The sequence below is a fragment of the Salmonella sp. NW177 genome (assembly GCF_051811585.1).
GTDB classification, from domain to species: domain Bacteria; phylum Pseudomonadota; class Gammaproteobacteria; order Enterobacterales; family Enterobacteriaceae; genus Salmonella; species Salmonella enterica.
On the sequence record NZ_JAMMZV010000002.1, the window covers coordinates 156,692 to 213,777 of the forward strand.

At 52.6% G+C, this 57,086-nt stretch carries 58 protein-coding genes and 1 pseudogene (2 of these 59 running past the window's edge); 31 read left to right on the forward strand and 28 right to left on the reverse strand.

What is annotated here, in order from left to right; genetic code table 11:
* Together NA986_RS07420 and NA986_RS07425 are read right to left on the reverse strand one after the other, a co-directional pair.
* On the reverse strand, positions 1-302 hold the start of the coding sequence (locus tag NA986_RS07420) for a thiol:disulfide interchange protein DsbA/DsbL (RefSeq protein ID WP_000096230.1). Its footprint begins 370 nt before the window's first position; the window shows 302 of its 672 coding nt (coding positions 1-302); its start codon is at positions 300-302; its stop codon lies beyond the left edge, outside the window.
* Between the two features lie 19 nt (positions 303-321).
* Positions 322-2,118: an aryl-sulfate sulfotransferase gene (locus NA986_RS07425; protein ID WP_000460265.1), complete on the reverse strand. Its 1,797-nt coding sequence runs from the start codon at positions 2,116-2,118 to the stop codon at positions 322-324.
* A gap of 399 nt (positions 2,119-2,517) precedes the next feature.
* Here NA986_RS07425 and NA986_RS07430 point away from each other — a divergent pair, with 399 nt between their 5' ends.
* Entirely contained in the window at positions 2,518-2,694 is a 177-nt protein-coding gene (locus NA986_RS07430; protein WP_000469259.1) for a hypothetical protein, read from the forward strand.
* Between the two features lie 66 nt (positions 2,695-2,760).
* Here the strand turns inward: NA986_RS07430 and zupT are convergent, their stop codons facing one another.
* A complete protein-coding gene (gene zupT, locus NA986_RS07435; protein ID WP_000115874.1) occupies positions 2,761-3,534 on the reverse strand; it encodes a zinc transporter ZupT in 774 nt (257 codons plus the stop codon).
* A gap of 140 nt (positions 3,535-3,674) precedes the next feature.
* Here zupT and ygiD point away from each other — a divergent pair, with 140 nt between their 5' ends.
* Positions 3,675-4,463 (forward strand): 4,5-DOPA dioxygenase extradiol, encoded by a 789-nt coding sequence (ygiD, locus tag NA986_RS07440; protein ID WP_001518640.1) that lies wholly within the window; start codon positions 3,675-3,677, stop codon positions 4,461-4,463.
* A gap of 61 nt (positions 4,464-4,524) precedes the next feature.
* On the opposite strand, the gene NA986_RS07445 is transcribed toward ygiD, so the two are convergent.
* The 3 genes from NA986_RS07445 to tolC all read right to left on the reverse strand — a co-directional run bounded on the left by NA986_RS07445 (position 4,525) and on the right by tolC (position 8,053).
* Positions 4,525-5,688 carry a glutathionylspermidine synthase family protein gene (locus NA986_RS07445; RefSeq protein ID WP_000442833.1) on the reverse strand — a complete coding sequence of 388 codons (1,164 nt, stop codon included), beginning with the start codon at positions 5,686-5,688 and terminating at the stop codon, positions 4,525-4,527.
* A 5-nt stretch (positions 5,689-5,693) separates the two neighbouring features.
* On the reverse strand, positions 5,694-6,365 hold the full coding sequence (locus NA986_RS07450) for a DUF1190 family protein (RefSeq protein WP_000831528.1): 672 nt from the start codon (positions 6,363-6,365) through the stop codon (positions 5,694-5,696).
* A gap of 212 nt (positions 6,366-6,577) precedes the next feature.
* Positions 6,578-8,053, reverse strand: a complete 1,476-nt coding sequence (gene tolC, locus NA986_RS07455; protein WP_072100461.1) for an outer membrane channel protein TolC — start codon at positions 8,051-8,053, stop codon at positions 6,578-6,580.
* A 200-nt stretch (positions 8,054-8,253) separates the two neighbouring features.
* On the opposite strand from tolC, the gene nudF reads away from it, so the two are divergent.
* The 5 genes from nudF to parE are packed head-to-tail and all read left to right on the forward strand — an operon-like array spanning position 8,254 to position 12,658.
* A complete protein-coding gene (nudF, locus tag NA986_RS07460) occupies positions 8,254-8,886 on the forward strand; it encodes an ADP-ribose diphosphatase (RefSeq protein ID WP_023215696.1) in 633 nt (210 codons plus the stop codon).
* A complete protein-coding gene (locus NA986_RS07465) occupies positions 8,883-9,305 on the forward strand; it encodes a DUF1249 family protein (RefSeq protein WP_000833404.1) in 423 nt (140 codons plus the stop codon). The genes nudF and NA986_RS07465 overlap by 4 nt, the downstream gene beginning before the upstream one ends.
* A 24-nt stretch (positions 9,306-9,329) precedes the next feature.
* Entirely contained in the window at positions 9,330-10,157 is an 828-nt protein-coding gene (cpdA, locus tag NA986_RS07470; protein WP_023215695.1) for a 3',5'-cyclic-AMP phosphodiesterase, read from the forward strand.
* A complete protein-coding gene (gene yqiA / locus NA986_RS07475) occupies positions 10,157-10,738 on the forward strand; it encodes an esterase YqiA (protein ID WP_023206361.1) in 582 nt (193 codons plus the stop codon). The genes cpdA and yqiA overlap by 1 nt, the downstream gene beginning before the upstream one ends.
* Before the next feature lie 27 nt (positions 10,739-10,765).
* Positions 10,766-12,658, forward strand: a complete 1,893-nt coding sequence (gene parE, locus NA986_RS07480; protein WP_000195318.1) for a DNA topoisomerase IV subunit B — start codon at positions 10,766-10,768, stop codon at positions 12,656-12,658.
* Between the two features lie 124 nt (positions 12,659-12,782).
* On the opposite strand, the gene NA986_RS07485 is transcribed toward parE, so the two are convergent.
* The 4 genes from NA986_RS07485 to qseB all read right to left on the reverse strand — a co-directional run bounded on the left by NA986_RS07485 (position 12,783) and on the right by qseB (position 15,822).
* On the reverse strand, positions 12,783-13,097 hold the full coding sequence (locus NA986_RS07485) for a putative quinol monooxygenase (protein ID WP_000958587.1): 315 nt from the start codon (positions 13,095-13,097) through the stop codon (positions 12,783-12,785).
* A 31-nt stretch (positions 13,098-13,128) separates the two neighbouring features.
* A complete protein-coding gene (locus NA986_RS07490) occupies positions 13,129-13,710 on the reverse strand; it encodes an NAD(P)H-dependent oxidoreductase (protein ID WP_000065416.1) in 582 nt (193 codons plus the stop codon).
* Between the two features lie 106 nt (positions 13,711-13,816).
* A complete protein-coding gene (gene qseC / locus NA986_RS07495) occupies positions 13,817-15,166 on the reverse strand; it encodes a quorum sensing histidine kinase QseC (protein WP_000779328.1) in 1,350 nt (449 codons plus the stop codon).
* Complete coding sequence (gene qseB / locus NA986_RS07500; RefSeq protein WP_001221574.1) at positions 15,163-15,822, reverse strand: quorum sensing response regulator transcription factor QseB; 660 nt, start codon at positions 15,820-15,822, stop codon at positions 15,163-15,165. Before qseB ends, qseC begins: the two co-directional genes overlap by 4 nt.
* Positions 15,823-15,973: 151 nt before the next feature.
* On the opposite strand from qseB, the gene NA986_RS07505 reads away from it, so the two are divergent.
* The 5 genes from NA986_RS07505 to ftsP all read left to right on the forward strand — a co-directional run bounded on the left by NA986_RS07505 (position 15,974) and on the right by ftsP (position 22,153).
* Complete coding sequence (locus NA986_RS07505; protein ID WP_000731552.1) at positions 15,974-16,366, forward strand: YgiW/YdeI family stress tolerance OB fold protein; 393 nt, start codon at positions 15,974-15,976, stop codon at positions 16,364-16,366.
* 71 nt (positions 16,367-16,437) lie between these two features.
* Positions 16,438-17,304 (forward strand): AraC family transcriptional regulator, encoded by an 867-nt coding sequence (locus NA986_RS07510; protein WP_023215694.1) that lies wholly within the window; start codon positions 16,438-16,440, stop codon positions 17,302-17,304.
* 110 nt (positions 17,305-17,414) lie between these two features.
* Positions 17,415-19,673 carry a DNA topoisomerase IV subunit A gene (parC, locus tag NA986_RS07515; protein ID WP_001281861.1) on the forward strand — a complete coding sequence of 753 codons (2,259 nt, stop codon included), beginning with the start codon at positions 17,415-17,417 and terminating at the stop codon, positions 19,671-19,673.
* 256 nt (positions 19,674-19,929) lie between these two features.
* Complete coding sequence (gene plsC, locus NA986_RS07520) at positions 19,930-20,667, forward strand: 1-acylglycerol-3-phosphate O-acyltransferase (RefSeq protein ID WP_000965730.1); 738 nt, start codon at positions 19,930-19,932, stop codon at positions 20,665-20,667.
* A 73-nt stretch (positions 20,668-20,740) separates the two neighbouring features.
* Positions 20,741-22,153 (forward strand): cell division protein FtsP, encoded by a 1,413-nt coding sequence (ftsP, locus tag NA986_RS07525; RefSeq protein WP_000010658.1) that lies wholly within the window; start codon positions 20,741-20,743, stop codon positions 22,151-22,153.
* A 44-nt stretch (positions 22,154-22,197) separates the two neighbouring features.
* Here the strand turns inward: ftsP and NA986_RS07530 are convergent, their stop codons facing one another.
* The 3 genes from NA986_RS07530 to NA986_RS07540 are packed head-to-tail and all read right to left on the reverse strand — an operon-like array spanning position 22,198 to position 25,023.
* The gene (locus tag NA986_RS07530; protein WP_000345259.1) at positions 22,198-23,505 is read right to left on the reverse strand and encodes a TRAP transporter large permease; all 1,308 of its coding nucleotides are present in this window, start codon (positions 23,503-23,505) and stop codon (positions 22,198-22,200) included.
* A 10-nt stretch (positions 23,506-23,515) separates the two neighbouring features.
* Positions 23,516-23,998, reverse strand: coding sequence for a TRAP transporter small permease (locus tag NA986_RS07535; protein WP_001221828.1), 483 nt, complete (start codon positions 23,996-23,998; stop codon positions 23,516-23,518).
* Between the two features lie 41 nt (positions 23,999-24,039).
* A complete protein-coding gene (locus tag NA986_RS07540; RefSeq protein ID WP_000799370.1) occupies positions 24,040-25,023 on the reverse strand; it encodes a TRAP transporter substrate-binding protein in 984 nt (327 codons plus the stop codon).
* A 487-nt stretch (positions 25,024-25,510) separates the two neighbouring features.
* Here NA986_RS07540 and NA986_RS07545 point away from each other — a divergent pair, with 487 nt between their 5' ends.
* Entirely contained in the window at positions 25,511-27,682 is a 2,172-nt protein-coding gene (locus NA986_RS07545; RefSeq protein ID WP_020899261.1) for a YgiQ family radical SAM protein, read from the forward strand.
* A gap of 202 nt (positions 27,683-27,884) precedes the next feature.
* On the forward strand, positions 27,885-28,079 hold the full coding sequence (locus NA986_RS07550; RefSeq protein ID WP_000525386.1) for a hypothetical protein: 195 nt from the start codon (positions 27,885-27,887) through the stop codon (positions 28,077-28,079).
* Between the two features lie 207 nt (positions 28,080-28,286).
* On the opposite strand, the gene NA986_RS07555 is transcribed toward NA986_RS07550, so the two are convergent.
* From NA986_RS07555 to yqhD, 9 genes and pseudogenes are all read right to left on the reverse strand, one after another.
* Positions 28,287-28,496 carry a hypothetical protein gene (locus NA986_RS07555; protein WP_020899259.1) on the reverse strand — a complete coding sequence of 70 codons (210 nt, stop codon included), beginning with the start codon at positions 28,494-28,496 and terminating at the stop codon, positions 28,287-28,289.
* A 169-nt stretch (positions 28,497-28,665) separates the two neighbouring features.
* Positions 28,666-29,811 carry a hypothetical protein gene (locus tag NA986_RS07560; protein ID WP_023215693.1) on the reverse strand — a complete coding sequence of 382 codons (1,146 nt, stop codon included), beginning with the start codon at positions 29,809-29,811 and terminating at the stop codon, positions 28,666-28,668.
* Positions 29,808-31,514, reverse strand: a complete 1,707-nt coding sequence (locus NA986_RS07565; protein WP_023215692.1) for an amidohydrolase — start codon at positions 31,512-31,514, stop codon at positions 29,808-29,810. The genes NA986_RS07560 and NA986_RS07565 overlap by 4 nt, the downstream gene beginning before the upstream one ends.
* A 125-nt stretch (positions 31,515-31,639) precedes the next feature.
* The gene (gene yqhH, locus NA986_RS07570) at positions 31,640-31,882 is read right to left on the reverse strand and encodes a lipoprotein YqhH (RefSeq protein WP_229578409.1); all 243 of its coding nucleotides are present in this window, start codon (positions 31,880-31,882) and stop codon (positions 31,640-31,642) included.
* A gap of 29 nt (positions 31,883-31,911) precedes the next feature.
* Positions 31,912-32,964, reverse strand: a complete 1,053-nt coding sequence (locus tag NA986_RS07575) for a DUF3828 domain-containing protein (protein ID WP_070793829.1) — start codon at positions 32,962-32,964, stop codon at positions 31,912-31,914.
* Between the two features lie 54 nt (positions 32,965-33,018).
* The gene (locus NA986_RS07580; protein WP_000649289.1) at positions 33,019-33,927 is read right to left on the reverse strand and encodes a hypothetical protein; all 909 of its coding nucleotides are present in this window, start codon (positions 33,925-33,927) and stop codon (positions 33,019-33,021) included.
* A 140-nt stretch (positions 33,928-34,067) separates the two neighbouring features.
* Positions 34,068-35,553 (reverse strand): annotated as a pseudogene (locus tag NA986_RS07585) (DASS family sodium-coupled anion symporter).
* 165 nt (positions 35,554-35,718) lie between these two features.
* Positions 35,719-36,546 carry a 2,5-didehydrogluconate reductase DkgA gene (dkgA, locus tag NA986_RS07590; RefSeq protein ID WP_000013100.1) on the reverse strand — a complete coding sequence of 276 codons (828 nt, stop codon included), beginning with the start codon at positions 36,544-36,546 and terminating at the stop codon, positions 35,719-35,721.
* 105 nt (positions 36,547-36,651) lie between these two features.
* Entirely contained in the window at positions 36,652-37,815 is a 1,164-nt protein-coding gene (yqhD, locus tag NA986_RS07595) for an alcohol dehydrogenase (RefSeq protein WP_070793830.1), read from the reverse strand.
* Between the two features lie 192 nt (positions 37,816-38,007).
* Between yqhD and NA986_RS07600 the strand changes: the two genes are divergently transcribed.
* Entirely contained in the window at positions 38,008-38,907 is a 900-nt protein-coding gene (locus tag NA986_RS07600) for an AraC family transcriptional regulator (RefSeq protein WP_024147214.1), read from the forward strand.
* Positions 38,908-38,970: 63 nt separating this feature from the next.
* Here NA986_RS07600 and yghB read toward each other — a convergent pair whose 3' ends face one another.
* Positions 38,971-39,630, reverse strand: a complete 660-nt coding sequence (gene yghB, locus NA986_RS07605) for a DedA family general envelope maintenance protein YghB (protein ID WP_000268444.1) — start codon at positions 39,628-39,630, stop codon at positions 38,971-38,973.
* A gap of 139 nt (positions 39,631-39,769) precedes the next feature.
* Positions 39,770-40,957, reverse strand: a complete 1,188-nt coding sequence (gene metC, locus NA986_RS07610; protein WP_000130270.1) for a cystathionine beta-lyase — start codon at positions 40,955-40,957, stop codon at positions 39,770-39,772.
* Positions 40,958-41,208: 251 nt separating this feature from the next.
* On the opposite strand from metC, the gene exbB reads away from it, so the two are divergent.
* Positions 41,209-41,943 carry a tol-pal system-associated acyl-CoA thioesterase gene (exbB, locus tag NA986_RS07615; RefSeq protein ID WP_000527859.1) on the forward strand — a complete coding sequence of 245 codons (735 nt, stop codon included), beginning with the start codon at positions 41,209-41,211 and terminating at the stop codon, positions 41,941-41,943.
* A 6-nt stretch (positions 41,944-41,949) separates the two neighbouring features.
* Positions 41,950-42,375: a TonB system transport protein ExbD gene (gene exbD / locus NA986_RS07620; RefSeq protein WP_001251476.1), complete on the forward strand. Its 426-nt coding sequence runs from the start codon at positions 41,950-41,952 to the stop codon at positions 42,373-42,375.
* 112 nt (positions 42,376-42,487) lie between these two features.
* Here the strand turns inward: exbD and NA986_RS07625 are convergent, their stop codons facing one another.
* The 3 genes from NA986_RS07625 to NA986_RS07635 form a co-directional block, all read right to left on the reverse strand.
* Positions 42,488-43,372 carry an SDR family oxidoreductase gene (locus NA986_RS07625; protein WP_000019032.1) on the reverse strand — a complete coding sequence of 295 codons (885 nt, stop codon included), beginning with the start codon at positions 43,370-43,372 and terminating at the stop codon, positions 42,488-42,490.
* 123 nt (positions 43,373-43,495) lie between these two features.
* Positions 43,496-43,900 (reverse strand): hypothetical protein, encoded by a 405-nt coding sequence (locus NA986_RS07630; protein WP_000665656.1) that lies wholly within the window; start codon positions 43,898-43,900, stop codon positions 43,496-43,498.
* Entirely contained in the window at positions 43,887-44,297 is a 411-nt protein-coding gene (locus tag NA986_RS07635) for a hypothetical protein (RefSeq protein ID WP_023181550.1), read from the reverse strand. Before NA986_RS07635 ends, NA986_RS07630 begins: the two co-directional genes overlap by 14 nt.
* Positions 44,298-44,400: 103 nt before the next feature.
* Between NA986_RS07635 and NA986_RS07640 the strand changes: the two genes are divergently transcribed.
* The 14 genes from NA986_RS07640 (at position 44,401) to NA986_RS07705 (ending at position 56,379) form a co-directional block, all read left to right on the forward strand.
* On the forward strand, positions 44,401-44,904 hold the full coding sequence (locus NA986_RS07640) for an ESA_00282 family adhesion-associated protein (protein WP_001534190.1): 504 nt from the start codon (positions 44,401-44,403) through the stop codon (positions 44,902-44,904).
* A 70-nt stretch (positions 44,905-44,974) separates the two neighbouring features.
* The gene (locus tag NA986_RS07645; RefSeq protein WP_000439335.1) at positions 44,975-45,469 is read left to right on the forward strand and encodes a TIGR00645 family protein; all 495 of its coding nucleotides are present in this window, start codon (positions 44,975-44,977) and stop codon (positions 45,467-45,469) included.
* A 306-nt stretch (positions 45,470-45,775) separates the two neighbouring features.
* Entirely contained in the window at positions 45,776-47,419 is a 1,644-nt protein-coding gene (locus tag NA986_RS07650; protein WP_023216746.1) for a methyl-accepting chemotaxis protein, read from the forward strand.
* Positions 47,420-47,503: 84 nt separating this feature from the next.
* Positions 47,504-47,791: a DUF2623 family protein gene (locus tag NA986_RS07655; protein ID WP_001059119.1), complete on the forward strand. Its 288-nt coding sequence runs from the start codon at positions 47,504-47,506 to the stop codon at positions 47,789-47,791.
* Between the two features lie 189 nt (positions 47,792-47,980).
* Positions 47,981-49,099: a hydrogenase 2 small subunit gene (hybO, locus tag NA986_RS07660; protein ID WP_000145429.1), complete on the forward strand. Its 1,119-nt coding sequence runs from the start codon at positions 47,981-47,983 to the stop codon at positions 49,097-49,099.
* A gap of 2 nt (positions 49,100-49,101) precedes the next feature.
* Entirely contained in the window at positions 49,102-50,088 is a 987-nt protein-coding gene (gene hybA / locus NA986_RS07665) for a hydrogenase 2 operon protein HybA (protein ID WP_001081721.1), read from the forward strand.
* Complete coding sequence (gene hybB / locus NA986_RS07670) at positions 50,078-51,256, forward strand: Ni/Fe-hydrogenase cytochrome b subunit (protein ID WP_000017678.1); 1,179 nt, start codon at positions 50,078-50,080, stop codon at positions 51,254-51,256. Before hybA ends, hybB begins: the two co-directional genes overlap by 11 nt.
* Positions 51,253-52,956 carry a hydrogenase 2 large subunit gene (gene hybC, locus NA986_RS07675; protein WP_023216748.1) on the forward strand — a complete coding sequence of 568 codons (1,704 nt, stop codon included), beginning with the start codon at positions 51,253-51,255 and terminating at the stop codon, positions 52,954-52,956. The genes hybB and hybC overlap by 4 nt, the downstream gene beginning before the upstream one ends.
* Positions 52,956-53,450: a HyaD/HybD family hydrogenase maturation endopeptidase gene (locus tag NA986_RS07680; protein WP_023216749.1), complete on the forward strand. Its 495-nt coding sequence runs from the start codon at positions 52,956-52,958 to the stop codon at positions 53,448-53,450. Before hybC ends, NA986_RS07680 begins: the two co-directional genes overlap by 1 nt.
* Positions 53,443-53,931 carry a hydrogenase-2 assembly chaperone gene (gene hybE / locus NA986_RS07685; protein WP_000004951.1) on the forward strand — a complete coding sequence of 163 codons (489 nt, stop codon included), beginning with the start codon at positions 53,443-53,445 and terminating at the stop codon, positions 53,929-53,931. The genes NA986_RS07680 and hybE overlap by 8 nt, the downstream gene beginning before the upstream one ends.
* Positions 53,924-54,265, forward strand: a complete 342-nt coding sequence (hypA, locus tag NA986_RS07690) for a hydrogenase maturation nickel metallochaperone HypA (RefSeq protein ID WP_000544945.1) — start codon at positions 53,924-53,926, stop codon at positions 54,263-54,265. Before hybE ends, hypA begins: the two co-directional genes overlap by 8 nt.
* A gap of 27 nt (positions 54,266-54,292) precedes the next feature.
* Positions 54,293-54,541: a hydrogenase maturation factor HybG gene (hybG, locus tag NA986_RS07695; protein ID WP_000334887.1), complete on the forward strand. Its 249-nt coding sequence runs from the start codon at positions 54,293-54,295 to the stop codon at positions 54,539-54,541.
* 75 nt (positions 54,542-54,616) lie between these two features.
* On the forward strand, positions 54,617-55,669 hold the full coding sequence (locus NA986_RS07700; RefSeq protein ID WP_023216750.1) for an ABC transporter substrate-binding protein: 1,053 nt from the start codon (positions 54,617-54,619) through the stop codon (positions 55,667-55,669).
* Positions 55,669-56,379 (forward strand): molybdate ABC transporter substrate-binding protein, encoded by a 711-nt coding sequence (locus tag NA986_RS07705; RefSeq protein WP_023216751.1) that lies wholly within the window; start codon positions 55,669-55,671, stop codon positions 56,377-56,379. Before NA986_RS07700 ends, NA986_RS07705 begins: the two co-directional genes overlap by 1 nt.
* Before the next feature lie 67 nt (positions 56,380-56,446).
* On the opposite strand, the gene yghU is transcribed toward NA986_RS07705, so the two are convergent.
* Positions 56,447-57,086, reverse strand: partial view of a glutathione-dependent disulfide-bond oxidoreductase gene (yghU, locus tag NA986_RS07710; protein ID WP_000774851.1) — the 3' portion only. 227 nt of this gene lie beyond the right edge of the window; 640 of the gene's 867 nt are visible here — the last part of the coding sequence; its start codon lies off the right edge, out of view; its stop codon occupies positions 56,447-56,449.

Consider the following 57,086-nt stretch of genomic DNA (forward strand, 5'->3'; position numbering starts at 1 on the left):
ACTGCAAATACTTCGCTGGCCTGTTTGCCATATTCGCCTTTTGTTTCCAGGTGGAACGGAGTGAACGTAACGAGATCGGCTACTTTATCAGAAACCGGACCTGTTACGGCTTTGTCATATTTGTAGCAGAAAGGGCAGGCGTAGCTAAATACCTTAATCAGCGTTTTATCCGCATTAGGAATCGGTTTCTCCAGAACCATATAATCTGTGCCCTCGGTAAAAGCCGATGCCGCAAAAGGAGTGACCAATGCCGCGGTTAATACTACGCTTTTAAATAAAGAGGTAATCCATTTAGATGACATATTAATTCCTTCCCGTGATTTATTTAAACATTTGCGTTGGATGAACCAGTAACGCACGATAGTGAGTCTGGTTGGGTTTATCCGACAGCACATCAATTTCAACTTTCACTTCTTTCGTTTTATAGTCAATCTCATTCAGTTTGCCGACTGTGGGTTTACCAACGTCGAACAGGTTAATAGAACCGCCAAAGCCGAACATGGTGTCGCGGTCTTTTTGATATTCAACAACCGAGGTAATAGGACTATAGAAATCATATCCACGTTCTTTACCGTATTCCCAAACTTGTTGTACGGTGCCTTTCTTCTCATCGATCTTATATTCGACAAAACGGGAATATTTCATGGTCGGTAGAGCCGGTTGCTCCAGGCCGCGACCATCGCCGTTATCAAAGACCGTTAACGTGCCTTTGCTGGAAAGCCATGCCGTATGTTGGGTATAGGTGAAATCGAAATCGGTGTCCTTACACTTGCCGTTTTCGTCACAGGTCAACGGCTTACCATGATCGTCTACCGGTTTCAGCAATTTACTGGCTAGCTGCTTATTCCAGCCTTTAGACGGTGCCAGTATCCATTTCACCTGCTTATCGCGACCAATTTTTACAATACCCTGATGGCGGGAAGAAAGGATGATGGAGTCGTCTTTCGCGTCATAAGCGATAGAGTTGACGTGCGCCCAGTTACGACCGGCACCAACGCCAAGCGCATCGCCATACGGCGTATCCGGTTCGAGTTTCGCCTGCTGTCCGGCATGGGCCAGATCGACGTTCACGCATACTGCGCCCGCATCCAGCGCGCCGAGCAGCGCATCACGCATAGGGTCGAGGATTTTGGTTAAATCCCAAACGTCTACTACGCGGCCAGACTTATCGACCTCAATGATTTGGTCACGAATAGTATGAACATGTATGCCGTCTTCTTTGCGGTAATCGCGTTTGCCGACGCGCAGCAGTACGGTGCCGTTCACGGTTTCGATGGATTCATGAGACGCATCCAGGAACCCGCGCGGCAGTTTGTGATCGGCAAGAATTTGCCCCATCATGTCAAACTCGTACCAGTGTTGGCCCTGCACCGCGGTAAAGGTGCCGCGAGGCGTTTCACGAATACCCATCAGATAGCCGCGTTTGTTGATATTCATATCGTGGCCGTCGTAGAAGGTATCTTGATCCAGCCACCAGCGATATTCACCCTGGGTGTCGACCACAAACGTATAAGGGGCGATATCGAAAGGCAAAGCCCCGCCCGCCGGACCGGCATCAAGAATGCCCGCATTTTTATCTTTTTCGCCGTGCCAGTGAAATTCAGCGCCCTGCGGCGTAAAGGTATGGGTATTTACCAGATAAAGACGATCTTCAAATCCTGGCGCGACTTTAATAACTTTCGTTTGCTGGAGATCTGAAATAGAACGGTTATCCATATAATGGTTGACGATGGCGGACGTCTGCACCACATAGTCATCCTTCATGGCTTTGCCGTTTTCTTTATATTCTACCGTGACGTTGTTGGCAAATTTCTGATAAAGGCCAAAAATAGGAATACCGTCATAGGTTTCTAAAGATTCTTTCCCAACGGTATAAGTAACGGGAACGCCTTTTTCCCCTTTGCCATGTACAGTAACTTTAACGTCTGAAATAACATGGCTATCTAATTCCACCAGTGCGGTGAGAGGGGCATTACCGTAAGGATCGACAACGACTGCGCCTAATTTCCCTGCGGGCTGCGCCGGTTGAAAACCTGCGGCAAACGTACTGGCTGCGGTGAGTCCGCATGTCAGTGCGACGGCACCGGCAAGTATTGTTTTCCGGTATTGGTCAAACATGGATATATCTCCTTATATACAACTTCTAAATATAATACTTCTGAATATACTATGTTTTTATGAATGATAAATGAGGTAAATGATTGGTCTTTAAATATAAGTTATAATGCTATTACTTATTTTAAAGTATATTCTGTATCAATATTTTTTAATTGCCTGAGTGAGTCGATAGTAGGAGTGTGATATTTTAAGAACAATATAAATTAGTACGAAGTGTGATCTTATCGACATTGTTTTCTGCTTAATACCTCTTTCATTATTGTGTTTCACCACTGATTTATATGATCAAAATCATTTATTTGTTCCACAAATATGCCAGTATATGAATACGTCAAAATAAGGGTATGTAAAATTTTAACGTTAAATGTTTAGTGATGTTAAATTTTAAGGGTAAAAAGGATGTTTATTGCCTGGTATTGGATAATATTAATCGTTCTGGTGGTAGTAGGGTATATTTGCCATATGAAGCGTTATTGCAGAGCGTTTCGGCAAGACAGAGATGCATTACTTGAAGCGCGAACGAAACGTTTTCGCCAGACGAGCGAAGGCGACAGCGTGATGAATGAGCAGAAATAGCGCATATCCTTGACGGGCAGCCGGATGTTGCCTGGCTAAAGGCCTGCATCCGGCGCGACGTTTCTCTTAACCGATACCTATCGTCTGCAAAATGACGAGACTGAGCCCCATGATGGACATACCGCAAAGCACGCCATAGCTGGGGTTATTGTTAGGATCGATCTCTTTTGCCAGCGGCATCAGTTCATCGACGGAGAGCGCCACCATAATGCCGGCGACTGCCGCCATGATAGCCGCCATAACGATCGGTGAAACCAGGCTGCCCAAAATCAGCCACGCCAGCACGCCGCCAAGAATTTCCGCCATGCCGGAGATACCGGCCCAAAAAATCGCGGTACGTTTTGAGCCCGTCGCGGCATAAACCGGGCCGGCAACCGCCAGACCTTCAGGAATATTGTGCAACGCCACCGCCAGTGCGATGCCGAAACCCAGTTCAAGATTGCTGCTGGCAGTGACAAAGGTGGCGATCCCTTCCGGAAAGTTGTGCAGGCTAATGCCGAGCGTCAATAAAATCGCAGTGCGTTTTATCGAGCCGGGAAGCGGCTGCTGCCTTTTTTGCACCAGATCCTGCGGATGAGCGTGAGGAAGCAGGCGGTCCAGCCCGAAGTAGCCCAACAGGCCGATAATAAACATTCCGTAGCCCAGTACAGGCGACATCCCCTCGGTATCAAGCGCGGCGGGCAGCATCTCCATCAGCGAGATGAGCAGCATGATCCCTGCGGCGAAGCCCAGCGAAAAAGCCAGCACGCGGTTAGACGGTTTTTGGCCGAGAACGCCAAGAAACGCGCCAATAAAGGTGGCGGCGCCCGCCAGTAAGGTCAGAATAAGTGGTACTGACATCCATTACTCCTTATCAATTTGCCGTCCGAACCTGACCTTCAAAATAACTGATGATCTTCATCATAGTTATCTGAGTTCTTCCTCTGTGAAGAAAGCGTATGGTGATGTTAACAAAATGTCTTTCCTGTAAGGATAACATCATGTCTTTAACGTGTATGCCAGCATTGTTTTTGGGGCATGGCAGCCCGATGAACGTGCTGGACGATAATGATTATACCCGCGCCTGGCGGCGATTGGGGGAAGCCCTGCCGCGACCACAGGCGATAGTGGTGGTGTCGGCGCACTGGTATACCCGCGGGACGGGCGTCACAGCGATGGAAAGGCCGCAAACTCTCCATGATTTTGGCGGTTTTCCGCAGGCGCTGTATGACACGCATTATCCGGCCCCTGGATCGCCTGCGCTGGCGCAGCGTCTGGTTGAACTGTTGGCTCCCGTTCCCGTCGCGCTCGATAAAGAGGCGTGGGGATTTGATCACGGCTCCTGGGGCGTATTGATCAAGATGTACCCGAATGCGGATATCCCAATGGTGCAGCTTAGTGTTGATAGTACCAAACCGGCGGCATGGCATTTTGAGATGGGTCGTAAACTGGCGACGCTGCGTGACGAAGGCGTGATGCTGGTGGCTAGCGGGAATGTGGTTCATAACCTGCGGACTGTGCGTTGGCACGGTGACAATATACCGTATCCCTGGGCGGCGTCATTTAATGACTTTGTGAAAGCCAACCTGACGTGGCAGGGGCCGGTAGAACAGCACCCGCTGGTGAATTATCTGCAACATGAAGGGGGTGCCTTATCGAACCCGACGCCGGAGCACTTTTTACCTTTGCTGTATGTACTTGGCGCCTGGGACGGCAAGGAACCTATCACCATCCCGGTCGACGGTATTGAGATGGGCAGTATAAGTATGTTGTCGGTGCAGGTGGGGTAGGCCGGATAAGGCGCTGAATGATTGCCCGATGGCGCTACGCGCATCGGGCTTACAGGAGAATCTATCCTTCGACAAAAATATGCGGATAGAAGCGGGAGAGATCCTGGGTGATCAGCGCCCGATCTTCACGGATACCAATTCCGGCGGGCTGATCGTTAATCAGCCAGCTACCAATCAGGGTGTAACTGTCGCCGAATTTTGGCAGCGGATAGAACTGTTGCACGATCATACCCTCTTCGCCATACGGGCCTTCCACGGATTCGATCGTTTTACCGTTCTCAATAATCGATACGTTCGCCCCTTCGCGGGAGAAGATCGGTTTCACGACATATTTATCCATTGGCGGATGTTCGTCTTCGGCGAAATACGCAGGCAACAGATTCGGATGGTCCGGGAACATCTCCCACAACAGCGGCAACAACGCTTTATTGGAGATAATGCTTTTCCAGGCCGGTTCCAGCCAGCGCACGCCGGCATCTTCCAGCTTGGTGGAAAACATCTCGCGCAGCATAAATTCCCACGGATAGAGCTTGAACAGGTTCGCAATGACCTGATCCTGCAGATCCGTAAATTGGCCTTTTTCCCCCAGACCAATATCGTCGATATAGAGAAATTCGGTGGCGATTTCCGCTTCGGCCGCGCAGTCCTGTAAATACTGAATGGTGCCGCGATCCTCAACCGTATCGCGACAGCAGGTGAGATGCAGCAACTGAAAACCGTACTGCTCGCGAAGTTCAGCAAAGCGTTCAATCAGCTTTTCCTGCAGGCTATTAAACTGATCGCTGCCTTCCGGCAGATTGCCCGCGTTGATCTGATCTTCCAGCCAAATCCACTGAAAAAACGCTGCTTCATACAGCGATGTTGGCGTGTCGGCATTATTTTCGAGCAGCTTAGGTTCGCCGATGCCGTCCCAGGCCAGATCGAGGCGGGAATAGAGCGACGGTTGTTGCGTTTGCCAGGACTGGCGAACAAAACCCCAGGTATGTTTTGGAATACGAAACTTCGTCATCAGCTCATCGCTGGCGATGACGCGTTCTACTACCTTGAGGCACATCTGGTGCAGCTCGGCGGTAACGTCTTCCAGTTTTTCCACCTGGGCGAGCGTTAACTTGTAATAAGCGTCTTCACACCAGTACGGTTCACCATACATAGTGTGAAAATTAAACCCGTATTCAGTCGCTTTATCGCGCCAGTCCGGGCGCTCGGTAATACTGACTCTTTCCATGCGTATCAGCCGCCCATCGAACGTGTTGAAGTACCGGCAGCGCTACGCTGCATGGTGCTCTGTTTGGCGACGGATTCGCCAAAACCGCCGCGGGTAACGGTTGTTGTGGTGGCCGGTTTCGGCGCCATCGCGGTTTTCGGTACGGTCATTGTCCGGCCCGGTTGCGCCGCGCCGTAGTTTTTACCTGCCGCATCGGTATATTTGCCGTATGCAGGGCTGGCCGGGTTTTTCGAGCTAAACAGCGGCTGTTGCGCAAAGCCTGCGCCGCCGCCCATCAGACGCCCCATCATGTAACCTGCCATAAGCGGCATCCAGAAACTGCCGCTGGATTGTTGAGCCTGCGCCTGATTTTCCGGCGCCATGCCAGCCTGTGCGGGTGCTTGCTGGCACTGACCTTCGCCAAACTCGGCGACGCAATCTTCGCGTGTAGCGTACTTAGGCGCAGTACGTTCGGCCTCTTTCAGAGCATTGTTATACGCAGTTGTACACTCCGCGCTTTTGCCCGGATTCGCCGCTGAACAGTCATCAGCGTTTTGATACAGCGATACGGTTTCATCGCTTTTTTCACAGCCAGCCAGCATAAAAACAGCCGTAACCGCCAGGGCGACCGGCGTTAAATGCCGCGCGCTCCAGCTTTTGCGAAATGATGCGTGATGGATGGATTTTGTCCGTTTCATATTTGTCTTCCAGGACCCAGTGGTAAATACAACATGCCTTCAGAATAGAGGATGACTGGTCGAAATTGAAGCGAGAAAAGGCGAGAATGCGGCGGAATAGCAGGATCTTTACGTTGCCTTACGTTCAGGCGCGGCTTCATGACAGGTAGCGCCGCGCTTACCAGACCTACAAGGGCACAGGTCTGATAAGCGCAGCGCCAGCGAATAACTTATCAATGCCGGAATGGATTGCCGTTATTGCTGTTGGCGCGAGCGGCGGTCGGCTGTACTGCCGGCGCGGCGCTATGGGCATTATAACCGTCTGCGGCAGCATCCTGCTCTGGCGTTTCCGGCGCTACGCTTTCCGGCGACGTCGGGATAGGTTTACCCAACGTACTGTTAAGCGCGAGCAGATCCTGCTCGTTCAGCGTACCGAGCGCATATTTGATATTTAACTGATTAATCAAATAGGTATAACGCGCGTTGGCCAGTTGCTGCTTGGCATCATACAGAGTGGTGGTGGCATCCAGTACGTCAACAATGGTACGTGTACCGACCGAGTAACCGGCTTCCATTGCATCCAAAGAACTTTGCGCGGAAACGACTGCCTGTTTATACGCGTTGATGCTGCTGATGGAGGCGTTAATATTGTTAAAGGAAGAACGTACGGTTTGCACCACGCTACGGTGCGCGCTTTCCAGCTGTTCGCTTGCGCCGACGAAGTTATACTGCGCCTGTTTTACCTGCGAGTTAACCATCCCACCTTGATACAGCGGCAGGGAGAAGTTCAGGCCGATTTTATTCTGCCCCATATTGCTATCGTCGTACTGGGTGGAGTTGGTTTTAGAACCGCTATAAGAGGTATCAGAAATGCCGGTTGAGGCCGTTAAATTCAGCGTCGGCAGATGGCCATCCTGCGCCTGACGGATTTGCTCGCGCGCCAGATCCTGACTTAAACGCGCCTGCAACAGCGACAGGTTACGGTTTTCCGCTTCCTTCAGCAGCGCATTAACAGCTTTGGGTTTGTCGGTTTTAAAATGCTCGACGTTAAGCGACGCCAGCTCCGGGTAATAATTACCGGTTACCTGGCGCAGCTCTTCTACCGCGTTATCCAGGTTGTTGCGGGCGGTCACTTCATTCGCCAGTACGGTATCATATTGCGCACGGGCGTTTTGCACGTCGGTAATGGCGACCAGACCCACGTTAAAACGTTGCGTCGTTTGATCTAACTGACGGTAGATAGCCTCTTTTTGCGCCTGGGTATAGGAAAGCACATCAATAGCGTTCAATACCTTAAAATACGCGTTCGCGGTATTGAGGATCAGCGTCTGCTGATCGGTCTGATAGGTGACATCCTGAATGCCTGCTGCTTTTTCTTGCAGGGTGAGCCCACGCCATTTCGACATATCAAATAGCGTCTGCGTTAATTGCAGAGAAGCGCTGGTTTCATTGGAGTTGATACCGTTCGCATCGCGATAACCGTTGCTGTAGGTGTAGTCGGCACCTAAACCCAGTTGCGGCAGTAAAGGACTACGCGCTTCGTTAATTTTTTCGAATGCAGCATCGCGATCGGCAGCGGATTTACGCAATTCCGGGTTGCTCAGGCGTGCTTGCTGATAAACTTGCATCAGGTTCTCTGCCTGGCTTAGTGTGCTGAACCCCGACAGGCTCAGGCCGATAAGGATGGGGAGCAATTTCTTCATTTGCATTCCTTGTTGTGAAGCAGTATTTAGCGCTGATCAATTTGTAAAAATAATTGCTGATTCTAGCAGAATCCGCCACTGCAAAAAGTTGGCGTTACGTGCCATACGAGCCTTAATTGGCACCAATTTACCACAAGGGTGATAAAACAGCAGTCAACCACCCTTGAAATTCATCATTTAATCATTATTGCTAGCAGGGCAGCACAATGCGTAAATCAGACAACTTGCCAGTTACTTTCACCAAAAGCGATGTAGAAATTATTGCACGGGAAACGCGCTATCGCGGTTTTTTTTCATTGGATGTGTATCGATTCCGCCATCGTTTATTCAACGGAGAAATGAGTGGCGAGGTAAAGCGCGAAATTTTTGAGCGCGGGCACGCCGCCGTCTTGCTACCCTTTGACCCTGAACGCGACGAGGTGGTGCTGGTCGAACAGATTCGTATTGCCGCGTATGACACAAGCGTTACGCCGTGGCTGCTGGAGATGGTCGCTGGCATGATAGAAGAAAGCGAAACCATTGAGGCGGTCGCCCGGCGGGAGGCGATGGAAGAAGCGGGGCTGACCGTAGGCCGCACCCGACCGGTCATCAGTTACCTGGCGAGTCCAGGAGGAACCAGCGAGCGCTCATCTATTCTGGTGGGTGAAGTGGACGCCACGACCGCGGTAGGTATTCATGGTCTGGCGGATGAAAACGAAGATATTCGGGTTCATGTGGTAAGCCGGGAACAGGCATACCAGTGGGTAGAAGAGGGGAAAATCGACAACGCAGCCGCAGTCATCGCTTTGCAATGGCTTCAGTTGCATCATCAAGAGTTAAAAAACGAGTGGAAAAAATGAAGCGTTATACACCTGACTTCCCAGAAATGATGCGTTTGTGCGAAACCAATTTTTCGCAATTGCGCCGCCTGCTGCCGCGCAATGACGCCCCCGGTGAAACGGTGAGCTATCAGGTGGGCAACGTACAATATCGGTTAACGATTGTGGAATCGACCCGATACACTACGCTTGTAACGATCGAGCAAACGGCGCCAGCCATCACCTACTGGAGCCTGCCGTCGCTGACGGTGCGCCTCTACCATGATGCGATGGTGGCTGAAGTGTGTTCAAGCCAGCAGATCTTTCGCTTCAAAGCGCGGTATGATTATCCAAATAAAAAGTTGCATCAACGCGACGAAAAGCATCAAATTAATCAGTTTCTGGCCGACTGGCTACGATTCTGTTTAGCACATGGAGCGATGGCGATTCCGGTTTATTAGCGTCGTGAAACCTAAGGACACCATTTGGAAAGCCTGTTAACCCTACCTCTGGCTGGTGAGGCCCGAGTCAGGATTTTACAAATTACAGATACTCACCTGTTTGCCGAAAAGCATGAAACGCTGTTAGGCGTCAATACCTGGGAAAGTTACCAGGCCGTGCTGGAGGCTATTCGGGCGCAACAGTATGAATATGATCTGATCGTGGCCACCGGCGATCTGGCGCAGGATCAATCCGCTGCGGCTTATCAGCATTTTGCTGAGGGTATCGCAAGCTTTCGCGCGCCTTGCGTTTGGCTACCGGGCAATCATGATTTTCAGCCGGCAATGTACAGCGCGCTGCAAGAGGCGGGGATTTCCCCGGCTAAGCGCGTGTTAATCGGTGAACAATGGCAGATTTTGTTGCTGGATAGCCAGGTGTTTGGCGTCCCGCATGGCGAACTGAGCGAGTTCCAACTGGAATGGCTTGAGCGTAAGCTCGCCGATGCGCCAGAGAGACAGACATTGCTCCTTTTGCACCACCATCCGTTGCCGGCAGGGTGCAGTTGGTTGGATCAGCACAGCTTGCGTAATGCCGGTGAGCTGGATAGCGTGCTGGCGAATTTCCCGCATGTAAAATATCTGTTATGCGGACATATTCACCAGGAGCTGGATCTTGACTGGAACGGTCGCCGTCTGCTGGCGTCGCCGTCAACCTGCGTACAGTTCAAACCGCACTGCGCGAACTTTACGCTGGATACTATCGCGCCGGGCTGGCGTACGCTGGAGCTCCAGGCGAACGGCGTCCTGGAGACGGAAGTGCATCGCCTGCAGGATACCCGGTTCCGACCCGATACCGCTTCGGAAGGATACTGATGTCTACGCTTCTCTATTTGCACGGATTCAACAGTTCCCCTCGCTCGGCAAAAGCGTGCCAGCTAAAAAACTGGCTGGCGGAGCGTCATCCGCATGTCGAGATGATCGTCCCTCAACTACCGCCGTATCCTGCCGATGCGGCGGAGTTGCTGGAATGTCTCGTGCTTGAGCATGGCGGTGCGCCATTAGGGCTGGTAGGATCGTCGCTGGGTGGTTATTACGCCACCTGGCTGTCGCAATGTTTTATGCTGCCGGCTGTGGTGGTGAATCCCGCCGTGCGGCCCTTTGAATTACTGACCGACTATCTCGGTCAGAACGAGAACCCCTACACCGGGCAGCAATATGTGCTAGAGTCTCGCCATATTTATGATCTTAAAGTCATGCAGATTGACCCGCTGGAAGCGCCGGACCTGATCTGGCTACTGCAACAGACGGGCGATGAAGTGCTGGATTACCGCCAGGCGGTGGCATATTACGCCTCCTGCCGTCAGACAGTGACCGAGGGGGGTAATCACGCATTCACGGGCTTCGAAGATTATTTCAACCAGATTGTCGATTTTCTTGGACTGCACAGTTGCTGACAATCAATTCGAATTGCTAATTAAACCATGACGCAAACTTATAACGCTGATGCCATTGAGGTACTCACTGGGCTTGAGCCGGTACGCCGCCGCCCGGGGATGTACACCGATACGACCCGCCCCAACCATTTGGGTCAGGAAGTGATTGATAATAGTGTGGATGAAGCACTGGCAGGTCACGCCAAACGCGTGGATGTCATTTTACATGCCGATCAATCGCTGGAAGTGATTGACGACGGACGCGGGATGCCGGTGGATATCCATCCGGAAGAGGGGGTTCCGGCGGTAGAACTGATCCTCTGTCGGCTTCATGCCGGCGGTAAATTCTCCAATAAGAACTATCAGTTCTCTGGTGGTCTGCATGGGGTGGGGATTTCGGTAGTAAATGCCCTGTCAAAGCGCGTGGAAGTGACCGTGCGCCGCGACGGTCAGGTCTATAACATCGCGTTTGAAAACGGCGAAAAAGTGCAGGATTTGCAGGTTGTCGGCACCTGCGGTAAACGTAATACTGGCACCAGCGTGCATTTCTGGCCGGACGAAAGTTTCTTCGACAGCCCGCGTTTTTCTGTCTCTCGCTTAATGCACGTTCTGAAAGCAAAAGCGGTGCTGTGTCCCGGCGTGGAAATCACTTTTAAAGATGAAGTGAATAACAGCGAGCAGCGCTGGTGCTACCAGGATGGTCTGAACGACTATCTGGGCGAAGCGGTAAACGGCCTGCCGACGCTGCCGGAAAAGCCGTTTATCGGTAATTTTAACGGTGAAACGGAAGCGGTTGACTGGGCGCTATTGTGGCTGCCGGAAGGCGGCGAATTACTGACGGAAAGCTACGTCAACCTGATCCCGACCATGCAGGGGGGGACGCACGTCAACGGTCTGCGCCAGGGCCTGCTCGACGCGATGCGCGAATTTTGCGAATACCGCAATATTCTGCCGCGCGGCGTCAAACTGTCGGCGGAAGATATCTGGGATCGCTGCGCTTATGTGCTCTCCGTGAAAATGCAGGACCCGCAATTTGCCGGGCAGACTAAAGAGCGTCTGTCGTCGCGTCAATGTGCGGCATTTGTTTCCGGCGTGGTGAAAGATGCCTTCAGCCTGTGGCTGAACCAGAACGTGCAGGCGGCGGAACAACTGGCAGAGATGGCGATTGCCAGCGCGCAGCGGCGACTGCGCGCCGCAAAAAAAGTGGTACGCAAAAAGCTCACCAGCGGTCCGGCGTTGCCGGGGAAACTGGCGGACTGTACCGCGCAGGATCTTAATCGGACCGAGCTGTTCCTTGTGGAAGGGGATTCGGCAGGCGGTTCCGCCAAGCAGGCGCGCGATCGCGAATATCAGGCGATCATGCCGCTCAAAGGTAAGATCCTTAACACCTGGGAAGTATCTTCCGATGAAGTGCTTGCCTCGCAAGAGGTGCATGATATTTCCGTGGCGATCGGTATCGATCCGGACAGCGACGATCTGAGTCAGCTGCGCTACGGCAAGATCTGTATCCTGGCGGATGCGGACTCCGATGGTTTGCATATCGCTACTCTGCTTTGCGCGCTGTTTGTCAGACATTTCCGCGCGCTGGTGAAGAATGGTCATGTCTACGTCGCGCTACCGCCGCTATACCGTATCGATTTGGGTAAAGAGGTCTATTACGCGCTGACGGAAGAAGAGAAGGCGGGCGTACTGGAACAACTGAAGCGTAAGAAAGGCAAGCCGAACGTACAGCGTTTCAAAGGCCTGGGTGAAATGAACCCGATGCAGTTACGCGAAACCACGCTTGATCCAAATACTCGCCGCCTGGTGCAGCTCACCATTAGCGATGAAGACGATCAGCGTACTAACGCGATGATGGATATGCTGCTGGCGAAGAAACGTTCTGAAGATCGACGCAACTGGCTACAGGAAAAAGGCGATCTCGCGGATCTCGACGTGTAACGGTTGTTGCACGCTTTATCCGGTCTGCGCGCCGCAGGCCGGATAAGCGAATTCGACATGACGCCGCAGCCTGATGGCGACACTTGCGCATCGCATCAGGGCGACGTCAGACGAGGGTAATAACTTAAACGCCGGATTCCAGAATACGAATATTCATTTCCAGCACATCGTCTTTTACCGCGTCGCTGTAGGCTTTCATATGCGGGGTTTGCAGATGCGCCTCAAGGTGCGCAACGCTTTCCCACTGTTCAATCATCACGATCGAGTCAGGCGCCAGAGTCTGAAAACTCACGCCCGCGGCATGATCCACCATCGGCGCGTAACCGTGGCACCCCTCTTCTTTAAGAACGGTTGGAATAATTTTCGCAAACTGGTCGAGGACGGCCTGACGGTGATGTTGGCCCGGACGTGTGCGAATTTCGGCAATGACGGTAAGCATGGTTAACTCCTTCTAATTCCAGGATGACCAGTTAAGCAAAAATTTCGCTCAGATGCTTGCGATATTCTGCGGTATAGCGCGGAACATCCGGCATTTTAATCACGTCGTTGGCAATAAACGTTGGCAGCGCGTCCATGCCCAGGAACTGGTTGGCTTTATGGAATGGCAGATAGACGCCATCTACGCCTACACCGTGGAAAAACTGATCTTTTTCGGTAAATGCTTCCATCGGCGCGTTCCACGTCAGTGACAGCATATATTTTTTCCCCTGCACCAGACCGCCGGAACCGTACTTTTTAGCGGCATCGGAACGCGTGCGGCCATCGCTGGCATAGAGCGTACCGTGACCTTCGGTAAAGACATCATCCATATATTTTTTTACTGTCCATGGCGCGCCCATCCACCAGCCTGGCATCTGCCAAATCACCACGTCAGCCCAGACGAAATTCTGCACCTCTTCTTTAATGTCATAGTCGCTGTCGGCGCGGACGATCTTAACCTGATGACCCAGATCGCGCAGAAGCCCATCGGCAACTTCGGTCAGGGTGTCATTTAACTGGCCGTTGGAGTGCGCGAATTTTTTCGCCCCGTTGATAATCAGGATGTTACTCATTTTGTGTCCTCAAGAAATGCGTTTGCTGCTGATTCTACGCTGACGGGCGGTGCGGTGAAATTAGCAAAATGTGCAAAGTCTTTTGCGTTTTTGGCAAAAGTCTGTGTTACCAACTTACTACGGCCTCAAATCCACCTTCCGCGGCGTTGCCAAACGACACCGTCATGCCGTGCAGCGTAGCGATGCGACGGACGATTGATAATCCCAGACCGCTGCCGGTCACACTTTGGCCAGGCGGGCGGTAAAAACGCTCGCCGATATGCGTCAGAATCTCTGGCGCTACGCCGGGGCCATTATCTCTGACGGTGAAGCTGCGGGCATGTAAGGTAACGTCGACGACGCTGCCTTGCGGACTGTAGCGAATCGCATTATCCAGCAGGTTACGCACTAACAGGCTTAAGAGTAGCGGCTGGCCGGTACGTATGACGTCATGGGCGTTAAGCTGTAAACGCACGTCGATATTCGCCTGCTGCGCCGGATGATAAATATCCATTACCGCGGACTGCAGTAGCTCTTCCAGCGAAATCTCCGCTACATCCTGCAAATTATTGAGCGAGTCGAGACGCGATAACGTCAGTAGCTGATCGACCAGCCGCGTGGCGCGATCGATCCCCGCATGGAGCTGGGTCAGCGCTTTATCACGCGATAGCGGATCGTCGCCCGAGAGCTGCGCCACCTCGGTTTGTACTTTCAGCGCGGCCAGCGGGCTGCGCAATTCATGGGCGGCGTCGGAGGTAAATCGCCGTTCGCGCACCATCATGGAGTGGATGCGGCTAAAAAGCTGATTAAGCGCTTCGACCAGTGGGCGAACCTCGCTCGGTACGCCTTTGGCGTCGAGCGGCGTTTCCGATTCCGGCGACCGGAAGCGTAGCGCCTGCGCCAGTTTTTTCAACGGTCTGAGCTCGCGGTGAAGCAGGAGCAATAAAATCAGCAGCATGAAGGGAAGGGCGATCAGCCACGGCGTTAATTGCGCCGCCACGATCGCCAGCGCCATATCTTCGCGGTAATCCCACTCCTGACCGACGACGATACGATACTTGCCGTCCGCCGAGTTCAACCACAAAAAACGCCAGAGGTCGTTGTCATCCTTCAGATAGCCATTGTCGAAACCTTCCCGGCGATAGCGATACGGAATATCCTGGCCGTTGTCGCCATCATGCAGCAACATTTTGCCATCAGCGGAAAAGATGGCGAACGCCAGCGCATCGTCATCGATATGCCCATGTTTTAATTTCTTTGGCGTATGCGCCATGCGCTGCGGGGCGTTGATCTCGTTAAGATCGAGGGTGCTAAGCCGTCTGGCGAACAACATCAATTGTGTGTCAAACAGCTCGTCGACATTATCCGTCGTCTTTCTCCAGGCCACAAAACTGGAGATTGCCCAGGTGATGGAGACCAGAATCAGGAAAATAAGCGTCAGCCTGACGCGCAGGCTGAGACGTTGCGTCAATTTCATGCGTCACCCAGGGTGTAGCCGATGCCGTGTACGGTGCGAATAAATTCGCTGCCGAGCTTGCGGCGTAAATGATGAACATGGACTTCCACTGCATTGCTGGACACGTCGTCATCCCAGTTATACAGCTTCTCTTCAATAAGCTTGCGCGGCAGCACGCGACCTTTGTTGCGCAGTAAGAGTTCCAGCAACGCGAACTCTTTTGGTTTTAAGGCCAGCGGTTCGCCGGCAAGCGTCGCGACGAGATTGCCTGGATTGAGCGTCACCTGGCCGTGGCGCAATTCGCTACTGGCCTGACCGCTGGCGCGGCGTACCAGCGCCTCCAGACGGGCGGCGACCTCAATGAGCGCGAAAGGTTTACATAAATAGTCATCGGCGCCCAGACGTAGCCCCTCGACGCGCTCTGCTAACGCGTCGCGCGCCGTCAGGATCAGTACCGGTTCCTGTTTACCCTTTTCGCGCCATTCGCGCAAAATATCCCGTCCGTCCATGCCTGGCAGCGTCAAATCTAAAATAACCGCATCATAAGGCGCGCTGTAAAGCGCCTCTTTGCCCGGACGTCCCTCGGTAAACCAGTCGACGCTGAAACCCATTTTACTCAGGCCCGCTTTTATGCCATCGCCAATAAGTGTGTCATCTTCTACCAGTAAAATTCGCATCTGTTCTTCCTTGCGGTAACTCGCGTTGCCGTCAGTTAACCTTGTCGCCGCAGGCGATGTACAGAAAAAAAGATTCTTTTTTTGCCTTAAGAAGTTGTTAAGGATTACCTTATTAAATGGATCTGAAACGACATGAAAGGGAAAAGTAATCATGAAAAAATTAGCTGCAATCGTTGCCGTTATGGCACTGTGTTCTACCCCGGTTCTGGCGGCTCAGCAGGGCGGTTTCTCCGGCCCGTCGGCGACGCAAACGCAAGGCGGCGGATTTGTCGGCCCGAACGGCAGCAGCACGACGGTAGAGAGCGCTAAATCGCTGCGTGACGATGCGTGGGTAACGCTGCGCGGGAATATCGTTGAGCGCATTTCCGACGACCTGTATGTGTTTAAAGATGCGACCGGTACTATCAATGTGGATATTGACCACAAGCGCTGGAACGGCCTGACCGTAACCCCGCAGGATACCGTTGAAATTCAGGGTGAAGTGGATAAAGACTGGAACTCTGTCGAAATCGACGTAAAACAGATTCGTAAAGTGAATCCGTAATCCCACATTGCGCAAGATCGGTCAGGATTCACAGCCGCCCGGTGGGCAGAATAGGCCACAAGGAGGCAGTGATGAATGACCTGATCAGCGCGGCTTATTCCGAACGTCTGCGGCGCGTTTGCGACCACATTGAGCGTCATCTGGATGAGCCTCTGTCGCTTGAGGTGTTAAGCCGGATGGCGCACAGCTCGCCGTTTCATTTTCACCGGCAGTTTACCGTCTGGAGCGGGCTTCCGCTCTATCGCTATATCCAGTGGCTGCGTTTGCGCCGGGCGTCATGGCGGCTGGCGTTTAATCCGCAAGATAAAGTTATCGATATCGCGCTGGATGCCGGATTTCAGAATCCGGAGTCGTTCACACGTGCTTTCAAAACCGCGTTTGGTCAAAGCCCGCGCCGGTTTCGGCAATCGCCGGACTGGCTGGCCTGGCACCAACGCGTTCCTAAACTTGCGTTACAGGAGCAGCATGTCATGGACGTAAAAATCGTTGAATTTCTACCTACCCGCGTCGCGATGCTGACGCATCTGGGGCATCCGGATAAGGTCAACGCCAGCGCGGCGAAATTTATTGCATGGCGGCGCGAAACGGGGCAGTCGCCGATTGCCAGCAGTCAAACCTTTGGTATTGCCTGGCACGACCCGCAGACGACGCCGCCGGATCAATTCCGCTTTGATATCTGCGGCAGCGTCCACCAGCCGATAGCCGAAAATGACGTTGGCGTGGTGAATAGCGAGATTCCTGGCGGGCGCTGCGCGGTGGTACGCCATCAGGGATCGCTCGACAGCCTCCCGGAGAGCGTGTGGTATTTATTCCGTGAATGGCTACCGGCCAGCGGCGAGACGCTGCGCGATTTTCCGGTCTTCTTCCAGTACCTGAATTTCGTCAATGAGGTGGCGGAACATGAGCTGCTGACGGATATCTATCTGCCGCTTCGTTAACTTCCTCGTCACCTGGCTCACGGTTTGTGACTCAGACCGTGAGATAGGGTATTATCTGCGGCAATATTGCCGTCCGAACGGTCAGCATGCAGATTGAGGATCCCCTGTTAATGAGCGATATGGCAGAGCGCCTTGCGCTACATGAATTTACGGAAAACGCCTACTTAAACTACTCCATGTACGTGATCATGGATCGTGCGTTGCCGTTTATTGGCGACGGCCTGAAGCCGGTACAGCGCCGCATCGTCTATGCGATGTCAGAGCTGGGGCTGAACGCCAGCGCTAAATTTAAAAAATCCGCCCGTACCGTCGGTGACGTACTGGGTAAGTATCATCCGCACGGCGACAGCGCCTGCTATGAAGCCATGGTGCTGATGGCGCAGCCGTTCTCTTACCGTTACCCGCTGGTCGATGGCCAGGGAAACTGGGGCGCGCCGGATGATCCGAAGTCATTCGCGGCAATGCGTTATACCGAATCTCGCCTGTCCAAATATGCCGAGCTGCTGTTAAGCGAACTCGGCCAGGGGACGGCGGACTGGGTGCCAAACTTCGACGGCACGATGCAGGAACCGAAAATGTTACCGGCGCGTCTGCCGAACATCCTGCTGAACGGCACCACCGGTATTGCGGTGGGGATGGCAACAGATATCCCGCCGCACAACCTGCGCGAAGTGGCGAAAGCGGCGATTACGCTGATTGAGCAGCCGAAAACGACGCTGGATCAGTTGCTGGATATCGTCCAGGGGCCGGATTACCCGACCGAAGCGGAGATCATTACCCCACGTGCGGAAATTCGTAAAATTTACGAAAACGGGCGGGGCTCCGTGCGTATGCGCGCGGTATGGACCAAAGAAGACGGCGCCGTGGTGATCACCGCGCTGCCGCATCAGGTGTCTGGCGCGAAAGTGCTGGAGCAGATTGCTGCGCAGATGCGTAATAAAAAACTGCCGATGGTGGACGATCTGCGCGATGAATCGGATCACGAAAACCCGACGCGTTTAGTGATTGTGCCACGCTCCAACCGTGTGGATATGGAACAGGTGATGAACCATCTGTTCGCCACCACCGATCTGGAAAAAAGCTACCGTATTAACCTGAACATGATCGGTCTGGATGGTCGTCCGGCGGTGAAAAACCTGCTGGAGATCCTCACCGAGTGGCTGGCGTTCCGCCGCGACACGGTACGCCGTCGTCTGAACTATCGTCTGGAGAAAGTGCTTAAGCGCCTGCATATCCTCGAAGGTTTGCTGGTGGCGTTTCTCAACATCGACGAAGTGATTGAGATTATCCGTAACGAGGATGAGCCGAAACCCGCGCTGATGTCGCGTTTCGGCATCAGCGAAACCCAGGCGGAAGCGATTCTCGAACTGAAACTGCGCCATCTCGCCAAACTGGAAGAGATGAAAATTCGCGGCGAGCAGGACGAGCTGGAAAAAGAGCGTGACCAGTTGCAGGGCATTCTCGCGTCTGAACGCAAAATGAATACCTTGCTGAAAAAAGAACTACAGGCAGATTCCGATGCCTATGGCGACGATCGCCGTTCTCCGCTGCGTGAGCGCGAAGAAGCTAAAGCGATGAGCGAACACGACATGCTGCCGTCCGAACCGGTGACTATCGTGCTGTCGCAGATGGGCTGGGTGCGCAGCGCCAAAGGTCATGATATTGATGCGCCGGGGCTTAACTATAAAGCGGGCGACAGCTTTAAAGCCGCGGTGAAAGGTAAGAGCAATCAACCGGTGGTGTTTATTGATACCACCGGGCGCAGTTATGCTATTGATCCCATTACGCTTCCGTCGGCGCGTGGGCAGGGCGAGCCGCTGACCGGCAAACTCACGCTGCCGCCGGGGGCGACCGTGGAGCATATGCTGATGGAAGGCGATGACCAGAAACTGCTGATGGCGTCGGATGCGGGCTACGGCTTCGTTTGTACGTTTAACGATCTGGTTGCCCGTAACCGTGCCGGTAAAGCGTTGATTACACTGCCGGAAAATGCGCACGTCATGCCGCCGCTGGTGATTGAAGACGAGCACGATATGCTGCTGGCGATTACCCAGGCCGGACGGATGTTGATGTTCCCGGTAGACTCTCTGCCGCAGCTGTCGAAAGGCAAAGGGAATAAGATCATTAATATCCCCTCTGCGGAAGCGGCGAAAGGCGATGATGGACTGGCGCACCTGTACGTGCTGCCGCCACAAAGCACTCTGACTATCCATGTCGGGAAGCGCAAAATCAAACTGCGCCCTGAAGAGTTACAAAAGGTGGTCGGCGAACGCGGACGCCGCGGCACATTAATGCGCGGCCTGCAGCGTATCGATCGCATTGAGATTGATTCGCCGCATCGCGTAAGTCATGGCGACAGCGAAGAGTAAGAGAGGGGCGCCCGTAGGCCGGACAAGGCATCTAAGCCGCCATCCGGCGCTCTGCCGTTGCCGGATGACGACGCAGTAGCGTCTTATCCGGCCTACGGTTTCAGATCGGATTAACATTAAAATTTCCCGTAAAACCGTTGTTTATTCGTGCATTGCGATTAACAATACGTTTTTCCAGAGAGCCACACTTACCAAAATCCTAACCTGAATTTCAGGTGACGTAGAATGCCGGGCTCTTAGGCCTTCAGAGGTTGTTATGCTATATATTTTTCGTCTTATTGTTACCGTTATTTACTCCATTCTGGTCTGTGTTTTCGGTTCTATTTACTGCCTTTTCAGCCCACGTAACCCAAAACACGTGGCGACGTTTGGGCATATGTTCGGCCGTCTGGCCCCGCTGTTTGGCCTGAAAGTTGAGTGCCGCAAACCCGCCGACGCGGAAAACTATGGCAATGCTATCTATATTGCTAACCACCAGAATAATTATGATATGGTCACGGCGGCGAATATTGTGCAGCCGCCAACGGTGACGGTGGGGAAAAAAAGCCTGCTTTGGATCCCGTTTTTTGGGCAACTGTACTGGCTGACCGGTAATCTGTTGATTGACCGTAATAACCGCGCCAAAGCGCATAGCACCATTGCGGCAGTGGTTAACCATTTTAAAAAGCGCCGTATTTCTATCTGGATGTTCCCTGAAGGTACGCGTAGCCGGGGACGCGGCCTGCTGCCGTTTAAAACCGGCGCGTTTCATGCGGCTATCGCGGCTGGTGTGCCGATCATTCCTGTCTGCGTTTCCAACACCTCTAACAAAGTCAATCTAAACCGCCTGAACAACGGACTGGTTATTGTGGAAATGCTGCCGCCAGTCGACGTCAGCGAATATGGTAAAGATCAGGTTCGCGAGCTGGCGGCCCACTGCCGTGCGTTAATGGAGCAAAAAATCGCGGAACTTGATAAAGAGGTTGCGGAACGTGAAGCGACCGGTAAGGTTTAAGCAGCCTTACTCTGTTATTGTAGAAATCATTTTTTCAGGCACAACTCTTTAGCCTGTTTTACATGGAGCTTATATGTCATTCAGTCGGCGTCAGTTTCTTCAGGCATCGGGAATCGCACTATGTGCAGGCGCGATTCCCCTCAGGGCGAATGCTGCCGGTCAGCAACAGCCGTTGCCTGTTCCGCCGTTGCTGGAGTCCCGTCGCGGGCAGCCGTTGTTTATGACGCTACAGCGAGCGCACTGGTCCTTTACGCAAGGCACGCGCGCGCCGGTCTGGGGAGTGAACGGTCGTTATCTGGGGCCGACAATCCGCGTCTGGAAAGGCGATGACGTTAAACTCATCTATAGCAACCGCCTGGCGGAAAATGTCTCCATGACGGTTGCTGGTTTACTGGTGCCGGGGCCGCTGATGGGTGGCCCGGCGCGTATGATGTCGCCGAACGCGGACTGGGCGCCGGTGTTGCCGATTCGTCAGAGCGCCGCCACGCTGTGGTATCACGCTAATACGCCTAACCGTACCGCGCAGCAGGTGTATAACGGCCTGGCCGGAATGTGGCTGGTCGAAGACGACATCAGTAAAACGCTGCCCATTCCGAACCATTACGGCGTGGATGATTTTCCCGTCATTATCCAGGATAAACGGCTGGATAACTTTGGGACGCCGGAGTATAGCGAACCGGGAAGCGGTGGTTTTGTCGGCGATACGCTGCTGGTGAACGGCGCGCAAAGCCCCTATGTCGAAGTGTCCCGCGGCTGGGTACGGTTACGGTTGTTGAACGCCTCGAACTCGCGGCGCTATCAGCTTCAGATGAGCGATGGCCGGGCGCTGCATGTGATTTCAGGCGATCAGGGCTTTTTACCTGCGCCGGTTTCCGTCAAACAGTTGTCACTGGCGCCCGGCGAGCGACGTGAAATCCTGGTTGATATGACCAACGGCGACGAAGTCTCGATCACCTGCGGGGAAGCGGCCAGCATAGTCGATCGGATTCGCGGTTTCTTTGAGCCTTCCAGTATTCTGGTTTCGACCCTGGTGCTGACGTTACGGCCAACCGGATTGCTGCCGCTGGTGACCGATAATCTTCCGATGCGTCTGTTGCCGACGGAGATTATGAGCGGCGCGCCTGTCCGCAGTCGGGACATCAGTCTTGGCGACGATCCGGGGATTAACGGTCAACTGTGGGATGTGAATCGCATTGATATTACCGCCCAACAAGGCACCTGGGAGCGCTGGACGGTACGCGCCGATATGCCGCAGTCGTTCCATATTGAGGGCGTCTCTTTCCTGATTCGTAACGTCAACGGCGCTATGCCGTTCCCGGAAGATAGAGGCTGGAAAGATACCGTCTGGGTGGATGGGCAAGTCGAACTGCTGGTCTATTACGGTCAGCCGTCCTGGCCGCACTTCCCGTTCTATTTCAACAGCCAGACGCTGGAAATGGCTGACCGCGGCTCGATTGGACAAATGCTGGTGAATCCAGCGTCGTAAAGCGTCCGAGTACGGGTCTGAATAGCGCAGACCCGTCAGGGTTTTCAGGAAGGAGCAAACAGCGTGGGAAGCAGCAGACTCAACTGCGGGAAGTAGCAAATCATCGCCATGACCACAAAGAGTGCCAGAAACATCGGTAATAGCGGTTTGACGACTTTATCAATACTGATTTTGCCGATACTGCAACCGACGAACAAAATAGTGCCTACCGGGGGCGTACACAGTCCGATGGTTAAATTGAAAACCATAATAATGCCAAAATGGACAGGGTCGATTCCCAGATGTTGAGCAATGGGAAGGAAAATAGGCGTAAAGATTAGAATAGCCGGGGTAATATCCATAAACGTCCCGACGAATAACAAAATGAGATTGATAATCAGCAAGATGACCCATTTATTTTCGGACACGCTGGTAATCATTTCATTAATCAGTTCAGGAACATCAGCATTGGTCATCGCCCATGACATTCCCATTGAGCAGCCGACCAGTAAGAGAACAATAGAGCTGGTTACTACCGAATCCAGCAGAATATCGCGCAACTTACTCACATTAATTTCTCGATAAATGGCCGCCAGCGCCAGGCTATAGATTACCGCGATCGCAGAGGCCTCTGTTGGCGTAAATACGCCGCCGATAATGCCGCCGATAATAATAAATATCAGCAACAGGCTGGGCAACGAATCGCGGAATACCGACAGAAACTGCCGCAGGTTGATGCGTTCGGCAACCGGGTAATGGTGGCGATGGGCATACAGCGCCGCTACCGTCATTAAAGCCAGCGCGGTTAAGATGCCGGGCAGGTAGCCCGCCAAAAACAGGGCGGCGACAGAGGTGCCGCCGCTAGCCAGCGAATAGACAATTAGCACGTTGCTGGGCGGGATCATCAGGCCAATCGGCGCCGAAGCGACGTTGATCGCCGTAGAGAACGCCGGAGAGTAGCCCTCTTTTTCCTGTAATGGCGACATGATGCCGCCCACCGCAGCCGCAGAAGCGACAGCCGAGCCGGATATCGCGCCAAACAGGGTGTTCGCCAGAATATTGCAGTGCGCCAGCGAACCGGGAAGGCGGCCAACTAACGCCTGAGCCAGATTCACCAGGCGCCGGGCGATTCCCCCGGTATTCATGATATTGCCGGCTAACACAAAAAAGGGGATCGCCAGCAGCGTAAAGCCATCGAGACCGACGGTCATTTTTTGCGAAATAACCGAGATTGCCGCATCCGGGGGAAGGGCTATCAGGATTGAGAATAAGGACGACAGCCCGATAGCGAATGTAATAGGAACGCCGACCGCCAGCATAATGGCAAAGCTGCCAAATAAAACAATTATTGGGTAAATATATTCAAAGTCCATATATCCCTCGTTAGCGAAGATGGCGCTGATGATAATTATCAATAACGTTCACAATGGTGTAGTACACCAGGATGACGCCGCTAATCGGCATGACCCAATAGACTTTATCCATAGGCCATTTTAATACCGGGGACATTTGGCTGACGTGCGCCGCTTTTTCAACAATAATATCACCGCCGTACACCATAAAAATCAGCGCGAACACGGTAATAATCACCTGAATGATACTGTCGAGCACGAGGGCGGGCGTTCGGGAGAGTTTTTGCGCTAACAAATCGATAGCTAAATGTTTTTTTAATCCGGCGGTATAGACGCCGCCTAACAGAATCATCCACATAAAAAGAATCTGGGTGAATTCGTCGAGCGTGCTGCTTGGCGCGTTGAATATAAAGCGCGCCGCCACCTGCCAGGATACGCAGGCAACCATGACCGCCAGAATAATACAGCAGCACCCGGCCAGTATTTTGTTCAGTGCATTGGTGAGTATTCGCATATTACATCCTGTAAAGGGCAGGAGAACCCTGCCCGGCAGATTTACATATTCTCGATGTATTCCAGATCCTTCGCTGACTGAGCGTCTTTTGCGCGGAACTCATCAAACAAGGGCTTAACACGCTGTTTGAACGCGGATTTATCAATATCAACAACGGTCGCGTTCATGGCCTTCATGCTCTCATAAGCCTCTTTTTCCGCGGCGGGCCAGATGACGTCTTTCATTTGCTGCATGGATTCATCTGCGGCTTTATATAACGCTTTCCGCTCTTTATCGCTCAATTTGTTAAGTACTTTGGTACTGATGACCAGGACATCCGGCACCATCGTGTGCTCGTCGCGGGAATAGAATTTCGCCACCTCCGCATGACGCATATCGGCATAAACCACGGGGTTGTTTTCGCCGCCATCGACCACGCCTTGCTGGAGCGCGGTATAGAGTTCGCCTTGCGCCATCGGCGTCGGCACGCCGCCGAGCGCTTTCACCATCGCGATAGCGCTGGGGCTTTGCTGCACTCTGATTTTCATACCGGCTAAATCGTCGGGTTGAGTGATGGGCTTACTGGCGTAAAAACTGCGGGCGCCGCCGTCGTACCAGGTTAAGCCGACGAAGCCTTTGCTTTCGGAGGACGCGAGAATGCGTTTCCCTAAGTCGCTTTTCAGTACGTTGTAGTAGTGATCGCGGTCACGGAATAAAAACGGCAGGCTAAACACGCTATATTCCGGCGCAAAAGACTCCAGCGATGCCGCATTGACTTTCACCATTTGCAGAGCGCCGGAGTTCATCAATTCCAGCGATTCACGTTCGTTGCCCAGCGTGGCGTTGGGGTAAATACGAATATTTAATTCGCCGTCCGAATAGGCTTTCGCTTTATCGGCCAGATAGCTCATCGCTTTGTGAACGGCGTGGCTTTTATCCTGATTGTGGCTCAGTTTCAGCGTGGTTTTGGCGAGCGCTGGAAATGCCAGTAGCAAACAGCCGGCCAGTAATACCGCTGATGTTGTGAATGAACGTGTGTTTTTCATATCTGCTTCCTTATAGGTTGGGATTCCTGTGGTTATCGTTGATTAATTAATAACCTGCTGATACGTAAGGTGTTGCGTTGGGGAAAGGCGTGGTGATGGTGTTCTTTATCCCCTGAATTCTGTCAGCCAATTTAATTTAATCAATAGACCAAAGAAAGAGATCTGGTTCACAGAAGAAAGTCATGGTAAAAACAGTGTCGTGAGCAATTCAGCGAAGTTTTTTTATATATTGCTGATAATGTGATGTTTTTTTAATTTTTGTTGTTATGGCGATACTGCGTTTTTAGACGTGGGTATAATTAATTGCATACCAATTTGAAGATATTCATAAGACCAATTTCAAACACCTCAGGCCAGGCCGTTGAAAGTTGTTTCTATTTCGCGCCAGCCCTGCATATAAGGCGATAATCTCCTTCATTTTCGCTATAGATACGGCTTATAATCCCCGACCTTTGATTATTTTTTTGCCAATCGTTTTGGAAGCAATATGAGCGCTATCTCCCTGATCCAACCGGATCGCGACCTTTTCTCCTGGCCGCAGTACTGGGCCGCCTGCTTTGGGCCGGCGCCGTTTTTGCCGATGTCACGTGACGAGATGGATCAACTTGGCTGGGATAGCTGCGACATTATTCTGGTAACCGGCGACGCCTACGTCGACCATCCGAGCTTCGGCATGGCGATTTGCGGTCGTATGCTGGAAGCGCAGGGCTTCCGCGTGGGGATCATCGCCCAGCCGGACTGGAACAGCAAAGACGACTTTATGCGTCTGGGAAAACCGAACCTGTTCTTCGGCGTCACCGCCGGCAACATGGACTCGATGATCAACCGTTACACCGCTGACCGTAAGCTGCGCCACGATGACGCCTACACCCCAGATAACGTCGCGGGCAAACGCCCGGACCGCGCCACGCTGGTCTATACCCAGCGTTGCAAAGAAGCGTGGAAAGATGTCCCGGTGATCCTCGGCGGCATTGAGGCCAGTCTGCGCCGTACCGCGCATTACGACTACTGGTCTGATACTGTGCGTCGTTCAGTGTTAGTCGATTCCAAAGCCGACATGCTGATGTTTGGCAACGGCGAGCGTCCGCTGGTGGAAGTGGCGCACCGTCTGGCAATGGGCGAAACCATCGATCAGATTCGCGACGTGCGTAACACTGCGATTATGGTTAAAGAAGCGCTGCCTGGCTGGAGCGGCGTCGACTCCACTCGTCTGGACACGCCGGGTAAAATCGATCCAATTCCCCATCCCTATGGTGAGGATCTGCCGTGCGCGGATAACAAGCCGGTCGCGCCGAAAAAGCAGGAAGCTAAAGCGATTACCGTGCAGCCGCCGCGTCCGAAGCCGTGGGAAAAAACCTATATCCTGCTGCCATCCTTTGAAAAGGTGAAAGGCGACAAGGTGCTGTACGCCCATGCGTCGCGTATTCTGCATCACGAAACTAACCCTGGCTGCGCGCGGGCGCTGATGCAAAAACACGGCGACCGCTATGTCTGGATCAACCCGCCCGCCATACCGCTCTCCACTGAAGAGATGGATAGCGTGTTTGCGCTGCCGTATCAGCGTGTGCCGCACCCGGCTTACGGCAATGCCCGTATTCCGGCCTATGAGATGATCCGCTTTTCGATCAATATTATGCGCGGCTGCTTTGGCGGCTGCTCTTTCTGCTCGATCACTGAACATGAAGGGCGCATCATTCAGAGCCGCTCGGAAGACTCTATTATCAACGAGATCGAAGCGATCCGCGACACGGTGCCGGGGTTTACCGGCGTGATCTCCGATCTGGGCGGTCCTACCGCGAACATGTATATGCTGCGCTGTAAGTCGCCGCGTGCGGAGCAGACCTGTCGTCGCCTGTCATGCGTCTATCCGGATATCTGTCCGCATATGGATACTGACCATACGCCGACGATCAATCTTTATCGCCGCGCCCGTGAGCTGAAAGGCATTAAGAAAATCTTAATTGCCTCCGGCGTGCGCTACGACATCGCTGTAGAAGATCCTCGCTACATTAAAGAGCTGGCAAGCCATCATGTGGGCGGCTATCTGAAGATTGCGCCGGAGCATACTGAAGAAGGTCCGCTGTCGAAAATGATGAAGCCGGGTATGGGCAGCTACGATCGCTTTAAAGAGTTATTTGACCTTTACTCTAAGCAGGCTGGAAAAGAGCAGTATCTGATCCCGTATTTTATCTCCGCGCATCCGGGCACGCGGGACGAGGATATGGTGAATCTGGCGCTGTGGCTCAAGCGCCACCGCTTCCGTTTGGATCAGGTGCAGAACTTCTACCCGTCGCCGTTGGCGAATTCGACCACCATGTATTACACCGGCAAAAACCCGCTGGGTAAAATTGGTTATAAGAGTGAAGATGTGGTGGTGCCGAAGGGAGACAGGCAGCGTCGCCTGCATAAGGCACTGCTGCGTTATCACGATCCGGCGAACTGGCCGCTGATTCGCCAGGCGCTGGAAGCGATGGGGAAAAAGCATTTGATTGGCGGTCGCCGTGAGTGTCTGGTGCCTGCGCCGACCATTGAAGAGATGCGCGAAGCGCGTCGCCAGAACCGCAACACGCGCCCGGCGTTGACCAAGCATACGCCGGTGGAACATCAGCGGCAGGGGCTTGCTGCGAATAAGAAGCGCGGGAAAGGCGCAGAGCGTTAATTACCTTTGAATCTGTTGCTTCTGGAAGCTAATGTTTTTGGAAGTAACAGACATCTAAATATATTGTGTCGGTCTTTAGTAATTGTTAAATTACTGGGAGCTTTATATTTTATTTCAATGTTATTGATTGTATAAATTAATTATATATTACCTTAATGATTAAGGCATGATGCTTGTATACAGCCCCAGAGGAGGGGATATCATGGGTATGATTATTATACCTTGTCTTTTTGTCGTTGCTCTAATGGCTATTTTGATAATCATACTGGCCGTTAAAGCATGTAATTCTGAAAAAAGTGAAAACAGACTATCGTTTTGTGCAGGAATCATTTTAGCTGGCATCATTGCTGCGGTTCCTGGATGGTGGCTATATGAGCTTTTTAGCTACGGGCCGTAATATTCAGGTAACCCGACGTTAAGAACCTATCCTGTCAGGTGTTATTGTCGCAGGCAGTGTGAACACAGACAGCGCTTCGATCCCGTTGACTATAGGTTGGATGAGGCGTAGCCGAAATCCGACATTAACGGGCAGACGTCGCCCACTTCGTGAAGCGTCATTAGCCGGTTTACACGGCAGATTGGGCAAAGTGAACGATACATATTTTTATTCCTTTTCTATGCGGATGGTTACCGTGCGCATTTGCGCCAGCAGGCTGCCGCTTTGTTCGCGAATCACATCAGCAATCATCCGTGCCCCCTCAATACCCTGTAGCACAATCTCCTGCCTGAACAACGTAGCTGTCTTGTTTTCGCCAGGCGTGAGTTGAATCTGCACGCGCGCGGTTGCATCGACGTGGCTGGCGTCTTTTGGCATGATATCGACATCCTCCAGCGCCAGATTTTCGAAATCCTGACAGTTGCAGAGCAGCCGACTGCTTAACCAGGGCGTGATGTGGCTTTTAGTGACATTTGCATTACTGCGTAAATCGACGATAAATCCGGTAAAGAGAAAATCTTATTGCTATTTAAAATCAGGGTGTTGTTCATTCCTTTGCTCCCTGGTTTTTAATCTGGATTACGTTTTCTGGTAGCGTGATTGTCTCGTAGTGAGAGATGTCGGTTATCTCGCCTGCGCTGAGCCCCATATGACCATGCCCGTCTTTGTTAAAAGTGCCTTCAATCAGCACCTCGTATCCTCCGTCCTTCTGGAGGTCGAGAGGAATATTAGTGACGAAATTTCCCAACCAAAATCCATTTTCTCTCTGCGTTGCGTCTTTATTGGCATAAATCGCCGCATGTTCAAAACCGAGAATAACGTATCCGCGTAAACGTATTTTTTTCTGATGATAATGATCCGGATGCTGAAGAAGATCGGTGAATGAAATATCTGTAACCGCACTCGCCCTTGTGGGCTGCACTTTCTCATAACGGGTAATATTTGTTATTCCACCAGGATAATGACTTAAATGTCCGGATACACGCATATCAAAGATGCCTTCAACCACCATCGACGCCTCTGTGTGGTTACGGCTTACGGTATAGGGCACGAGAAAATTTTCCAGCCATAATCCATCTTGCTGTGGATCGCCATAAATAGCGTGGCGCTCAAAGCCAGTGAGGACCAGACCACGAATGCGAACTTTTCTGCTATGGTATTCGTCTGGATGAGCAAGTAATTCTGCAATAGTAACATCTGCAATTTTTTGATTATTGATTGCCAGTTGCGGGGCGATTAATAATTTTAATTGTGTGTCATTGTGAAGCTGTCGCCCCAGTGACGGCAGCGGATCATCGATATTATCAACATCGGCAATCAGCAAGCGATCGTGCGGTTTATGCAACTGAAGCGTTAGCCAGCGCGAGTGATTTTTTTCTTTCAGGGTAATGTCCGCCTCAGCGAATTTATCACTGGCAAAGGAGTTTGCCTGACGTATTTCAACGGAGATATCGTTTGGGTTATGGCAAAAACACAGTGCATTAGCCGGCGTGTCAAAAAGTGGTTTGCTGGCGACGGATGCGGTACGGTGGTTCTCTAACATTTCACCGCGCAGCCAGATGTCATAATTCATCCGATCCTGTGGGGAGCCGTAAATACGCGTAATCGCCTGCGCAAGCGTTTCACTGCACTGCGCGCCATGGCTAAAAGCGCAAAGTATTAACAAGAAAAAACACCGCTGCCCGGTTTTCATCCGCCTTTCCTTATCTGCAATACCTGTTCCTGGCATTGCCAGACGATGTTGCCGTCAACCATCGTCAGCAGTACCTGGCTATTGCCGATATCCTCATGCGGCACCGAGAAAATGTCCCTGTCCAGTACCTGAAAATCGGCTACTTTTCCCACTTCGATAGAGCCGCGAACCTGTTCCTGAAACTCCTGATACGCCGCATTGATAGTGTACATTCGCACGCCGTCCGCCACGCTTATCGCCAGCTCTGGGCGGATAATCTTGCCGCTGGACGCCGATTTGCGCGTGACCGCCGCCTGCACCATTTGCCGCCAGTTGACGAGATCCATAATACCGTCGGAGCCGCCCGCCACCGTGACGCCAAGGTCGATGATATCTTTCAGCCCCTTCCCGATTTCGCCTTTGATTCCGCAGACCTGCGCCCGGCGCTCGTAGTCGTATGCCGATCCGCTGGGGGAGGGTTGTTCGGACAAGATAATGCCGTATTTCGCCGCCTTGACGAAATCTTCGCGATCCCCCATTGAACCATGCAGCACATAGTGGCGGCGCTGCGGGGCAGGGCAGGTTTGAATGGCGTTAATGAAGCCGTCGATGGTGACCTTTACCGCTTTATCGCCGACCGCGTGAACGGCTAACTGGTAGCCGCGCTGATGCGCCAGCAGGGCCATTTTATGAAATTCCTGAATTTGTTCTTCTTCGCTGGCCGTTGGGCCGCAAAATACCGAACGGCCAGCCCAACCCGGCCTGTCGGCGTAATCTTGATTCATCCACGCCGTGTGCGACATCGGCACGCCGTCGCAGAATATCTTCACGCTGTGGCAGTCCAGCCAGTTTTTATCGGGGAATTCCGGTAGCCCGCTGGCGTCCAGCGTGTGTTTTAAAATCTCATAAGACTGAACGCCTTTATCGGCGGCATAAAAGGCGAGAGAGACGCGCGCCATGAGCTTTTTTTCTTCCAGTAGCTGGCGGTAAGCGGCAATGCCGGATACGCCAGCGGCGCCCGTCTCGCCCGGCCCCATAGCGCCTTCCGTATAGCTGGCATAGCCTTCACGGTTCATAAAGCGCTGGGCCGCGATAATGTTTTCTTTTAGTTCTTCCACCGTCGGGCGCGGCATGGCTTGTGTAATCAATTGCAGCGCCGGGATATCCAGGAAGTTGCCGTCCGGTTCGCCGTCTGGCGTTTTACCAATGTACCCGCCGATGGGATCTTGCGTCTCGCGGGTGATGCCGACGATCTCCAGCGCGTTGCTGTTGACGAGGCAGGAGTGACCATCCCAGAGGGCCAGAAAGGCAGGGTGGTTGGGCGTCGCGCTGTCGATGTCATGACGCGTCAGCGGGCGGCGGCTGTCGATGATGGCGGGGTTGAAGCCGCAGGCGTGGATCCACTGGCCGGGAGGCGTTGTTGCCGCTCGCTCGCGCAGCAGCGCTAAAAGCGCCTCCAGCGTGCGTGCCGTGCTGCAATTAACGCATTTCCAGCTCGCCGCCAACCAGCTAATGTGCACATGGGCATCGTGGGCGGCGGGCAGAATCAGCTTGCCTTGCAGATCAATAATCTGCGTGTCGGGGCCGATATGTGTTTTTATCTCTTCATCTTCGCCGACGTTGATGATCCAGCCGTTTTTCACCGCGATGGCGCGGGTGAAACGAAAATGACGATCGACTGTCGCCACTTTGCCGTTAATCAATACGGTATCTGCAACGGTCATCGTTTTCTCCTGTGTTTGTTGGCGGGAAATCTCCGTACCAGCGTAATAAACGGCGCTTCGTTTATCTGGATGGATCTGAACCCGGCGATATCCTGTTATTGTGCGATAGCCAGCAACGCAACAGCTTAATAATCTGAATACAGGCGCAGGCAATCGAAGAAATCCTTCGCATCAAGACGCGTGTTCGCACGACTGGCCTCGGCTTTGGCCGCATAAACCTCCGGGCGCAGGGCGTTGATATCCCGCTGGAGTCTGTCTATTTTGGCATTCAGAGTCTGAATATCAGAGGACAAATGATTAACTCTTTCTTCATTCACGCAACCGCTTAACAGACTGGTCGCCAGAATAATGGTTCCCACAGTAAAAATTTTTTCATTTATTGTTCCTTAATTTTCTCTTATTTGGGTGAAATAGTAGATAAGCGTCGGCGGGTGGTCTGTTGCATTGCTTTTAGCAGGCTTCCGCCATCCGGGCGGATAAAGTCTTCAATCTCCCATTGGCCCTGCGTGCGGTGAAGCAATAAATCCTGCACTTTCGTTGACGAATCGGTCAGCGTAAAACGGACATGGATACGTGCGCGATCGTTATTTTCTGCAATCACCTGAATGCTATTCAACCTGGCAAATTGCGATTCTTTGCCAAAAAATATCGGATTATCATAGAAATATAACTTATCGGTTTCCATTTCCGTATCCTGATCGTTATCAGGTTCGATGGTTATAGGGGCGTCGGCAAGAAAGGCGTTACGATACGCAGATGATGTCGTCCAGCGCCACGGCCAGGCAAAATGGCTAAGGCGGCCAAATGCAGGAATATCATTATTTTTATATGCTGTCTGAGAATAATCATTCACCGCCTGGCGATACTGTGCGGAAACAACCCATGTCCACGGCCAGCTATAATCATCCAGACGGTTGAAAAGTTCACGGACAAAATGTTGTGGGCGCTCTCTTTGCAGCGATCGCAGCGACGCAAGGGTTTTCTGATTTTCGCTATTAATTGCCTGCCAGAGACTGCCTTGCGGGCTGATAATATCGTCAATAAGCCAGCGGTCGCCTTCGGCGATCAGTTTCAGCGTTTGTGTGATGGCTTCCGGAGAGTCTTTGAAAGGGCGAAACTGTACGGTGGCGTCAGCATGAGAGACATCCGTCTGGTGAATGGTTATATTTTCCAACACCAGGTGGTCATATTCCTGGCAGTCACAAAGCGGATCGGAGTCCAGCCAGCCAATATCGCCCGGTAAGGTCAACCGATCGTTCAGGAGAATGACGTTTTTCATCCGCGTGGAAATAAGCGATTTTTCCGTTGTATCACCAAAATAGAGGGAATCAGATTCTATTTCATAGCTATGGTAAATCTGCCTGACCGTCTGCTCTGGCGATAACGGCGGCGTTCGCGCCAGCGCGGGAATCGTCAAAAAAAAACTGAGCAAGAGGAGGATATATTTCATTGGGCGTTTCCTTATTCCCGGTTTAATCCATCCGATCTGAGTCTGTAAGCAGTATTATTTTTTACTCTTTTGTTTAGCCATTTCGGCCTCGAGTTCTTTAATATCCTGCTGCCTTTTACGTTCATTTTCCGCCCGCGGTGCTACGCGCTCGTAGCGTGTGATATCGGTAATGCCGCCGGGCCACGCGCCGAAATGGCCGTTCATGTCCATATCGAACGTTCCCGCGATCATCACATAATCGCCGTTAAGCTGACGCGCTTTGGCGAGGGTAATGACCGGGTTAGGAAAGCCGATATCCAGCCACAGGCTGTTGCCGTCAACGTTATTCAACCAGGCGTCTTTATCAAGGAATAGCGCGTTACCTTCAAATTCGATATTTCCGACGCCGATGACCACTATTTTTTGCAGATGGTATTTTTCTGGATTGGCCAGCAAGGCCGCCATAGATATCGGCCAGGAGAATGAATCTCTCCCCGGTTCAGCTCTTGTCGCCGTACTTTTTATCCTCGTATCTTCACGGATTTCACTGCGCAGACTTTTGGGGAGTTCGCTTCCGTCGTCGGTATCTTCCACTAACCAGAGTTCGCTGTCGCGATCGCGAACCAGCGTTAGCCCTAACAAGCGATGAGCGCCGACGTTCTCTTTATTAAGCGTCAGTTGTACCAGAGCATGAATACGTCCGGCATTCAGCGGCGTGGTATCAATCAATTCGGCGGAGACAAACATCTCGTCCTGACAGCGGCAAAGAAGATTATTGCTCAGCCAGGGCGTTATACCTCCCGTTGTCACATTGGCATTCGTCCGTAAATCGACGATAAATCCACCTGACAATATTTTGTCGCTATTTTCCACCAGCGGCTGATACAGTCGGGTAATCGCCTGCTCCGGGGATTCTCCGGCAAACACCGCAGTACTAAATAGCAGAAGAAGCAGAGGCAACGACCCTGTTGACCACGCTTTCATGATGACATCCTTGATGAAGAGGCGGAGTTGTAAATATTAACAAGTGCGGGCTAACGGGGGGAGTTGATGATTTCCGAAAAGCCCGACAAATGTCGGGCCGGAAGAGACGGTTAACCGCTCGATTATCTCCGCGACTGAGTTTAGTAAAGACCCAGCACTTTCCACCATGCGAGGCCGACTGTCAAAAAGACCGCCTGATTAAAGAGGCTGATAATAAATCCCGTTCGCCACCAGACGCCCGTCGGTACATAGCCGGCGCCAAAAAGAATGGGGCCGCGTGCGTGGGTATACTGCGTAAGAGAGCAGTACAGGCTGCTGGTAAACGCCAGCATAAGCGCCATCGGCGCTGCCGGTATATTCAGATGCAGACCGACGCCCAGAAACACCGCATACAGCGCGGCGATCTGCGCGTTGCCGCTGGCGAAAAAATAGTGGGTATAAAAATAGGCTGCGTTAAGCAGCAGCAGGATGATTATCCAGCTGGTTCCATGCATCGTACTGCCGATGCTGTCGCCAATCAGGTTGCCAAACCAACTGGTGAATCCTAGTTTCTTCAACTGGTTAGCCATCATCAGCAGCGCGGCAAACCAAATCAACGTATCCCAGGCGCCTTTTTCGCTTTTAACGTCTTCCCAGGTGAGCACGCCGCTCAGTAATAAAATCGAGAGACCGACAAAAGAGGCCGTCGTGGCATCCACGCCGAGCGAGCTGCCAAAAATCCATAGCACCAGCAACACGCCGACGGTCGCCAGCATGAGCCACTCGCCGCGCGTCATACTGCCCATTTGCGCCAGCTCTTTGCGCGCCAAATCCGGCGCATCCGGCGTATGTTTAATTTCCGGACGCGTCAGCCAGTAGACCAGCAGCGGGACGATAAGAAAAGAGACCAGGCAAGGCAGGAGCGCGGCGATAAACCAGCTTCCCCAGCTCAACGTAACGCCGGCGTTCGCCGCCAGTTTTACCGCCAGCAGGTTACCCGTATAACCGGTCATAAACAGTGCGGCGGTGACGTCGTTAACATTGCCAATACAGGTGATCAGAAAGGTGCCGATTTTGCTGCGAGACTCATCTTCCGGATGTGAATCAAAGCTGCGCGCCAGCGAGTCGGCGATCGGGTAAATCACGCCGCCGCAGCGCGCGGTGTTACTGGGCATCGCGGGGGAGAGGATCAGATCGGCAAACGCCAGACCATAAGCCAGACCCAGCGTTCGTTTACCTAACAGACGGATCATTTGTAGGGCGATACGCCGACCCAGCCCGGTTTTGATAAACCCACGGGCAATCATAAAGGCGACGACGATAAGCCAGATCAGCGAACTGTTCAGCTCGCTCAAGGCCGTGGTAATCGCGCCGCTGGCCGTTTTGTCGCCGGCAGCATAGGCGAGCGCAAAGACGGTGATGCCGATAATACCGACCGCGCCAATAGGCAGCACTTTCGCCACGATAGAGGCGATCGTCGCGACAAAAATAATCGCGGAATGCCAGGCCGGCGCGCTTAACCCGGAAGGGGGCGTTAGCTGCCACAGTCCGGCGGCGATAACCAGAATAAGAATGAATGGGAGCCATTTGACGCCCTGAGATTTTTTTTCCGCCACAATCACACATCCATAAATATTTTATATACATTAAGTAAATTGATAATAATCATGAATAAATATTCATAAAATCAGAATAATTCTGCGCTTGTGTGTGGGGGAAATATACTGTTAAATGCGCGTAATTGTTTCTTAATATTTCGAAATGAAAAAAAGCCCGACGACATCGTCGGGCATGGCGTGCGATAAATCCGGCTTAACCGCCGAACTGATCCGGATCGGGGCCGAGGCGTTTTCCTTGATCCAGTTTTGCGATCTCGCCTAATTCATCTTTATCGAGACGGAAATCCCAGACAGCAAAGTTTTCCGCGATACGGGAAGGGGTGACGGATTTCGGAATGACGACCAGCCCGCAGTCCAGATGCCAGCGAATAACAATCTGGGCGGGCGTTTTGCCGTATTTATCCGCCAGTTCGCGAATCACTTTCTGATCGAATACGCCTTCGCCGCCCTGCGCCAGCGGGCTCCAGGACTCGGTCTGGATTTTATGCGTCGCATTCCACGCATGTAGCTGGCGCTGTTGCATCAAGGGGTGAAGCTCGATCTGGTTGATCACAGGGGTAACGCCGGTTTCATCGATCAGACGCTGGAGGTGATGGATCTGAAAGTTACAGACCCCGATACTCTTTACCAGCCCCTCTTTTTGCAGCGCGATCATGCCTTTCCAGGCGTCGACATAGTGATCGATAGCCGGTACGGGCCAGTGCATCAGATAGAGATCGAGATAATCAAGCTGCAGTTTTTTCAGACTCTCCTGCAGGGCTTCGCGGGGACGTTTTTGATCGTCATTCCACAACTTGGTGGTGATAAACAGCTCTTCCCGCGCCACGCTCGCTGCTTTTAGCGCTTTGCCGACGCCTTCTTCATTCTGATATGCTGTGGCGGTATCAATCGATCGATAGCCCACCTCCAGCGCTTTATGAATCGCCGCGATCACCTCTTCATTGCTTGCTTTCCAGACTCCCAGCCCAAGTTGTGGCATTACGTTGCCATCCTGTAGCCTGATAATGGTTGGATTAGCCATGATGTGTTCCTCTTTTAATTGGCTCGCCGGAGTCGGGTCCGGCGAGACTAAGTGACTTAAGTCTGGACGAAATGGCCAAAAACGAAAGTCAGAGGCGAAAAAACCTTAGCGCGCCGCTTCATAAATCCGACGGCTGACATCCAGCGTAATATCCTGATTTTCACCTAAATTTGTGCATCCATGCGCCTCAAGTTTAGCCAGTAGCGCCGGAATAGTGCTGCCATCCAGACCGTAATCGGACAAGTGGGTAGGCACGCCCATCTGTTCAAAGAAACGGCGGGTGGCGGCAATGGCGGCATCAATACGCTCGTCGTCGGAACCGTCGGTGATATTCCATACACGTTCAGCATATTGCAGGAGTTTTGCACGTTTAACGTCTCGTTTTTCGTTCCATAGCGCAGGCAGAACGATAGCCAGCGTCTGGGCATGATCGAGACCGTGCATCGCGGTAAGCTCATGGCCCAGCATATGCGTCGCCCAGTCCTGCGGAACACCAGCGCCAATCAGGCCATTTAACGCCTGAGTAGCGGCCCACATCACGTTAGCGCGGACGTCATAGTTTTCAGGCTCTTGCAGCGCTTTGGGACCTTCTTCGATCAGTGTGAGTAAAATGCCTTCGGCGAAACGATCCTGAATTTTGCCGTTAACCGGGTAAGTGACGTACTGCTCAACGGTATGGACGAAAGCATCCACGACGCCGTTCGCAACCTGGCGCGGCGGCAATGTATAGGTGTAGACCGGGTCCAGTACGGCAAACACCGGTTGCACGAACGAGGAGTGGAAGGCTTGTTTGTCGCCAGTGGTTTTACGGGAAATGACTGCGCCGGCGTTCGATTCTGAGCCGGTTGCCGGTAGGGTTAGCACAGACCCCATCGGGATTGCGCTACGAATCTCAGTACCGCCGGTTTCCAGAATGTGCCACGGATCGACGCCGTCCGTATACTGCGCCGCTGCGGCGATAAATTTGGTGCCGTCCAGTACGGAACCGCCGCCAACGGCCAGCAGGAAGGTAATATTTTCGTCGCGCACAAGCTGCACGGCCTTCATCAGCGTTTCATAGGACGGGTTCGGTTCAATACCGCCAAACTCCCGAACATCCAGTCCTTTTAACGCTTCCTGAACTTGCGCCAGTACGCCGGTCTTTTTCACGCTACCGCCGCCATAGGTAATCAGCACGCGGGCGTCCTGCGGGATTTGATCGCGAAGATCGACGATAGCGCCTTTACCAAACAGAATGCGGGTAGGGGTATGTAATTTGAAATTGTTCATTGCTCATTCCCTTATGTGGGTAAAAAGAGGGCAGGCGGCTGTCTGCCTGATGGCCATCATTGTGGTCTCGTGAGGGATGTCTCTCAATGCACATTTCTGCCAATGTTTTGCCTATTTCTCCAGAATGCTGGAGAAAATCGCTAAAAATGCGCACAATCCAGCGGAGTGGATTTGATGAAAAAATGGCGCGTTATGAATCGTGAAGCAATTTGCTTACAGTTGGCGGATAAAATTAATCATTTAAAAAATAATGATAAAATAATCAGCGAGCGGCTGGCGGGCATTCGTCTGTTGTATGGTGTTGAACCGGGGCCGCGCACGCCGGTCATGTATCAGCCTGGCATCATATTTCTCTTTTCCGGCCATAAAATTGGCTATATTAACAAGCGCAAGTTTCGTTATGACGCTAATGAATATCTCTTACTGACCGTGCCGCTCCCTTTTGAATGCGAGACCTGGGCGACGCCGGAGGTACCGCTGGCCGGTATTCGGCTCGATATTGATGTGCTGCAACTGCAAGAGTTGCTCATGGACATTGGCGAAGATGAGCGTTTCCAGTTGCCGATGGCGGCCAGTGGGATTAACTCCGCCACGCTGTCGGACGAGATTTTATGCGCGGTGGAAAGATTGCTGGATGTGATGGAGCGCCCGCTGGATGCGCGGATTCTGGGAAAACAAATTATTCGCGAAATTCTTTATCATGTGCTGATGGGACCGCGCGGCGGGGCGCTGCTTGCACTGGTTAGTCGCCAGACGCACTTTAGCCTGATCAGTCGCGTACTTAAACAGATCGAAATGAAATACACCGAGAACCTGAATGTTGAGCAACTGGCGGCAGAAGCGAACATGAGCGTGTCGGCGTTTCACCATAATTTTAAGGCGGTCACCAGCACCTCGCCGTTGCAGTATTTAAAAAGCTACCGACTGCATAAAGCGCGGATGATGATGATTCACGACGGTATGAAGGCCAGCGCTGCGGCGATGCAGGTCGGCTATGAGAGCGCATCGCAGTTTAGCCGGGAGTTTAAACGTTATTTTGGCGTTACGCCGGGCGAAGATGCGGCAAGAATGCGGACAATGCAAGGGAGCTAAGTGGGGCATCCCGCCACGGGTCAACGAAGCGTAACCGGGCCATCCTGGCCGATTATGGATACGTCAGGCGTTACAGTATTTCTTTTTAATCACCACGACCAGCGTACCTAACAGTCCGGCGACCAGTAGCGCGACGGGAAGGATCATTAAAAATGTCATTACCTGGTCTTCATGGCGCTTAACAAACGGGATCATACTGAGCGCGTAGCCGAAGCTGGTCACGACAGTCACCCACAGCAGGCCGCTTAACCAGTTAAAAAACTGAAACCGGCGGTTGGACAGGCCGGAAATACCCGCCATTGTTGGCAGCAGAGTGCGGACAAACGCCAGAAAGCGCCCGGCAAGCAACGCTAACAAACCGTGGCGGTCAAACATGCAGGTGGCGCGCTGATGATATTTTGCCGGAAGCTGCGCCAGCCAGCCTTTGACGGTACGCGTATTACCGAGCCAGCGTCCCTGGATATAACTTAGCCAGCAGCCGAGACTGGCCGCGGTGGTGAGAATGCCAATCGTCGGCAAAAAATGCATCACATCCTGGGCGATCAACGCGCCTGCCAGTAGCAGCAGACTATCGCCAGGTAAGAATGATGCTGGCAGCAGACCGTTTTCTAAAAATAGCGTGGCGAACATGACAAAGTAGACGACGCTAACAACGTGTGGATTCGCCAGCGCGGCAAAATCATGTTGCCAGAGCGCAGCGATAATATCTTGAATGACAGCCATGAACTTTCCTGTGGAACAGCATTTATGCTTTTATTCGCCTATTGTACTCCTGAATCGTCCGGGATGCCTTGATCCCGGACGCAACAAACGCAGACTTTTCCACGGAAATTGTCTGCATATATGTCCATCCCCGGCAACTTTACACAATTCTGGCGAAGCCGGCGGCTAAATCAGCGATCAAATCATCAACACTCTCTAAACCAATATGCACCCTAACCAGCGTACCGGTAAAATCTACGCCGCCTGCGGGACGAATCGCGGCGATCTGTTCCGGCTGATTAGCAATAATCAGCGATTCGTAGCCTCCCCAGGAGTAGGCCATACTGAACAGCGAAAAGTTATCCAGATAGGCTGATAATTCAGCCTCGGTCAGCTTTTTATTGAGCACAAAGGAGAACAGGCCGCTGCTACCTGTAAAGTCTCGTTTCCAGAACGCATGACCTTTGCTACCCGGCAGGGCCGGATGATTAACGCGCGCGACCTGAGGATGGTTCGCCAGCCACGCGGCGATTTTGAGGCTGCTTTCTTGATGCTGGCGCAGTCGGACGCCGAGCGTGCGCAGCCCGCGGCTGGTCATATAAGCCGTGTCGGCGTCGAGCATTTGCCCCATCAGATAGGCGTTTTCCCGCAATTGTTCCCAGCAGCGCGCATTTGCAACGGCAGTCCCGACCATCGCATCAGAATGACCAATCAGATATTTAGTGCCCGCCTGGATAGAGATATCAATATCGAATTCCAGAGCTTTGAACAGAACGCCAGCCGCCCAGGTATTATCAATCATGATGACGGCTTCTGGCGCGACGCGTCTGACCGCACTGACAATGGTCGGAATATCATGTACTTCCATGGTAATAGAACCGGGGGATTCCAGAAATACGACTTTCGTGTTCGGCTGAATATGTTGCGTGATATCAGCGCCGATGAGCGGGTCGAACCAGCTTGTCGTCACGCCCAGTTTGCCGAGAATTTTGCTGCAGAAATCCTGGCTGGGTTCATAGGCTGTGTTGGTCATCAGGATGTGGTCGCCCTGCTCAACGAATGCCAGAATGGTGTTGGCGACCGCCGCCGCGCCGCACGGGAAGAGCGCGCATCCGGCGCCGCCTTCCAGTTCACACATGGCTTCCTGGAGCGAAAAGTGGGTCAGCGTTCCCCGGCGTCCGTAAAATAATTCGCCGTTGGCGCGATTGCGGGTAGCGTGTTTTTTGGCCTCGACGGTGTCAAACACCAGTGAAGAAGCGCGTTGAATCACACTATTCACTGAGCCAAGCGTGTATTTTTTGCTGCGTCCTGCGTTTACCAGTTTGGTATCCAACTGTTTATCCGTCATGTTGCGTTTCCTGATTTTAACCGTCTGGATGTCTAAACTAGCATGAATATAACCATCTGCACCCTGGCGACGTGTGATACAGATGAAAATTTTGCCAAAATAAAAACAGGTGGCTTTTTTAATGCGTAAGCGCAAAGAAAAAGCAGTAAAGGTGCGGCAGTATGTAAATAGTAATGAGAACGACTATCAATTCGACGTTGTTTTGATATTATTATGCTCAGATTTTGTGATTTGCGTCCTGGAGATACAGAGTGGGTAATAATTTGATGCAGACGGATCTTTCCGTCTGGGGCATGTATCAGCACGCCGATATTGTCGTGAAGTGCGTGATGATTGGTTTGATTCTGGCGTCAGTCGTCACCTGGGCTATCTTCTTCAGTAAAAGCGTTGAGTTTTTCACGCAAAAGCGCCGCTTAAAGCGCGAACAATTGCAATTAGCCGATGCGCGCTCCTTAGATCAGGCTTCCGACATTGCGGCAGGTTTCAGCGCAAAAAGCCTCAGCGCACAGCTCATCAATGAAGCGCAGAATGAACTGGAACTCTCTCAGGGCAGCGAAGATAACGAAGGGATTAAAGAACGTACCGGCTTCCGTCTGGAACGTCGCGTCGCAGCGGTGGGCCGCTACATGGGACGAGGCAACGGTTATCTGGCGACGATCGGCGCCATTTCCCCCTTCGTCGGGTTGTTTGGCACCGTATGGGGCATTATGAATAGCTTCATCGGTATTGCGCAAACGCAGACCACCAACCTGGCGGTGGTTGCTCCTGGTATTGCGGAAGCGCTGCTGGCGACGGCGATTGGGCTGGTAGCCGCGATCCCGGCGGTCGTCATTTACAACATCTTCGCACGTCAGATAGGCAGTTACAAAGCGACGCTGGGCGACGTGGCGGCGCAGGTATTGCTGCTGCAAAGCCGCGATCTTGATCTGAATGCGAGCGCCAGTGCGCAGCCGGTACGCGCCGCGCAGAAATTACGGGTAGGGTAATGCGTCATGGCAATGCGTCTTAACGAGAACCTGGATGACAACGGCGAAATGCATGAAATCAACGTGACGCCGTTTATCGATGTCATGTTGGTTCTGCTGATTATCTTTATGGTGGCTGCGCCGCTGGCGACGGTGGACGTCAAGGTGAATCTGCCCGCTTCTACCAGTACGCCACAGCCGCGTCCGGAAAAACCGGTTTATCTGTCGGTGAAAGCGGATAACACCATGTTTATCGGTAACGATCCGGTGACGGATGATACGATGATTGCCGAGCTAACGGCCCTGACGGAAGGGAAAAAGGATACTACGATTTTCTTCCGCGCGGATAAAACCGTAGAGTATGAAACCCTGATGAAAGTGATGGATATGCTGCATCAGGCGGGCTATCTCAAGATTGGTCTGGTCGGCGAAGAGACCGCGAAAGCGAAATAAGTATTTTGCTGATGCTGTAGGCCGGGTAAGGCGAAGTCGCCACCCGGTTTTTTTATTGCCTAAGATGGCGCCTTGCGTAACAGAAGTGCGCCATCTTAATCGACTTCATGCGTTAGCCTAAATGCTCCCCGCCGCACACGCCGTGCACTTCTGCGGTAACGTAACTGGATTCCTGGCTTGCCAGATAGACATACACCGGCGCCAGCTCTGCCGGTTGGCCGGCCCGCTTCATTGGCGTCTGCTGGCCAAACTGCGGAATTTTATCCTGGGTTTGACCGCCGGAAATTTGCAGCGCTGTCCAGATAGGGCCAGGCGCGACAATATTCACGCGAATTCCTTTTTCCGCCACCTGTTTCGCCAGGCCACGGCTGTAATTGAGGATTGCCGCCTTGGTTGCCGCATAATCCAGCAGGTGCGGACTGGGCTGATACGCCTGGATAGACGACGTCGTGATAATACTGGCGCCTTTTGGCAGCAGCGGAATCGCTTCCTGGGTTATCCAGAACAGAGCAAAAACGTTAACGGCGAAGGTTTGCTGAAATTGCTCGCTGGTCAGATCTTTTATCTCCGGGATTGCCGTCTGTTTACCGGCCACCAGCGCCAGAATGTCCAGCCCGCCCAGCGCTTCACGCGCCTTATGGACCAGCGAACGGGCGAAAGATTCGTCGCTAAGATCGCCTGGCAATAACACCGCTTTACGGCCGCACTCCTCAATCAGCGCTTTAACCTGCTGGGCGTCCTCTTCTTCCGCTGGCAGATAGTTGATCGCGACATCTGCGCCTTCACGCGCGTAAGCGATAGCGGCAGCGCGCCCAATCCCGGAGTCGCCCCCTGTCACCAGCGCCTTACGATCTTTAAGGCGACCACTGCCGACATAACTTTTTTCACCACAGTCAGGAACAGGCGTCATTTTCGCCTGGACGCCGGGCGCCGGCTGTTTTTGCTTAGGATACTCGCCGGTGTAATACTGCGTGGTAGGGTCGTATAGATGAGACATTGAGCTTCTCCCTTCAGGTTGAACACCCTTTAAGCGTAGACACTTTTACTACCGTAAGAGGGAGAATCAGAACGATCCTTATGCTTCACCCGTATTCACAACAGAGTTAACTAGCCATGAAGGTTATTTTTCTTGCCGTGCGACGGTGGTGACGTTGCGCGTCCGGTAGTCGCCATCGGAAAGCTTACGCATCAGACGTAAGGTTGCCGTCTCGCGAGCCAGCAGATGCTGCCAGTCACTTTCAAGACGAGACATAATTTTGTCTCGTAATTCAGGATGCTGCTCGATAATAGCATTGATGGTCGCGCCATAAATCTCCTCTTTGACCTGTAACGCATACATCTCTCGTCGGTTTTGCCACTTCAGGCGCACTAACGCCGCCGGTATGGATACCACCTCCTGCGTTACCTTTTCCAGGGTGGCATTTTTACTGGCGATTAGCGCTGCAAGATTTTGCTTTAAGATAAATTCATCACTTTTATGGTTGTCTAAAGCCAAATAAACGTTATTGTCTTCAACTTCTTTCATCTTTATCTTCCAGTGAATAAAATAGCGGCATATCGGTTTCGCGAGTGATTAAATTAAGCCAAATGGCATTGCCTTTTTCATTTATCATTGCGGTTTTATCCGCCAGTATTTTACTTAGCGTTTGGGCATCAATATCGCCTTCTGCCTGTAGTGCGTTTATCAGGCGGGCAAACGTTTCAATTTTAGCCACACAATACAGACGTTCTTTAATATGACGGTCACGTTCTTCAAATAATACGTTTCTGTGTTGCCCGGCAGCGTTAGCGCTAATTAAAATATCGGGCTCGAAATCGCTGAGTTTTGTCTTTCCCTTAGGCAAATTTTTACTGTTTTCTGTGGCTTCAGGGGGCGGCGATGACAGGCGAAAATGAGAGGAAACCAGATGCTCAGGAAGCATGACTAAATATCCTTTACGATCAGTGGTATACTATTTTTAATAGTGTAGGTTTCGTTGACAATAACATGGTGTAATTTTAAAATCAAAAAAAATGGAGCCTGCTATGAACAGTATTTTTTATTCTGTTATTATATTGCTATTACTGACCGGCGCGATACTCTTCCTGATGTGGGAGGTTAATAAAAAACGTCCTGGTGGAAAAGTCGTAAATTTAAATCAAACTGAACCCATGACAAAGGAAGAGGGCGAAGATCATTTCTCAGTATTAATGAATTCGATAACGCCGGTATGGTACTGGCGCGTTAACCATGAATATATCGATTTCCTTCATGCAACGATAAAACGAATGACAATGACTGAGTTGAATGAAACGCCTGGATTATTTGACGCACAGCGTCGTTGCAGCGACCTTAACTCTGCCGTTTATAAGTATTACGACAATATTAAGAAGCGTTGTCTGAACGGAGAAAAGGTGCCGTATTCGGATTTGGACGTCCTTAATTTACGCCAGTGTTTTCGTGAGTTCAGTCTTGAAGCCTACCCGGCGTTGGTCGCGCTGGTATGGCCGGAATATCAGCGCCCACAGGTTAAACCGGATGAGATTTAACTGGCATGTTGATCTGATGTTGCATGGTTGAGATATACTGTTGCTGGTTTTAGTTACCTGACAGGTCCCTATGGAACGCTTTCTTGAAAATGTAATGTATGCGTCTCGCTGGCTGCTCGCGCCGGTGTATTTTGGCCTCTCTTTGGCGCTGATCGCTTTAGCGCTAAAATTTTTCCAGGAAATTCTACACGTTCTGCCGAACGTTTTTGCCCTGGCGGAAGCCGATCTGATTCTGGTGCTGTTATCGCTGGTTGATATGACGCTGGTCGGCGGATTGCTGGTAATGGTCATGTTCTCCGGGTATGAGAATTTTGTCTCTCAGCTGGATATCTCTGCGGGCAAGGAGAAGCTGAACTGGCTGGGGAAAATGGATGCGACTTCGCTAAAAAATAAGGTGGCGGCATCGATAGTCGCTATCTCTTCCATTCACCTGTTACGCGTGTTTATGGACGCGAAAAACGTCCCGGATAACAAATTAATGTGGTATGTCATCATCCATCTGACCTTTGTCCTGTCGGCATTCGTGATGGGCTATCTGGACAGATTGACGCGGCATAACCATTGAGCCGCCGTCAACGGCGGGGCAGTCGGGCAAAGGATACTGAGCCCGGCTGTAAAACAGCGCTTCTTTAACGGCGGATAACCGTCTCCCTGCAGTCTTACGCAATATTTTTACTACATCTATTCATTTACCCAGTAATAAGACTAAAAGATTTTCTCTGCGTTCACAGATATATAACATCTGCGGGTACGTGAACGGCGATAACTGTAAAAAAATGGAGAATGCATTATATATTCTCCGCGCCTTGCCGATAACGAGAGTGCGTCATCGTCTGATGACTAATCTCTTATATTCAGCAAGGAAATTCATATGCGTTTGCTGCAAAACTTTACTATTCGTATGGTCATGCTGACGATACTGGGACTTTTTTGTCTACTCTGGTCGGGGGTGGGGTTATACAGCGTCCATGCTTTATCCGAAGTTTCGGAAGGAAATGATATTGACCGGCATCTTGTGCGGCAAATGACGGTGCTAAGCCAGGGTAACGATCAATATTTCCGCTTTGTTACCCGCCTTAGCCGCGCGATGGATGTAAAAATCGGCGGCGGCACGCCCGATTTTGCGCCCGCCCGGCAGTCGCTCGAGAATATGCGTCAGAAGCTGGAGGAGATGAAAGCGCTATCGCCAGGGCCGATGAACCCTGATATCTCAAGGGAGGTCTTGTCCAACTGGCAGGCCTTGCTGGAGAAAGGCGTCGTTCCTCAAATGCAACTGGCGCAGCAAGGATCGCTAACCGCCTGGAGCGAACATGCCAGTACGGTCACGCCCGCACTCAGTCGCGCGTTCGGCGCCAGCGCGGAACGGTTTAGTCATGAAGCTGGCGCCATGCTGGATAACACACGTGTGATGGTCGATGGTAAAACCTATACCATCCGCATCCTGCTTATCACGGCGGTGATTCTGGGCATTGCTATCCTGATTTTTACCGATCGCTATCTGGTTGCAATGATGGTGAAACCGCTGGAGCGCATCCGTCAGCAATTTCAGCGCATCGCGCAAGGCGATCTTAGCCAGCCGATTGAAGCGTTGGGGCGTAACTGCGTAGGCCGGTTGGTGCCGCTACTACGCGCGATGCAGGACAGTTTACGCGAAGCCGTGAGTACGATCCGCGCCGGAAGCGACAATATCTGGCGCGGCGCGACGGAAATTTCTACCGGTAATAACGATCTCTCTTCCCGAACGGAAGAACAGGCCGCTGCGCTGGAAGAGACGGCCGCCAGCATGGAACAGCTTACCGCAACGGTGAAAATGAACGCCGAACACGCTCGCCAGGCGAGTCAGCTTGCGGATGCCGCCTCGCTAACGGCAGGAAAAGGCGGTGAACTGGTTTCCGATGTGGTAGAAACAATGAACGGTATTTCCGCCAGTTCGCAGCAGATCGCCGAAATTACTACCGTGATTAATAGTATTGCTTTCCAGACCAATATTCTGGCCTTGAACGCAGCGGTAGAAGCGGCCAGAGCGGGCGAGCAGGGACGCGGCTTCGCGGTGGTCGCCGGTGAGGTACGTAACCTGGCCAGCCGCAGCGCGGGGGCGGCGAAAGAAATTGAAGCTTTAATTGGCGAATCGGTATGTCGCGTAGCGCAGGGCGCGCAGTTGGTCCAGGAGACCGGCGCGACGATGGACGCCATCCTGCGCGGCGTCACGGAAGTGACGACGATTATGAAACAGATCGCGTCCGCCTCCGAAGATCAGAGTAAAGGTATTTCTCAGGTTGGCGTGGCGATCACGCAAATGGATAGCGTTACGCAACAAAACGCCGCGCTGGTTGAGCAGGTTTCCGCGGCGGCGGCGGCGCTGGAACGGCAGACGGAGGATTTGCAACGCTCCGTACAGCAGTTCCGGCTTTCCGCTAGTGAGCCGCAACAACGCGTAACGGCGAAAGCGGCGCCTGGCGTTCAGAGAATGGCGTCGGCTCCCGCACAGTCTACTGATGAATGGGTTTCCTTCTGATGTGAAGCAAAAAAGCGCGTAATGCGCTGGCCTTCATTTAACTAGTCGCTATATAATTTATTATATAGCGACTAAGGAGGTCAGATGAATAATCATTTTGGGAAAGGGTTAATGGCCGGGTTGCACGCGCCATATGCATATAGCGCGCATCATGCGGTGAATTTCTGTTCTGAGTATAAACGTGGCTTTGTATTGGGTTTTACACACCGTATGTTCGAAAAGACCGGCGATCGTCAACTTAGCGCGTGGGAGGCCGGAATTCTGACGCGTCGCTATGGTCTGGATAAAGAAATGGTGATGGATTTCTTTAAAGAGAATCATTCCGGGATGGCGGTTCGCTTCTTTATGGCCGGTTATCGACTCGAAGGTTGATCCAACAGGGGTATTATCTTGCTTTAATTAATTACACTATCGCCTCTTCCCTTCGTTTTACTGTTCCGTCGAAGTATTATGGCGCACATAACCATAAAAAAAGTGTGGTAAATGGCGTACCGATCGCAATAACTTCTTCGCGAACAGTGCAAAATAAAAGCCAGGTCTTCGTAACGGAATAACTATAAAATGACTGGAGATAATACTCTCATCACTTCTCACGGCATTAACCGTCGTGATTTCATGAAGCTTTGTGCAGCACTGGCCGCTACTATGGGGCTCAGTAGCAAAGCCGCCGCAGAAATGGCTGAATCGGTATCCAATCCACAGCGTCCGCCCGTTATCTGGATTGGCGCTCAGGAGTGTACCGGTTGTACCGAATCACTGCTTCGTGCTACACACCCAACCGTTGAAAACCTCGTTCTGGAGACCATCTCTCTGGAATACCACGAGGTGCTTTCCGCCGCATTCGGTCACCAGGTCGAAGAAAACAAACATAACGCTCTGGAGAAGTATAAAGGGCAATATGTTCTGGTGGTGGATGGTTCTATCCCACTAAAAGATAACGGTATCTACTGCATGGTTGCCGGCGAGCCGATCGTGGATCACATCCGCAAAGCCGCTGACGGCGCAGCCGCGATTATCGCTATCGGTTCCTGCTCGGCATGGGGCGGCGTTGCTGCGGCTGGCGTAAACCCAACCGGCGCTGTCAGTCTGCAGGAAGTCTTACCGGGCAAAACGGTTATCAATATTCCAGGTTGTCCGCCAAACCCGCATAACTTCCTGGCGACCGTCGCGCATATCATCACTTACGGCACGCCGCCGAAGCTGGATGCGAAAAATCGTCCAACCTTTGCCTATGGCCGTCTGATTCATGAGCATTGCGAACGTCGTCCACACTTCGACGCAGGCCGTTTTGCCAAAGAATTTGGCGACGAAGGCCACCGTCAGGGCTGGTGTCTCTACCATCTCGGCTGTAAAGGGCCGGAAACCTGGGGCAACTGTTCTACGTTACAGTTTTGTGACGTTGGCGGCGTCTGGCCAGTGGCGATCGGTCATCCTTGCTATGGCTGTAACGAAGAAGGTATCGGCTTCCATAAGGGCATTCACCAGCTTGCTCATGTCGAAAACCAAACTCCGCGTTCAGAGAAACCTGACGTCAATATGAAAGAAGGCGGCAATATCTCTGCGGGCGCTGTCGGTCTGCTTGGCGGCGTAGTCGGTCTGGTTGCCGGCGTCAGCGTGATGGCGGTACGTGAACTGGGGCGTCAGCAAAAGAAAGATAACGCTGACTCACGGGGAGAATAACCGTGAACAGACGTGACTTTATTAAAGCAGCCTCCGGTGGAGCATTGCTGTTGGGCGCCGCGCCGTCTGTCAGCCATGCGGCTGCAGAAAACCGTCCGCCGATTCCAGGTTCGCTGGGCATGCTGTATGACTCCACTCTGTGCGTGGGCTGTCAGGCCTGCGTCACAAAGTGTCAGGATATCAACTTCCCGGCGCGTAACCCGGAAGGGGAGCAGACCTGGTCGAACAACGACAAACTGTCGCCGTATACCAATAACATTATCCAGGTATGGCGTAGCGGCACGGGCGTGAACAAAGATCAGGAAGAGAACGGCTATGCCTACATCAAAAAACAGTGTATGCACTGCGTCGATCCTAACTGCGTTTCCGTTTGTCCGGTGTCGGCGCTGAAAAAAGATCCGAAAACCGGCATCGTCCACTATGACAAAGATGTCTGCACCGGCTGCCGTTACTGTATGGTCGCCTGTCCGTACAACGTACCTAAGTACGACTACAACAACCCGTTTGGCGCGCTTCACAAATGTGAGCTGTGTAACCAGAAAGGCGTTGAGCGTCTGGATAAAGGCGGTTTGCCTGGGTGTGTGGAAGTTTGTCCGGCAGGGGCCGTCATTTTCGGTACTCGTGAAGAACTGATGGCGGAAGCGAAAAAACGTCTGGCCCTCAAACCAGGCAGTGAATATCACTATCCGCGCCAGACGTTGAAAACGGACGACACCTATCTGCATACGGTGCCTAAATACTACCCACACCTCTACGGTGAAAAAGAGGGCGGTGGTACTCAGGTGCTGGTGCTGACAGGCGTTCCTTATGAAGATCTGGATCTGCCGAAGCTGGATGACCTTTCAACCGGAGCGCGCTCCGAGCATGTTCAACACACGCTTTATAAAGGCATGATACTACCCCTGGCTGCGCTGGCGGGCTTAACCGTGCTGGTTCGTCGTAATAGCAAAAACGACCATCACGATGGAGGAGACGATCATGAGTCATGATCCAAAACCGCTGGGCGGAAAAATCATCAGTAAACCGGTCATTATTTTTGGACCGTTAATCGTCCTGTGTATGCTCCTTATCGTGAAGCGTCTGGTCTTCGGGTTGGGCTCCGTTTCCGACCTGAACGGCGGTTTCCCGTGGGGCGTCTGGATTGCCTTTGACCTGTTGATCGGCACCGGCTTTGCCTGCGGCGGTTGGGCGTTGGCATGGGCGGTGTATGTCTTTAACCGTGGGCAATACCATCCGTTGGTGCGCCCGGCGTTGCTGGCAAGCTTGTTTGGTTACTCGCTGGGCGGCCTGTCGATCACTATCGACGTCGGTCGTTACTGGAACCTGCCGTACTTCTACATTCCAGGTCACTTCAACGTGAACTCGGTACTGTTTGAGACGGCGGTCTGTATGACCATCTACATCGGCGTGATGGCGCTGGAGTTTGCGCCTGCCCTGTTTGAACGTCTGGGCTGGAAAGTGTCGCTCAAGCGTCTGAATAAGGTGATGTTCTTTATTATCGCGCTGGGCGCGCTGCTGCCGACGATGCACCAGTCCTCAATGGGGTCATTGATGATCTCGGCGGGCTATAAAGTGCATCCGCTATGGCAAAGCTATGAAATGCTGCCGCTGTTCTCGGTTCTGACCGCGTTTATCATGGGCTTCTCCATTGTCATATTTGAGGGTTCGCTGGTTCAGGCTGGCCTGAAAGGAAACGGCCCGGATGAGAAAAATTTGTTTGTTAAGCTGACGAATACCATCAGCGTGCTGCTGGCGATTTTCGTCGTCCTGCGCTTTGGCGAACTGATTTATCGCGACAAGCTGTCCTATGCGTTTGCCGGCGATTTTTACTCCGCTATGTTCTGGATTGAAGTCGTCCTGATGGTCTTCCCGTTAGTGGTGCTGCGTGTGGCGAAACTGCGTAATGACTCTCGTATGCTGTACCTGTCGGCGCTGAGCGCGCTGTTGGGCTGCGCGACGTGGCGTCTGACCTATTCGCTGGTGGCATTCAACCCGGGTGGCGGCTACCACTACTTCCCAACCTGGGAAGAGCTGTTGATTTCTATTGGTTTTGTGGCTATTGAGATTTGTGCATACATCGTACTCATTCGTCTACTGCCGATACTTCCTCCTTTAAAACAAAACGATCATAATCGTCATGAGGCGAGCAAAGCATGAGCCAGAGAATTACTATTGATCCGGTAACCCGTATTGAGGGTCATTTACGCATTGACTGCGAAATTGAGAACGGCGTCGTATCCAAAGCATGGGCGTCCGGCACCATGTGGCGCGGTATGGAAGAGATCGTGAAGAACCGCGATCCGCGCGATGCGTGGATGATTGTGCAGCGTATTTGCGGCGTTTGTACGACAACTCACGCGATCTCCTCCGTTCGTGCGGCGGAAAGCGCGCTGAATATTGATGTTCCCGTCAACGCGCAGTATATCCGTAATATTATTCTGGCGGCGCATACCACCCATGACCACATTGTCCATTTCTACCAGCTCTCTGCGCTGGACTGGGTGGACATTACCTCTGCGCTGAAAGCCGATCCGGAAAAAGCTTCTGCGATGCTGGATGGCGTGTCGAGCTGGCACCTGAACAGCGCGCAAGAGTTCACGAAAGTTCAGAACAAGATCAAGGATCTTGTCGCCAGCGGTCAGTTAGGTATTTTCGCCAATGGCTACTGGGGGCACCCGGCAATGCAGTTACCGCCGGAGGTCAACCTGATTGCGGTCGCCCACTATCTGCAGGCGCTGGAATGTCAGCGTGACGCTAACCGCGTGGTGGCGTTGCTGGGCGGTAAATCGCCGCATATCCAGAACCTGGCGGTCGGTGGGGTGGCGAACCCGATCAATCTCGACAGTATCGGTACGTTGAACCTTGAACGCCTGATGTACATCAAATCGTTTATCGATAAGCTGAGCGATTTTGTCGAGCAGGTGTATAAAGTGGATACCGCAGTCATCGCGGCCTACTATCCGGAATGGCTGGAGCGCGGCAAAGGCGCGGTGAACTACCTGAGCGCGCCGGAATTCCCGACCGACGGTAAAAACGGCAGTTTCCTGTTCCCGGGCGGTTACATTACCAATGCCGATCTGTCGACATACCGTCCGATCACCTCTCACTCCGACGAGTTCCTGATTAAAGGTATTCAGGAGAGCGCGAAGCACGCTTGGTATAAAGATGAAGCGCCGCAGGCGCCGTGGGAAGGCACTACGATCCCGGCTTACGACGGTTGGTCGGATGACGGTAAATACTCATGGGTCAAGTCGCCGACATTCTACGGCAAAACCGTCGAAGTCGGGCCGCTGGCGAACATGCTATGTAAACTGGCTGCAGGTCGTGAATCCACCCAGACCAAGCTCAATGAAATCGTTGCGCTTTATCAGAAGCTGACCGGCAAAACGCTGGAAATGGCGCAACTTCACTCTACGCTGGGTCGTATCATCGGGCGTACTGTTCACTGTTGTGAACTGCAAAACATATTGCAGGATCAATACAACGCGCTGATTGTAAATATCGGCAAAGGCGATTACACCACGTTTGTGAAGCCGAACATTCCGGCGACGGGCGAGTTCAAAGGCGTGGGCTTCCTGGAGGCGCCGCGCGGTATGCTGTCTCACTGGATGGTGATTAAAGACGGTATTATCAGTAACTATCAGGCAGTGGTGCCATCGACCTGGAACTCAGGTCCGCGTAACTTCAACGATGACGTGGGGCCGTACGAACAGTCGCTGGTCGGTACGCCGATCGCCGATCCGGCGAAGCCGCTGGAAGTGGTACGTACCATCCACTCCTTCGACCCTTGCATGGCGTGCGCGGTGCACGTGGTGGACGCCGATGGCAATGAAGTGGTCTCGGTGAAGGTTTTGTAATGCGGATATTAGTCTTAGGGGTCGGCAATATTTTGCTGACCGATGAAGCCATCGGGGTACGTATTGTTGAAGCGTTAGAGCAACGATACACCCTGCCGGATTTCGTTGAGATTCTGGATGGCGGTACGGCGGGAATGGAACTTCTTGGCGATATGGCGAATCGGGATCATTTGATCATTGCCGACGCCATCGTGTCGAAAAAGAACGCGCCGGGAACCATTATGGTACTGCGCGACGATGAAGTTCCGGCGTTGTTCACCAACAAAATCTCCCCCCATCAGCTTGGACTGGCCGACGTATTGTCGGCCCTCCGCTTTACCGGCGAGTTTCCGAAGAAACTGACCCTGGTCGGCGTTATTCCACAGTCGCTGGAACCGCACATCGGCTTAACGCCAACCGTCGAGGCGATGATTGAACCTGCGCTTGAGCAGGTTCTTGCTGCGCTGCGTGAGTCCGGCGTCGAAGCAATTCCTAAGGAGACGGCGTATGTCTGAAACGTTTTCCGGATTCGACACGGCGCCCGTCGCCCGGGTTCAGGCGGCGTTTGAAGAGATAGCCCATCGTTCGATGCACGATCTTTCGTTTCTGCATCCGACTATGCCTGTGCATGTCTCTGATTTTACGTTGTTTGAAGGACAATGGACGGGCACGGTAATTACGCCGTGGATGTTAAGCGCATTAATCTTCCCTGGCCCGGACCAGATCTGGCCCGGGCGTACCGTCGGTGAAAAACTCGGTCTGCAACTGCCTTATGGCACGATGACCTTTACCGTTGGCGAACTGGAAGGCGTTTCACAATATCTTGCCTGCTCGTTGATGTCGCCGCTTTCCCGTAGCCTGTCGCCGGAAGAGGGCGTCCGGCTGGCGGATGACTGCGCGCGGATGCTGTTATCCCTGCCGGTAAGCAATCCTGATGCGCCGCAGACAAGCCGGCGTGCGTTGCTGTTTGGCCGTCGGAGCTGTGAGAATGCATGAGCTGTCTCTTTGCCAAAGCGCCGTTGAAATTATTCAGCAGCAGGCAGAACAGCACGGCGTGGCGCGCGTCACCGGCGTATGGCTGGAGATAGGCGCGCTTTCGTGCGTTGAAGAGCGCGCGGTTCGTTTCAGCTTTGACATCGCCTGCCAGGGAACTTTAGCGCAAGGGTGCGAATTGCACATCGACTACAGACCGGCCCAGGCTTGGTGCTGGGATTGCAGTCAGGTGGTGGAAATTCTCAGGCATGACGCGCAATGTCCGCATTGTCATGGCGATCGCCTGCGGGTGGATACCGGCGATTCGTTGAAAGTAAAAAGTATTGAGGTCGAATAACCCGCATTTTATTTCAGGTGGTTAACTATGTGTATTGGCGTCCCCGGTCAGGTGCTGGCCGTCGGAGATGATATTCACCAGCTTGCGCAGGTGGAAGTGTGTGGCATCAAACGCGATGTCAATATTGCTCTGATTTGTGAAGGTAAGCCAGCCGATCTGATAGGGCAATGGGTATTGGTACACGTTGGTTTTGCGATGAGCATCATTGACGAAGACGAAGCGAAAGCCACGTTAGATGCGCTGCGCCGCATGGAGTACGACATCACCAGCGCGTGATCCCTTAATCACCTCTATTATATCGCTCTATAATCGTTGTATAATTATTTATATATCGATTGTGGGGCGAAACCTATGAATAAATTTTTGCGCCAGCTCTCTCTGCTGGCGTTGCTTTTTTGCTGGCCGTTAATGTCACAGGCGGCGCGTGCTTTTACCGATCAAATTGGCCGCCAGGTCACGGTTCCCGACACCGTCGACAGAGTGGTGGTGCTCCAGCATCAAACGCTCAATCTCCTTGTACAGATGAATGCCACTGACAAAATCGTTGGGGTCATGGCGAACTGGAAACAGCAATTAGGCGACGGCTATGCGCGTCTGGCGCCGGAACTGGCGCAAAAAGCCTCGCTGGGCGATCTAACGCACGTTGATCCTGAAAAACTGGTGGCGCTGCACCCGCAGGTGGTGTTTGTCACGAATTACGCTCCGCAGGAGATGATCGACAAGATCAGCCGTCTTGGCATTCCGGTGGTGGCGATTTCGCTGCGCCATGATGTTGCTGGCGAGCAGGCTAAAATGAACCCGACCCTGGCCGATGAAGAGCAGGCTTATAATCGCGGGCTGCGTGAAGGAATAACGCTGATTGGCGATATCGTCAATAAACCGCAGGAGGCGAAAGCGCTGATTGAGGCGATGGATAAAGGTCGCAAGATGGTCAGCGACCGTTTGCAGTCGGTTCCTGAAAATGAGCGGGTTCGCGCCTATATGGCGAATCCGGAGTTGACCACCTACGGTTCCGGTAAATATACCGGTCTGATGATGGCCCATGCGGGGGCGCTGAATGTAGCGGCATCCTCGGTGAAAGGCTTTAAGCAGGTGACAATGGAGCAGGTGATCGCCTGGGATCCGCAGGTGATCTTTGTCCAGAATCGCTATCCAAAGGTCGTCAATGAGATCCTGCACAATTCCCAGTGGCAGGTCATTGACGCGGTGAAGCATCATCGGGTTTACCTGATGCCGGATTATGCCAAAGCCTGGGGATATCCGATGCCGGAGGCGGTGGGAATCGGCGAACTGTGGATGGCGAAAAAACTCTATCCGGAAAAATTCCACGATATTGACATGCAAAAGGCCGCTAACGACTGGTATCAACGTTTTTACCGTACTGACTATCAGGGCGTACAGTGATGCGAATACTGGCTGCGGGGAGCTTGCGCGTCGTCTGGCCGCAGCTAATGACGGCGTTTCAGGCGGATGCGGTATGTGATTTCGGTCCGGCGGGGCTGTTACGTGAACGCATCGAAGCGGGCGAAGCATGCGACTTTTTTGCTTCGGCGAACCTGGCGCATCCGCAGGCGCTGCTGGAAAGCGGGCGGGCGCTGCGGGTCGCGCCTTTTACGACGAACCGTTTGTGTCTGAGCGTGCGGGCACAGGCGATGCGTGAAGGCGAGGACTGGCTGTCGCTATTAACCCGGCGGGATCTGCGGATCGGCACCTCAACAGCAGGTTGCGATCCTTCCGGCGATTATACGCAGCAGCTTTTTTCGCGGATGGGCAAGGAGGGCGAAGCGATCCGAAAACGCGCGGTAGCGCTGGTTGGCGGCAGGCAGACTTTGCCGTTACCGGCGGGCCGGCTGGCAGCGGAATGGCTCATCAATCATGATTACACCGATATCTTTATCGGCTATGCCAGCTATGCTCCCAGGCTACGGCTGGTTAATTCGCTGCGAGTGGTTGATATCCCGGAACCTTATAATCCCGTGGCTGAATATGGCTTTGCCTGCCTGAGCGAGCAGGGAAAAACGCTTGCCGACTTTTTACTATCAGCACGGGCGAGGTTGATTCTCATGCAACATGGGTTTAGTGAAGCGCCGCATATGACACACTCGCAGAACTGATAAGCGAAGCGTCAGCAGGGAATACCATGCCGGATGACGACATTACTACCTCATCCGGCATCATGGTTTAACTTTGACGTTTATCTTCGGTATGGTTTTCGAAGTCGCTGGCGTCATGGCGTTCGTGAAGCTGTTCGTTCAATGGGCCGTTGGTCCGGTTGACAATGCGCCCCCGCTTTACCGCCGGACGTTCGGCTACCTGTTTCGCCCAGCGTTGTACGTTTTGATAACTTCCGGCATCCAGAAACTCCGCTGCATCATAGACATTCCCCAGCACCACGTTGCCGAACCACGGCCAGATGGCCATATCGGCAATAGTGTACTCTTCTCCCGCGACATACGGGTGGTGAGCTAACTGCTTATCCAGCACGTCCAGCAGACGCTTGGCTTCCATGGTGAAGCGATTAATGGCGTACTCAATTTTTACCGGCGCATAATGATAGAAATGACCGAAACCGCCACCGAGGAACGGCGCCGCGCCCTGTAGCCAGAACAACCAGTTAAGGGTTTCTGTGCGCTTAGCCAGATCCTGCGGCAGGAAATGGCCAAACTTATCCGCCAGATAAACAAGAATTGCGCCCGACTCAAAAACCCGAATCGGCGGGTTGTGTGAGTGATCGCGCAGCGCCGGGATTTTTGAGTTCGGATTGATGTCAACAAAGCCGCTGGAGAACTGATCGCCCTCGCCGATGCGAATCAACCAGGCG

Coding starts and splice junctions, on each gene's coding strand:
- parE (WP_000195318.1), top strand. CDS start 10,766: ATGACGCAAACTTATAACGCTGATGCCATTGAGGTACTCACTGGGCTT.
- dkgA (WP_000013100.1), bottom strand. CDS start 36,546: ATGGCTAATCCAACCATTATCAGGCTACAGGATGGCAACGTAATGCCA.
- yghB (WP_000268444.1), bottom strand. CDS start 39,630: ATGGCTGTCATTCAAGATATTATCGCTGCGCTCTGGCAACATGATTTT.
- NA986_RS07655 (WP_001059119.1), top strand. CDS start 47,504: ATGAATAATCATTTTGGGAAAGGGTTAATGGCCGGGTTGCACGCGCCA.
- NA986_RS07680 (WP_023216749.1), top strand. CDS start 52,956: ATGCGGATATTAGTCTTAGGGGTCGGCAATATTTTGCTGACCGATGAA.
- NA986_RS07630 (WP_000665656.1), bottom strand. CDS start 43,900: ATGAAAGAAGTTGAAGACAATAACGTTTATTTGGCTTTAGACAACCAT.
- NA986_RS07450 (WP_000831528.1), bottom strand. CDS start 6,365: ATGAAACGGACAAAATCCATCCATCACGCATCATTTCGCAAAAGCTGG.
- NA986_RS07600 (WP_024147214.1), top strand. CDS start 38,008: ATGAATCGTGAAGCAATTTGCTTACAGTTGGCGGATAAAATTAATCAT.
- yqhD (WP_070793830.1), bottom strand. CDS start 37,815: ATGAACAATTTCAAATTACATACCCCTACCCGCATTCTGTTTGGTAAA.
- yqiA (WP_023206361.1), top strand. CDS start 10,157: ATGTCTACGCTTCTCTATTTGCACGGATTCAACAGTTCCCCTCGCTCG.
- metC (WP_000130270.1), bottom strand. CDS start 40,957: ATGACGGATAAACAGTTGGATACCAAACTGGTAAACGCAGGACGCAGC.
- hybO (WP_000145429.1), top strand. CDS start 47,981: ATGACTGGAGATAATACTCTCATCACTTCTCACGGCATTAACCGTCGT.
- NA986_RS07505 (WP_000731552.1), top strand. CDS start 15,974: ATGAAAAAATTAGCTGCAATCGTTGCCGTTATGGCACTGTGTTCTACC.
- NA986_RS07485 (WP_000958587.1), bottom strand. CDS start 13,097: ATGCTTACCGTCATTGCCGAAATTCGCACACGTCCGGGCCAACATCAC.
- exbD (WP_001251476.1), top strand. CDS start 41,950: ATGGCAATGCGTCTTAACGAGAACCTGGATGACAACGGCGAAATGCAT.
- NA986_RS07635 (WP_023181550.1), bottom strand. CDS start 44,297: ATGCTTCCTGAGCATCTGGTTTCCTCTCATTTTCGCCTGTCATCGCCG.
- ftsP (WP_000010658.1), top strand. CDS start 20,741: ATGTCATTCAGTCGGCGTCAGTTTCTTCAGGCATCGGGAATCGCACTA.
- NA986_RS07625 (WP_000019032.1), bottom strand. CDS start 43,372: ATGTCTCATCTATACGACCCTACCACGCAGTATTACACCGGCGAGTAT.
- hybC (WP_023216748.1), top strand. CDS start 51,253: ATGAGCCAGAGAATTACTATTGATCCGGTAACCCGTATTGAGGGTCAT.
- NA986_RS07640 (WP_001534190.1), top strand. CDS start 44,401: ATGAACAGTATTTTTTATTCTGTTATTATATTGCTATTACTGACCGGC.
- NA986_RS07560 (WP_023215693.1), bottom strand. CDS start 29,811: ATGAAAACCGGGCAGCGGTGTTTTTTCTTGTTAATACTTTGCGCTTTT.
- hybE (WP_000004951.1), top strand. CDS start 53,443: ATGTCTGAAACGTTTTCCGGATTCGACACGGCGCCCGTCGCCCGGGTT.
- zupT (WP_000115874.1), bottom strand. CDS start 3,534: ATGTCAGTACCACTTATTCTGACCTTACTGGCGGGCGCCGCCACCTTT.
- NA986_RS07535 (WP_001221828.1), bottom strand. CDS start 23,998: ATGCGAATACTCACCAATGCACTGAACAAAATACTGGCCGGGTGCTGC.
- tolC (WP_072100461.1), bottom strand. CDS start 8,053: ATGCAAATGAAGAAATTGCTCCCCATCCTTATCGGCCTGAGCCTGTCG.
- NA986_RS07700 (WP_023216750.1), top strand. CDS start 54,617: ATGAATAAATTTTTGCGCCAGCTCTCTCTGCTGGCGTTGCTTTTTTGC.
- NA986_RS07565 (WP_023215692.1), bottom strand. CDS start 31,514: ATGACCGTTGCAGATACCGTATTGATTAACGGCAAAGTGGCGACAGTC.
- NA986_RS07555 (WP_020899259.1), bottom strand. CDS start 28,496: ATGCCAAAAGACGCCAGCCACGTCGATGCAACCGCGCGCGTGCAGATT.
- NA986_RS07445 (WP_000442833.1), bottom strand. CDS start 5,688: ATGGAAAGAGTCAGTATTACCGAGCGCCCGGACTGGCGCGATAAAGCG.
- NA986_RS07580 (WP_000649289.1), bottom strand. CDS start 33,927: ATGAAAGCGTGGTCAACAGGGTCGTTGCCTCTGCTTCTTCTGCTATTT.
- NA986_RS07530 (WP_000345259.1), bottom strand. CDS start 23,505: ATGGACTTTGAATATATTTACCCAATAATTGTTTTATTTGGCAGCTTT.
- NA986_RS07650 (WP_023216746.1), top strand. CDS start 45,776: ATGCGTTTGCTGCAAAACTTTACTATTCGTATGGTCATGCTGACGATA.
- NA986_RS07425 (WP_000460265.1), bottom strand. CDS start 2,118: ATGTTTGACCAATACCGGAAAACAATACTTGCCGGTGCCGTCGCACTG.
- qseB (WP_001221574.1), bottom strand. CDS start 15,822: ATGCGAATTTTACTGGTAGAAGATGACACACTTATTGGCGATGGCATA.
- nudF (WP_023215696.1), top strand. CDS start 8,254: ATGCGTAAATCAGACAACTTGCCAGTTACTTTCACCAAAAGCGATGTA.
- NA986_RS07540 (WP_000799370.1), bottom strand. CDS start 25,023: ATGAAAAACACACGTTCATTCACAACATCAGCGGTATTACTGGCCGGC.
- hybG (WP_000334887.1), top strand. CDS start 54,293: ATGTGTATTGGCGTCCCCGGTCAGGTGCTGGCCGTCGGAGATGATATT.
- plsC (WP_000965730.1), top strand. CDS start 19,930: ATGCTATATATTTTTCGTCTTATTGTTACCGTTATTTACTCCATTCTG.
- NA986_RS07545 (WP_020899261.1), top strand. CDS start 25,511: ATGAGCGCTATCTCCCTGATCCAACCGGATCGCGACCTTTTCTCCTGG.
- NA986_RS07465 (WP_000833404.1), top strand. CDS start 8,883: ATGAAGCGTTATACACCTGACTTCCCAGAAATGATGCGTTTGTGCGAA.
- NA986_RS07550 (WP_000525386.1), top strand. CDS start 27,885: ATGGGTATGATTATTATACCTTGTCTTTTTGTCGTTGCTCTAATGGCT.
- hypA (WP_000544945.1), top strand. CDS start 53,924: ATGCATGAGCTGTCTCTTTGCCAAAGCGCCGTTGAAATTATTCAGCAG.
- hybB (WP_000017678.1), top strand. CDS start 50,078: ATGAGTCATGATCCAAAACCGCTGGGCGGAAAAATCATCAGTAAACCG.
- ygiD (WP_001518640.1), top strand. CDS start 3,675: ATGTCTTTAACGTGTATGCCAGCATTGTTTTTGGGGCATGGCAGCCCG.
- NA986_RS07705 (WP_023216751.1), top strand. CDS start 55,669: ATGCGAATACTGGCTGCGGGGAGCTTGCGCGTCGTCTGGCCGCAGCTA.
- qseC (WP_000779328.1), bottom strand. CDS start 15,166: ATGAAATTGACGCAACGTCTCAGCCTGCGCGTCAGGCTGACGCTTATT.
- parC (WP_001281861.1), top strand. CDS start 17,415: ATGAGCGATATGGCAGAGCGCCTTGCGCTACATGAATTTACGGAAAAC.
- NA986_RS07575 (WP_070793829.1), bottom strand. CDS start 32,964: ATGAAATATATCCTCCTCTTGCTCAGTTTTTTTTTGACGATTCCCGCG.
- NA986_RS07510 (WP_023215694.1), top strand. CDS start 16,438: ATGAATGACCTGATCAGCGCGGCTTATTCCGAACGTCTGCGGCGCGTT.
- NA986_RS07490 (WP_000065416.1), bottom strand. CDS start 13,710: ATGAGTAACATCCTGATTATCAACGGGGCGAAAAAATTCGCGCACTCC.
- NA986_RS07645 (WP_000439335.1), top strand. CDS start 44,975: ATGGAACGCTTTCTTGAAAATGTAATGTATGCGTCTCGCTGGCTGCTC.
- NA986_RS07430 (WP_000469259.1), top strand. CDS start 2,518: ATGTTTATTGCCTGGTATTGGATAATATTAATCGTTCTGGTGGTAGTA.